50 protein-coding genes (2 of these 50 cut by a window edge) are annotated in these 57,671 nt (G+C 66.1%); 21 read left to right on the top strand and 29 right to left on the bottom strand.

Translation table 11 applies throughout. The annotated features are described in order from the left end of the window. On the top strand, window positions 1-391 hold the final stretch of the coding sequence (locus AC1DX5_RS16405; RefSeq protein ID WP_465172951.1) for an AmpG family muropeptide MFS transporter. The gene continues 980 nt to the left of window position 1, outside the view; the window shows 391 of its 1,371 coding nt (coding positions 981-1,371); the start codon falls outside the window, past its left edge; its stop codon occupies window positions 389-391. Beyond that, a complete protein-coding gene (locus tag AC1DX5_RS16400) occupies window positions 388-1,137 on the top strand; it encodes a tetratricopeptide repeat protein (RefSeq protein WP_465172952.1) in 750 nt (249 codons plus the stop codon). The genes AC1DX5_RS16405 and AC1DX5_RS16400 overlap by 4 nt, the downstream gene beginning before the upstream one ends. Here the strand turns inward: AC1DX5_RS16400 and AC1DX5_RS16395 are convergent. The 16 genes from AC1DX5_RS16395 to AC1DX5_RS16320 form a co-directional block, all read right to left on the bottom strand. Next, window positions 1,127-1,561: a DUF6628 family protein gene (locus AC1DX5_RS16395; RefSeq protein ID WP_465172953.1), complete on the bottom strand. Its 435-nt coding sequence runs from the start codon at window positions 1,559-1,561 to the stop codon at window positions 1,127-1,129. The genes AC1DX5_RS16400 and AC1DX5_RS16395 overlap by 11 nt on opposite strands. Window positions 1,562-1,630: 69 nt before the next feature. Further along, window positions 1,631-2,968 carry a bifunctional folylpolyglutamate synthase/dihydrofolate synthase gene (locus tag AC1DX5_RS16390; RefSeq protein WP_478016399.1) on the bottom strand — a complete coding sequence of 446 codons (1,338 nt, stop codon included), beginning with the start codon at window positions 2,966-2,968 and terminating at the stop codon, window positions 1,631-1,633. Between the two features lie 170 nt (window positions 2,969-3,138). Next, a complete protein-coding gene (accD, locus tag AC1DX5_RS16385; RefSeq protein ID WP_478016398.1) occupies window positions 3,139-3,993 on the bottom strand; it encodes an acetyl-CoA carboxylase, carboxyltransferase subunit beta in 855 nt (284 codons plus the stop codon). Then, the gene (gene trpA, locus AC1DX5_RS16380) at window positions 3,990-4,802 is read right to left on the bottom strand and encodes a tryptophan synthase subunit alpha (RefSeq protein WP_465176424.1); all 813 of its coding nucleotides are present in this window, start codon (window positions 4,800-4,802) and stop codon (window positions 3,990-3,992) included. The genes accD and trpA overlap by 4 nt, the downstream gene beginning before the upstream one ends. Then, window positions 4,799-4,993 carry a hypothetical protein gene (locus AC1DX5_RS16375; protein WP_478016397.1) on the bottom strand — a complete coding sequence of 65 codons (195 nt, stop codon included), beginning with the start codon at window positions 4,991-4,993 and terminating at the stop codon, window positions 4,799-4,801. The genes trpA and AC1DX5_RS16375 overlap by 4 nt, the downstream gene beginning before the upstream one ends. Next, window positions 4,990-6,219: a tryptophan synthase subunit beta gene (gene trpB, locus AC1DX5_RS16370; RefSeq protein WP_465176426.1), complete on the bottom strand. Its 1,230-nt coding sequence runs from the start codon at window positions 6,217-6,219 to the stop codon at window positions 4,990-4,992. Before trpB ends, AC1DX5_RS16375 begins: the two co-directional genes overlap by 4 nt. Before the next feature lie 74 nt (window positions 6,220-6,293). Continuing rightward, window positions 6,294-6,932, bottom strand: coding sequence for a phosphoribosylanthranilate isomerase (locus AC1DX5_RS16365; protein WP_465176427.1), 639 nt, complete (start codon window positions 6,930-6,932; stop codon window positions 6,294-6,296). A gap of 16 nt (window positions 6,933-6,948) precedes the next feature. Beyond that, window positions 6,949-7,458 carry a GNAT family N-acetyltransferase gene (locus tag AC1DX5_RS16360; RefSeq protein WP_478016396.1) on the bottom strand — a complete coding sequence of 170 codons (510 nt, stop codon included), beginning with the start codon at window positions 7,456-7,458 and terminating at the stop codon, window positions 6,949-6,951. Between the two features lie 3 nt (window positions 7,459-7,461). Continuing rightward, entirely contained in the window at window positions 7,462-8,136 is a 675-nt protein-coding gene (gene pyrF, locus AC1DX5_RS16355; protein ID WP_465172962.1) for an orotidine-5'-phosphate decarboxylase, read from the bottom strand. Then, entirely contained in the window at window positions 8,133-8,477 is a 345-nt protein-coding gene (locus AC1DX5_RS16350) for a hypothetical protein (RefSeq protein WP_465172963.1), read from the bottom strand. The genes pyrF and AC1DX5_RS16350 overlap by 4 nt, the downstream gene beginning before the upstream one ends. Window positions 8,478-8,667: 190 nt before the next feature. Then, on the bottom strand, window positions 8,668-10,962 hold the full coding sequence (locus tag AC1DX5_RS16345; RefSeq protein WP_465176431.1) for a patatin-like protein: 2,295 nt from the start codon (window positions 10,960-10,962) through the stop codon (window positions 8,668-8,670). Next, on the bottom strand, window positions 10,962-11,657 hold the full coding sequence (locus AC1DX5_RS16340; protein ID WP_478016395.1) for an endonuclease/exonuclease/phosphatase family protein: 696 nt from the start codon (window positions 11,655-11,657) through the stop codon (window positions 10,962-10,964). The genes AC1DX5_RS16345 and AC1DX5_RS16340 overlap by 1 nt, the downstream gene beginning before the upstream one ends. A gap of 117 nt (window positions 11,658-11,774) precedes the next feature. After that, window positions 11,775-13,262: a tryptophan halogenase family protein gene (locus tag AC1DX5_RS16335; RefSeq protein WP_478016394.1), complete on the bottom strand. Its 1,488-nt coding sequence runs from the start codon at window positions 13,260-13,262 to the stop codon at window positions 11,775-11,777. Between the two features lie 16 nt (window positions 13,263-13,278). Next, window positions 13,279-14,307, bottom strand: coding sequence for a cupin-like domain-containing protein (locus AC1DX5_RS16330; RefSeq protein ID WP_478016393.1), 1,029 nt, complete (start codon window positions 14,305-14,307; stop codon window positions 13,279-13,281). Window positions 14,308-14,323: 16 nt separating this feature from the next. Continuing rightward, window positions 14,324-15,040: a SapC family protein gene (locus tag AC1DX5_RS16325; protein ID WP_478016392.1), complete on the bottom strand. Its 717-nt coding sequence runs from the start codon at window positions 15,038-15,040 to the stop codon at window positions 14,324-14,326. Between the two features lie 171 nt (window positions 15,041-15,211). Then, the gene (locus AC1DX5_RS16320) at window positions 15,212-18,376 is read right to left on the bottom strand and encodes a TonB-dependent receptor (RefSeq protein ID WP_465172969.1); all 3,165 of its coding nucleotides are present in this window, start codon (window positions 18,374-18,376) and stop codon (window positions 15,212-15,214) included. Window positions 18,377-18,919: 543 nt separating this feature from the next. Between AC1DX5_RS16320 and AC1DX5_RS16315 the strand changes: the two genes are divergently transcribed. Further along, window positions 18,920-19,264 (top strand): RidA family protein, encoded by a 345-nt coding sequence (locus AC1DX5_RS16315; protein ID WP_478016391.1) that lies wholly within the window; start codon window positions 18,920-18,922, stop codon window positions 19,262-19,264. Window positions 19,265-19,533: 269 nt separating this feature from the next. Here the strand turns inward: AC1DX5_RS16315 and AC1DX5_RS16310 are convergent, their stop codons facing one another. The 8 genes from AC1DX5_RS16310 to AC1DX5_RS16275 all read right to left on the bottom strand — a co-directional run bounded on the left by AC1DX5_RS16310 (window position 19,534) and on the right by AC1DX5_RS16275 (window position 31,259). Continuing rightward, window positions 19,534-20,007, bottom strand: coding sequence for a GNAT family N-acetyltransferase (locus AC1DX5_RS16310; protein ID WP_478016390.1), 474 nt, complete (start codon window positions 20,005-20,007; stop codon window positions 19,534-19,536). Window positions 20,008-20,053: 46 nt separating this feature from the next. After that, entirely contained in the window at window positions 20,054-20,521 is a 468-nt protein-coding gene (locus AC1DX5_RS16305) for an N-acetyltransferase family protein (protein ID WP_478016389.1), read from the bottom strand. A gap of 4 nt (window positions 20,522-20,525) precedes the next feature. Continuing rightward, complete coding sequence (locus AC1DX5_RS16300) at window positions 20,526-20,786, bottom strand: hypothetical protein (protein ID WP_465172973.1); 261 nt, start codon at window positions 20,784-20,786, stop codon at window positions 20,526-20,528. Then, window positions 20,783-21,847, bottom strand: a complete 1,065-nt coding sequence (locus AC1DX5_RS16295; protein ID WP_465172974.1) for a Glu/Leu/Phe/Val family dehydrogenase — start codon at window positions 21,845-21,847, stop codon at window positions 20,783-20,785. Before AC1DX5_RS16295 ends, AC1DX5_RS16300 begins: the two co-directional genes overlap by 4 nt. A gap of 320 nt (window positions 21,848-22,167) precedes the next feature. Next, complete coding sequence (gene nagE, locus AC1DX5_RS16290; RefSeq protein ID WP_465172975.1) at window positions 22,168-23,808, bottom strand: N-acetylglucosamine-specific PTS transporter subunit IIBC; 1,641 nt, start codon at window positions 23,806-23,808, stop codon at window positions 22,168-22,170. Beyond that, window positions 23,808-26,261 carry a phosphoenolpyruvate--protein phosphotransferase gene (gene ptsP / locus AC1DX5_RS16285; protein ID WP_478016388.1) on the bottom strand — a complete coding sequence of 818 codons (2,454 nt, stop codon included), beginning with the start codon at window positions 26,259-26,261 and terminating at the stop codon, window positions 23,808-23,810. Before ptsP ends, nagE begins: the two co-directional genes overlap by 1 nt. After that, window positions 26,258-28,501 carry a family 20 glycosylhydrolase gene (locus AC1DX5_RS16280; RefSeq protein WP_478016406.1) on the bottom strand — a complete coding sequence of 748 codons (2,244 nt, stop codon included), beginning with the start codon at window positions 28,499-28,501 and terminating at the stop codon, window positions 26,258-26,260. The genes ptsP and AC1DX5_RS16280 overlap by 4 nt, the downstream gene beginning before the upstream one ends. Window positions 28,502-28,568: 67 nt before the next feature. Continuing rightward, window positions 28,569-31,259 (bottom strand): TonB-dependent receptor, encoded by a 2,691-nt coding sequence (locus AC1DX5_RS16275; protein ID WP_478016387.1) that lies wholly within the window; start codon window positions 31,257-31,259, stop codon window positions 28,569-28,571. A 242-nt stretch (window positions 31,260-31,501) separates the two neighbouring features. Here AC1DX5_RS16275 and AC1DX5_RS16270 point away from each other — a divergent pair, with 242 nt between their 5' ends. From AC1DX5_RS16270 to nagA, 3 genes are read left to right on the top strand one after another with little or no spacing between them, the layout of a single operon-like run. After that, window positions 31,502-32,245 carry a GntR family transcriptional regulator gene (locus tag AC1DX5_RS16270; protein ID WP_465172979.1) on the top strand — a complete coding sequence of 248 codons (744 nt, stop codon included), beginning with the start codon at window positions 31,502-31,504 and terminating at the stop codon, window positions 32,243-32,245. Next, window positions 32,242-33,276 (top strand): SIS domain-containing protein, encoded by a 1,035-nt coding sequence (locus AC1DX5_RS16265; protein WP_478016386.1) that lies wholly within the window; start codon window positions 32,242-32,244, stop codon window positions 33,274-33,276. Before AC1DX5_RS16270 ends, AC1DX5_RS16265 begins: the two co-directional genes overlap by 4 nt. Then, window positions 33,276-34,412 (top strand): N-acetylglucosamine-6-phosphate deacetylase, encoded by a 1,137-nt coding sequence (nagA, locus tag AC1DX5_RS16260; RefSeq protein WP_478016385.1) that lies wholly within the window; start codon window positions 33,276-33,278, stop codon window positions 34,410-34,412. Before AC1DX5_RS16265 ends, nagA begins: the two co-directional genes overlap by 1 nt. Window positions 34,413-34,418: 6 nt before the next feature. On the opposite strand, the gene AC1DX5_RS16255 is transcribed toward nagA, so the two are convergent. Then, the gene (locus AC1DX5_RS16255) at window positions 34,419-34,931 is read right to left on the bottom strand and encodes a DUF5681 domain-containing protein (RefSeq protein ID WP_478016405.1); all 513 of its coding nucleotides are present in this window, start codon (window positions 34,929-34,931) and stop codon (window positions 34,419-34,421) included. A 548-nt stretch (window positions 34,932-35,479) separates the two neighbouring features. On the opposite strand from AC1DX5_RS16255, the gene AC1DX5_RS16250 reads away from it, so the two are divergent. From AC1DX5_RS16250 to AC1DX5_RS16235, 4 genes are all read left to right on the top strand, one after another. Continuing rightward, window positions 35,480-36,106 carry a RibD family protein gene (locus AC1DX5_RS16250; RefSeq protein ID WP_478016384.1) on the top strand — a complete coding sequence of 209 codons (627 nt, stop codon included), beginning with the start codon at window positions 35,480-35,482 and terminating at the stop codon, window positions 36,104-36,106. Then, a complete protein-coding gene (locus AC1DX5_RS16245; protein WP_478016383.1) occupies window positions 36,106-36,876 on the top strand; it encodes a hypothetical protein in 771 nt (256 codons plus the stop codon). Before AC1DX5_RS16250 ends, AC1DX5_RS16245 begins: the two co-directional genes overlap by 1 nt. Window positions 36,877-36,887: 11 nt before the next feature. After that, window positions 36,888-38,729 carry a WD40 repeat domain-containing protein gene (locus AC1DX5_RS16240; protein WP_478016382.1) on the top strand — a complete coding sequence of 614 codons (1,842 nt, stop codon included), beginning with the start codon at window positions 36,888-36,890 and terminating at the stop codon, window positions 38,727-38,729. Window positions 38,730-38,796: 67 nt separating this feature from the next. Beyond that, window positions 38,797-40,407, top strand: coding sequence for a hypothetical protein (locus AC1DX5_RS16235; RefSeq protein WP_478016381.1), 1,611 nt, complete (start codon window positions 38,797-38,799; stop codon window positions 40,405-40,407). Window positions 40,408-40,467: 60 nt separating this feature from the next. On the opposite strand, the gene AC1DX5_RS16230 is transcribed toward AC1DX5_RS16235, so the two are convergent. Further along, a complete protein-coding gene (locus AC1DX5_RS16230) occupies window positions 40,468-41,694 on the bottom strand; it encodes a hypothetical protein (protein ID WP_478016380.1) in 1,227 nt (408 codons plus the stop codon). Window positions 41,695-41,794: 100 nt separating this feature from the next. Here AC1DX5_RS16230 and AC1DX5_RS16225 point away from each other — a divergent pair, with 100 nt between their 5' ends. Continuing rightward, window positions 41,795-42,970 carry a glycosyltransferase family 4 protein gene (locus AC1DX5_RS16225; RefSeq protein ID WP_478016379.1) on the top strand — a complete coding sequence of 392 codons (1,176 nt, stop codon included), beginning with the start codon at window positions 41,795-41,797 and terminating at the stop codon, window positions 42,968-42,970. Window positions 42,971-43,081: 111 nt separating this feature from the next. On the opposite strand, the gene AC1DX5_RS16220 is transcribed toward AC1DX5_RS16225, so the two are convergent. Further along, window positions 43,082-43,834: a hypothetical protein gene (locus AC1DX5_RS16220; RefSeq protein ID WP_478016378.1), complete on the bottom strand. Its 753-nt coding sequence runs from the start codon at window positions 43,832-43,834 to the stop codon at window positions 43,082-43,084. A gap of 98 nt (window positions 43,835-43,932) precedes the next feature. On the opposite strand from AC1DX5_RS16220, the gene AC1DX5_RS16215 reads away from it, so the two are divergent. From AC1DX5_RS16215 to AC1DX5_RS16185, 7 genes are all read left to right on the top strand, one after another. Beyond that, window positions 43,933-44,610 carry a class I SAM-dependent methyltransferase gene (locus tag AC1DX5_RS16215; protein WP_478016377.1) on the top strand — a complete coding sequence of 226 codons (678 nt, stop codon included), beginning with the start codon at window positions 43,933-43,935 and terminating at the stop codon, window positions 44,608-44,610. After that, window positions 44,607-46,739 (top strand): GNAT family N-acetyltransferase, encoded by a 2,133-nt coding sequence (locus tag AC1DX5_RS16210; protein WP_478016376.1) that lies wholly within the window; start codon window positions 44,607-44,609, stop codon window positions 46,737-46,739. The genes AC1DX5_RS16215 and AC1DX5_RS16210 overlap by 4 nt, the downstream gene beginning before the upstream one ends. Beyond that, window positions 46,736-47,599 carry a glucosamine inositolphosphorylceramide transferase family protein gene (locus AC1DX5_RS16205; protein ID WP_478016375.1) on the top strand — a complete coding sequence of 288 codons (864 nt, stop codon included), beginning with the start codon at window positions 46,736-46,738 and terminating at the stop codon, window positions 47,597-47,599. Before AC1DX5_RS16210 ends, AC1DX5_RS16205 begins: the two co-directional genes overlap by 4 nt. Before the next feature lie 160 nt (window positions 47,600-47,759). Beyond that, window positions 47,760-49,433: a hypothetical protein gene (locus tag AC1DX5_RS16200; protein WP_478016374.1), complete on the top strand. Its 1,674-nt coding sequence runs from the start codon at window positions 47,760-47,762 to the stop codon at window positions 49,431-49,433. 147 nt (window positions 49,434-49,580) lie between these two features. Next, entirely contained in the window at window positions 49,581-50,354 is a 774-nt protein-coding gene (locus AC1DX5_RS16195) for a hypothetical protein (protein ID WP_478016373.1), read from the top strand. A 176-nt stretch (window positions 50,355-50,530) separates the two neighbouring features. After that, on the top strand, window positions 50,531-50,734 hold the full coding sequence (locus AC1DX5_RS16190) for a hypothetical protein (RefSeq protein WP_478016372.1): 204 nt from the start codon (window positions 50,531-50,533) through the stop codon (window positions 50,732-50,734). Window positions 50,735-50,766: 32 nt separating this feature from the next. Continuing rightward, complete coding sequence (locus AC1DX5_RS16185) at window positions 50,767-51,963, top strand: dipeptidase (protein ID WP_478016404.1); 1,197 nt, start codon at window positions 50,767-50,769, stop codon at window positions 51,961-51,963. A gap of 364 nt (window positions 51,964-52,327) precedes the next feature. Here the strand turns inward: AC1DX5_RS16185 and AC1DX5_RS16180 are convergent, their stop codons facing one another. Further along, complete coding sequence (locus AC1DX5_RS16180; protein WP_465173913.1) at window positions 52,328-52,558, bottom strand: response regulator transcription factor; 231 nt, start codon at window positions 52,556-52,558, stop codon at window positions 52,328-52,330. A 318-nt stretch (window positions 52,559-52,876) separates the two neighbouring features. Between AC1DX5_RS16180 and AC1DX5_RS16175 the strand changes: the two genes are divergently transcribed. Together AC1DX5_RS16175 and AC1DX5_RS16170 are read left to right on the top strand one after the other, a co-directional pair. Further along, a complete protein-coding gene (locus AC1DX5_RS16175; protein ID WP_465172996.1) occupies window positions 52,877-54,217 on the top strand; it encodes a GntP family permease in 1,341 nt (446 codons plus the stop codon). Window positions 54,218-54,255: 38 nt separating this feature from the next. Further along, on the top strand, window positions 54,256-54,939 hold the full coding sequence (locus tag AC1DX5_RS16170) for a FadR/GntR family transcriptional regulator (RefSeq protein ID WP_465173914.1): 684 nt from the start codon (window positions 54,256-54,258) through the stop codon (window positions 54,937-54,939). A 193-nt stretch (window positions 54,940-55,132) separates the two neighbouring features. Here AC1DX5_RS16170 and AC1DX5_RS16165 read toward each other — a convergent pair whose 3' ends face one another. After that, complete coding sequence (locus AC1DX5_RS16165) at window positions 55,133-55,669, bottom strand: gluconokinase (protein WP_465172997.1); 537 nt, start codon at window positions 55,667-55,669, stop codon at window positions 55,133-55,135. A 199-nt stretch (window positions 55,670-55,868) separates the two neighbouring features. On the opposite strand from AC1DX5_RS16165, the gene AC1DX5_RS16160 reads away from it, so the two are divergent. Further along, window positions 55,869-57,671, top strand: the 5' portion of a protein-coding gene (locus AC1DX5_RS16160) for a glycosyl hydrolase family 28-related protein (RefSeq protein WP_465172998.1). The gene runs 1,254 nt beyond the window's last position; the window shows 1,803 of its 3,057 coding nt (coding positions 1-1,803); the start codon lies at window positions 55,869-55,871; its stop codon lies beyond the right edge, outside the window.

Raw genomic sequence — 57,671 nt, 5'->3', positions numbered from 1 at the left:
GGCGGGGCATTCGAACATCGGCATGGCGGGCGCGATCGGCTTCGAGAATTTCGCGAGCGGGTTCGGCGGTGTCGCGGTGGTCGCCTATTTCTCGGCGCTGACCGACCTGCGCTTCACCGCCGCGCAATATGCGCTGATCTCCGCCGCCGCGAGCATCGTCGGGCGGTTCGTGACGGGCACCACGGCTGGTGGGTTGATAGAGGCCATGGGCTATGTGAATTTCTATCTGCTCACCACCGTGATCGCCTTTCCCGGGGTGCTCCTGTTCTGGTGGATGATCCGGTCGGGACTGGTCGACCGGTCGATCGGCAGCGCGGGCGGGGGCGATGAACCGCCCGTGCCTGGCGCGGCTCCCGTCGTTGCGGGGGCATCGGAGCCGCCCGCGACATGATCCTCTATCTCGCGATCCTGGCAATCCAGGTGATGCTGGTGATCGACGTGATCCGCAACGGGCGCAATCAGTTGTGGATCATGGCGCTGATGTTCCTGCCGGGCCCCAGCACGATCGCCTATCTGGTGATCGAGGTCTATCCGCGGCTGCAGGGCAATCGTCATGTCCGCACCGCACGTGCCAAAGCAGTGGCGGCGCTCGATCCGGAGCGGGAAGTCCGGGCGGCGCGCGATGCGCTGGACCTGGCGGATACCGCGGCCAATCGCATCCGGCTGGCGGACGCGCTGGCGGCATTGGGCCGATATGGCGAGGCGCTGCCCCTGCTGCGCGAGGCGATCGAGCGGGGGCCGGCCGATATGCGGACGGGCGAAAAGCTGGCGCGGGCGCTGTTCGAGACGGGCGATCCGGCCGAGGCGCTGACGGTGCTCGACGCCAACGATCCGGCGAGCGCGCAGAGCGATCGCGACCGCCAGGGGTTGCTCCGGGCGCGAATCCTCGAAGCGCTCGGGCGCAAGGAGGAGGCGCTGGCGATGTATGCCGATCTCGTCACGCGCCTGCCGGGCGAGGAAGGGCGGTGCCGCTATGCCGCGCTGCTGCTCGACCAGGGCTGGGAGAAAAAGGCGCGGACCGTGCTGGAGGAAGTCGAGGCGCGGATGAAGCGGCTCGACCGGCAGCAGCGCGCGGCCGAGGCCGACATGTATCGCTGGGCGATGGATCGGCTGGGCGAGCTTCGCGCTAGATCGTAATCGGCCGACCCGCATCGGCAAAGGCGGCGGCGAGGGCCATCGCGCTGGCGAGCACGCCGTCGATGCGGCGGATGCCGAGCAGGTCGGCGAGCAACAGCCGGGCCGTCTCCGGCGCCGTCTCGGCGCGGGCGAGCACGGTCAGTACTGCACTTTCAGCTGCGGTCATGCGCATGCAGCAACAGGGCGCGATCGAAATGGGGCCGTTCGCCGTGGTCGCGAGATCGGCCATCAGCGCGCGCATCAGCACGAGCGGGCGACGGAAACCCTCGCCGAAACCGTTGAGCATGGCATGCGCTGCATGAGCATCGGCGAGGCCATGCGCTCCGATCCGGCGGATCGCGAACAAGGCGAGCCGCCCATTGGGGCAGGTCGGCATGGCGTGCGGCAACATCTGGGTAGGGGCCGGGGCTGGGGTGACCGTCATGATACGCGACTCCATCTGCTGGAATAGCAGCGTCGCGATTTGGTTATTGCAAGTCAATAGCAATAAGGATCAGGTCGGTGGTTCGTCGTTTGCGGCGAGCACGTCGCCGGCCAGATAGAGGGAGCCGAGGATCAGGACGATCGGCGGCTCGGCCGGATCGGCGGCTGCGGTGATGTCGGCGAGCGCGGTGCGCACGTCGGTGGCGGGGTTGGCGATCATGCCGAGGCCGCGGGCGATGGCGACCAGTGCCTCGGGCGCATGGTGTTCATGGTCGGGCACCGGGACGGCGTGAAGCGTGGTGGCCAAGCCGACGAAGGGCGCGAGCAGCCCGGCGGGGTCCTTGTTGGCCAGCATGCCGAGGATGAGGTGGACTTCGCTGCGACCGGTGCCGGGAAAGGCGATCTGGCGAAGCGTCGCGGCGACGGTGGCGGCGGCGGCGGGGTTGTGGCCGCCGTCGAGCCAGAGCTCGCTGCCCGGCGGAAGCAGCTCGGCGAGCGGGCCGGTGCCCAAGCGCTGCATGCGCGCGGGCCAACGGGTCGTCTCGGCGGCGGTGCGATAAGCCTCGGGCGGGATGATCAACGAGGTCTGGTGACAGAGCATCGCAATGGCGAGAGCGAGGTTCTCGGGCTGGTGCGGACCGGCAAGGGCGGGCAGCGGAGTCTCGATCCGGCCGGCGGCGTCGCGATAGCCGAGCTTGCCGTCATCGGCGGCGAAGAACCAGCCATCTCCGGCCGCCGACACCGGCGCGCGTGCCGCGCGGGCGACCGCCTCGACGCGCTGCGCGATAGGGATGGGGTAGCGCATCGTAACCAGCGGTATGCCCGGCTTGGCGATGCCGGCTTTCTCGCCGGCGATCTCTTCCGCGGTCTCGCCTAGAAAGCTCTGATGATCGATGCCGAGCTGGGCGATGCCGGTGACGAGCGGACGGGCAATGACATTGGTCGCGTCGAGCCGGCCGCCCAGGCCGACCTCGATGATGCACGCGTCCGCCGGCGTGCGCGAGAAAGCGAGAAAGGCAGCGGCGGTCGTCACCTCGAAGAAACTGGCGCCGATATCACCCGCGACATCGAGCACTTCCTCGAGGAGGGCGGCGAGGGCGTCGTCCCCGATCAGCGTGCCGGCGATGCGGATGCGCTCGTTGAAGCGGACCAGATGGGGGCTGGTATAGACATGAGCCGTCAGCCCGGCCGCCTCGATCGCCGAGCGCAGGAAAGCGCAGGTCGAGCCCTTGCCGTTGGTGCCGGCGACATGCAGCACCGGCGGGAGGCTGTCCTGCGGGTTGCCGAGACGGCCGAGCAATTCGGTGATGCGCTCGAGGCCGAGGATGTCGGCGCCGGGCGACAGCGAACAGAGGCGGTCGAGCTGCTGCTGGACCGCGGCGGAGGTGGAGGTGGCGAAGTCGGGCATCTGAGTTCAGCCCCTCCCTTTCAAGGGAGGGGTTCGGGGGTGGGTGCGCGCGTCTGCGCGCTCAAAAGGACTCGCCGCCCCTGGCAGGAAGCGCTGATCGGGGCATCGAGCCCCGATCAGCGCTGCACCCACCCCTAGCCCCTCCCTTGAAAGGGAGGGGTTCAAGGGGGTCACGCCGCTTTCTTCGCGCACAGATAATCGATCAGGCTGGCGAGGGTCGCGCGCAGGTCGCGGCGGTGCTTCACCATGTCGAGCATGCCGTGCTCAAGCAGATATTCGGCCCGCTGGAAGCCCTCGGGGAGTTTCTCTCGGATGGTCTGCTCGATCACGCGCTGGCCAGCGAAGCCGATCAGCGCGCCTGGCTCGGCGATCTGCACGTCGCCGAGCATCGCATAGCTTGCAGTGACGCCGCCGGTGGTCGGGTCGGTCAGCACGACGATATAGGGCAGGCCGGCATCGTGCAGCATCTGGATCGCCACCGTCGCGCGGGGCATCTGCATCAGGCTGAGAATTCCCTCCTGCATGCGTGCACCGCCGGCGGCGGTGAAGATGATATAGGGGCAATTGTCCTCGATCGCGTTCTCGACGCCGCGCACGAACGCCTCGCCGACCGCCAGGCCCATCGATCCGCCCATGAAGGCGAAATCCTGCACGCCGACCACCGCCTTGCGGCCTTCGATCGTGCCGCGCGCGTTGATCAGCGCGTCACCTTCCGACGTCGCGGCGCGGGCTGCCTTGATGCGGTCGACATAGCGCTTGGTGTCGCGAAACTTGAGCGGATCGTCCTGCACCCGCGGGAGCGGGATGATCGTGTAGCTGCCCGCGTCGAAGACATACTGAAAGCGCAGGACCGGGCCGATGCGCTCATGATGCTGGCAGTTCGGGCAGACATGGAGATTCTCCTCCAGTTCCTTCACGAACACCATCTGCCCGCATCCCTTGCACTTGTGCCAGAGATTGTCGGGCGTATCCTTTTTCGGGACGACGAACGACAGCGCGTTCCGGACGCTGGTGAGCCAGCTCATACTGTTTCCTTTCGGGCCGCGGCGATCGCCGTGGACAGGGAGCGGATATAGGCTTCGACCGGCCCGCTTGCACCCTCGGCGTGCTGGCCGACCAGCTCGACGATCGCCGAGCCGACCACGACGCCATCGGCGACGCGGGCAATGGCGGCCGCCTGATCGGGCGTGCGAACGCCGAAGCCGACGGCGACGGGCAGGTCAGTCGCTGCCTTGAGCCGGGCGACGGCGCTCTCGATCGAATCCTGCGCTGCCTGTTGCAGGCCGGTGATGCCCGCGACCGAGACATAATAGACGAAGCCGCTCGCCCCGCCGAGCACCGCGGGCAGGCGCGCCGCATCGGTCGTGGGCGTCGCGAGGCGGATCAGGTCGATGCCGGCGGCGCGCAGGTTCGGGCCGAGCTCGTCATCTTCCTCGGGCGGCAGGTCGACGCAGATCACGCCGTCGACGCCTGCATCGCGCGCGGCACTGGCGAACCAGTCGGCGCCGCGGCGGAGCATCGGGTTGGCATAGCCCATCAGAACGACCGGTACGCCGGGATGGCGTTCGCGAAAGGCCTTGGCGATGGCGAGGATGTCGGCGGTGGTGGTGCCGGCGCCGAGGCTGCGCAGATTGGCGGCCTGGATCGCAGGGCCGTCAGCCATCGGGTCAGTGAAGGGCATGCCCAGCTCGATCACATCGGCACCACCGGCAACCAGCGCGTCGAGGATGGAGCCGGTGGCCCAGGGCGTCGGATCGCCGGCGGTGACGAACGTGACGAGCGCGGCACGATGCTGTTCGCGGGCACGATCGAAGGCAGCGGAGAGACGAGTCATCGAGCAGAGCGCCATTGGCTGAAGAGCTGGGACAGGACGCCGACCAGGGCGCCCATTTCGACGGCCTCGAGGCCGCGGGGCAGCGGCAGGCGCCAGTCGGAAAAAGCGAGGCCATATTGGTTCAGCTCGCGCACGATAAGTGCAGCCGCGGCGCCCACCACGGCGCCGGTCAACAGATTGGGGATGTTCATATCTCGACCCCCAGCGCCTCGGCGACGGTGAAGATGTCCTTGTCGCCCCGCCCGCACAGATTGCACAGGATGATCTGGTCGCGGTCCATCTCGCGCGCGACGCGGGCAACGGCGGCGATGGCGTGGCTCGGCTCAAGCGCGGGGATGATGCCCTCGGTCCGGCAGAGCAGCTGGAAGGCGTCCAGCGCCTCGGTATCGGTCGCGCTGGTATATTGGACGCGACCGATCGAGTGGAGCCATGAATGCTCCGGGCCGATGCCGGGATAGTCGAGACCGGCCGAGATCGAATGCGCCTCGGCGATCTGGCCGTCCTCGTCCTGCAGCAGATAGGTCTTGTTGCCGTGGAGCACGCCGGGCGATCCGCCGGCGAGGCTGGCGGCATGCTGCTTGTCGAGGCCGTGGCCGGCCGCTTCCACGCCGAGCATCGCGACACCGGCGTCATCGAGGAACGGGTGGAACAGACCGATCGCGTTCGATCCGCCGCCGATCGCGGCGACGAGCAGGTCGGGCAGGCGATCGATGCGGCTCAGCATCTGCGCGCGCGCTTCCTTGCCGATCACGCTCTGGAAATCGCGGACCAGCTCCGGATAGGGATGCGGGCCGGCGGCGGTGCCGATGATGTAGAAGGTGTCGTGGACGTTCGCGACCCAGTCGCGCAGGCCCTCGTTCATCGCATCCTTCAGCGTCATCGCGCCCGAGGTGACCGGGCGGACCTCGGCACCGAGCAGCTTCATGCGGAACACGTTCGGCTGCTGCCGTTCGATATCGCGCGCGCCCATATAGATGACGCAGGGCAGGCCGAAGCGCGCGCAAACGGTCGCGGTGGCGACGCCGTGCTGGCCGGCGCCGGTCTCGGCGATGATCCGCGTCTTGCCCATGCGCATAGCAAGCAGGATCTGGCCGATGCAATTGTTGATCTTGTGCGCGCCGGTGTGATTCAGCTCGTCGCGCTTGAACCAGACCTGGGCACCCTTGCCTTGCGGGGCGGACTCGCGGAGCGCCTCGGTCAGCCGCTCGGCATAATAAAGCGGACTGGGCCGACCGACATAATGTTCGAGCAGATCCTCGAACTCGGCGGTGAAGGCGGGATCGGCCTTGGCGGCGCGATAGGCCTCATCCAGCTCGAGGATCAGCGGCATCAGCGTCTCGGCGACGTAGCGGCCGCCGAACTCGCCGAAATGCCCGCGATCGTCGGGCTGGGCGCGGAAGGAATTGGGGACGTTCATGGTGCGCGCGCTTTAGCACCTCGGATGACGGTGTCGAGTTGAGTAAAGCTGTTCGCGGGTGAAGCCGCGCGACCTCAGAGGGTTTTGACGGTTTCCAGGAAGGTCGCGATCTTGGTCACGTCCTTGATGCCGGGCGCGGATTCGACACCCGAGGACACGTCGACCATCGGCGCGCCGGTGATCGCCACGGCCTCCGCGAGGTTGAGCGGATCGAGTCCGCCGGACAGCGTCCAGGGCAGCGAGTGGCGGAAACCCTGAAGTAGCGTCCAGTCGAAGCGCACGCCCATGCCGCCGGGCAAGGTCGCGCCGGGCGGAGTCTTCGCGTCGTAGAGGATGCGATCGGCGGCGCCGGCGAAGCTTTCGGCGGCGGCCAGGTCGGCGCGGGTCTTCACCGCGATGGCGGCCCAGATGGCGAGGCCCATACGTGCCTTGATCGCCGCGGCGCGGGCCGGGCTGGTGTTGTGGAGCTGGAGCGCCTGGAGCTGTCCGGCGCCGATCGAGGCTTCGAGCAGCGCGTCGTCGGGGTCGACGAACACGCCGACGCGGCTGACGTGCCCCGGTACGCGCGCGGCGAGCTGCGCGGCGCGCTCGCGACTCAGACTGCGGGGCGAGGGCGGGAAGAAGACGAAGCCGACATGGCTCGCGCCGCCGCGGATCGCGGCGTCGAGGGTCTCGGGCGTCGAAAGGCCACAGATCTTGGCGGTGACGGGCACGGCGCCGCCATAGCCGTCAGGCGAGGGGCTTGGCCAGTACCGTCATGTAGAGCGGCGGCTCCACCGCGACGGGGAAGTCGCGACGTTCCGGCGTACGGGTGTAACCGCGGCGCTCATAATAAGCGATCAGCTCGACCCGGTTTTCGATGACGGTCATTTCCATCGTCGAGACGCCAAAGACGTCACGAGCGAGCGCTTCCGCTGCCGCGATCAGCCGCTTGCCGAGGCCGGCGGCCTGCAGGGTGGGTTCGATACACAGCAGGCCGAGATAGGCGATGCCGTCGCCGCGATCAGTGATTTCGACGCAGCCGATCGGGGTATCGCTGTCGAGCGCGATCAGCAGGCGTTCGGCCGGGTTGGCGAGCGCGGCCCGAAGCGTGGCGAGATCGGTGCGGGTGCCGTCGAGCAGGTCAGCTTCATGAGTCCAGCCGGCGCGGGCACTGTCGCCGCGATAGGCGCGCTCGATCACAGGATGCAGGCGCGGCAAATCGTCCGGTGTTGCAAGGCGAATCACGGGGTCGGACATGGGTTAGAGCGTGGCGCCGATTTCGCGCGCGGCGGTATCGGGATCCTCGGCCTGGGTGATCGGGCGACCGACCACCAGGATCGAGGCGCCCGCGTCGAGCGCCTGGCGCGGCGTCACCACGCGTTTCTGGTCACCGGCCGCGCCGTTGGCGGGGCGCACGCCCGGGACGACGAAGAAACCCTTGGGCCAGATCGCCTTGGCCGCCGCGACTTCCTCGCCCGAACAGACCACGCCGTCCACGCCGGCTTTCATCGCCAGCTCGGTCAGGCGGACGACCTGGGTGTGCGGATCGTCCGGGCAGCCGATCGAGGCGAGATCGCGTGCGTCGAGGCTGGTGAGCGTCGTCACCGCGACCACCTTGGTGCCGGTCGGGGCGGCGGCCTTGGCGTCTTCGAGCATCGATCGGCCGCCGGCTGCGTGCACGGTCAGGATCGCGGGCTCGAGCGGACGCAGCGCCATGATCGCCTTGGCCACGGTATTGGGGATGTCGTGGAATTTCAGGTCGAGGAAGATCGGCAGGCCGAGCTCGGCCATCTCGCGCACGCCGGCGCGGCCATTGGCCATGAAGAATTCGAGGCCGAGCTTGATGCCGCCGACATGGTGATGGACGCGCTGCGCGATCGCCCTGGCCTTTTCCAGGTCAGGAGTGTCGAGCGCGACGAAGATGCGGCTGCTCATGCGCCCCCCGGCGGAACGGCGGTGGGCACGGCAGCGGGCGGGATGGCCGGCGCATCGGGTTCGAGCGGCGTGGTCGCGACCGGCGCGAGCACACCGCGCAGGTCAGCTAGGGTGCGCTCCGAGGTGGATAGCCGGTTGCGCAGCCGCCAGCGGATCGCGTTGTAATAGAGCATGGTCGGCACCAGGCCGATCAGGAAGGTGACGAACAGCAGCAGCGGCAGGTTCACCTCGGCGATCAGGCCGCCCCACAGCTTGATCGGCACCGTGGTCCAGTTGCCCAGGGTGAACACCGCGGCAATGAAGGCGAGCAGGCACCAGAACAGGATCTTCAGGAACTGCATCGAGCGCCGTGGCCTTTGAGATTTCCCATATTGGGTAATTCTTACGTCTCCGGTGCCGCTTTGACCAGCCTCGCACCCCAAGTTCGTCATGCCGGACTCGTTCCTGCATCCATCGTGCAACAAGCGCTGTCACCGCGAGTGGAGAAATGGACCCGGGACAAGCCCGGGGTGACGGGAAGAGAGGCCGCAGCTAACCGATTTCCTTGCGCAGCGATGCGATCAGCCCCGGGATCGCCTCCAGCTTGGGTTCCTCCTCGTCGAGGATGGCGCAGAAGGCGGCGCGCTTGATCGCGGCGACGCGGCCGGGCTTCAGGTTCGCCGTGGCGGGCAGCGAAGAAAGCACGATGTCGATCATCCGCTCGGCGCCGTGGAGGCGGCCCCAGAGATAGTCGTTCTCGCGATAGGCGCGGCTGAAAAACGCGCCGAAGCTGTTGAACTGGATGCCCTTGAGCGTCGCCTCGGCGCCGCCGGCGCGGATCGATTTGGCGTCGTCGGGGGCGATGCGGTCGACCTTGATCGGGTCGAACTCGTCCAGTCCCTCACCCTGGAGCAACGGCAGGGTGGCGACGTCGAAATAGGGAAAGCCGAGATAGGTCAGCAGGATCGGCCGCTTCAGCTCGCGGGGCAGGCCAGTGAAGGCGGCGGCGAGGCGCTTCTCGGTATCGGTATCGAGCTGCTTGAGATCGAGCGATTCGGCGAGCTTGTCGAGCAGCGGACCCGCATCGCCGCGCAGCAGCCGGACGTCCTTGCGCAGATGGGCGTGCCGGTCGGTACGCTTGCACTCCAGATAATCGGCGAGCGAGGCATAGACCGCGTCCCGAACAGGCTCCAGATCGACTTCGTCATGATCGCCTTCAAGCTCGGTCAGGCGGCGGGCGAGCAGGCGAAGGCGACGAATGCGGAAGCCGAGATCATAGGAGCGCAGAAAGCCGATCGTCGTCTGGCTGGCGCCGCCGGAGAAGCTGGGTTTCACCTCGTCGAAGCCGCGTTCGCGGACCGCCTCGGCGATATGGCCGCGGATGCGCTCCCAGCGCTGCGGCCCCGGTTCGCCGCCGGCATGGTAGAGCAGGGAGGTCAGTGCCTCGACCACGCCGGCGATCTTGAGATGGCCGTACGCGGCATAACCATAGCCGGCGGCCTTGGCCGCGGCGGACTGCGCCCGGGCGCGCCAGGTGGCGAGGCGCGAGACGGTCGGGGAATCGAGGAACAGGGTATAGCCGAACAGCGCCTCCACCCGTGTCTCTACCTCGGGCCGGATGCTCGCGACGATACCGCGCATGCGCTCGATCGTGCGGGAGCGCTCGGCGATATCCTCCAGATTGTCGCGGATCGGCTGCTGGCGCGGCAGTTCGGACACGGCGCCGATGATCGTCTGGAAGAAGCCGGGCGCGTTGGGATTGTGCGGGCCGAAGCGCAGCTTCACATTGGGCGATGGGTCGATATAGACGAAGCGGCGGTCGATCTCGCGGCGGGCGGGCCGTTCGCGCAGCGCCTCGATGGCCGGGCGGAAGGGCGCGTTGGCCAGGACCGAGCCGTCGATCAACACTGCCTGGTCAGCCGCATTGGCGGCGAACTGGCGTGGCAGGACTCGCTTCAGGAAGTCGGCGCGTCCGGGCCATTCGACCTTGCGGTGTTTCAGCACCTTGTCGAGCTCGCCGACCATGAACGGCGGGAAAGCGCCCGGGAAGCTCGAGGTCGATCGTGCGGCGAAAGCAAGTTCGGCCGCGTGCGCAAGCGTGTCGCCGGAAGTGCCGTGATCGGTGAAGGGGACGACGAGACGGTGCTCGGTCTCCAGCACTTCGGGCGGCGAATTGAGCATCAGGCGCTCGGGATGGCCGCGGAAATCGGTGACGGTGACGAACAGGTCGAGCGGCTGGCCCTCCGGCAACAGGCGGGCGCCGCGCGGGGCCGAGGCCATGGCATTGAGTGCATCGAGGATCAGCCCGGTGAACAGCGCGCCGCCAAAGGGCGGCTCGAACCAGCGTGAGCGGATGAAATGCGACAGCTTGGTGCGGACCTCGTCGCGCGCGCCGGCCTCGACCAGTTCGTCGATATTGTCGCCGCTGCGCCTCTCGGCGTACCAGGCGATCGGCAGCGCCCATATCTTGGAGAAGCGCGAGGACGGGGCCTGATGATCGTCGATCAGCGCCTCGATGTCAGCCGAATCGAGCCACAGCTTGGTCAGTGGTTCGAGCGACTGGCCGGTCGAGATGGCCTGGGCGAGGAACACGCCGTTGATGCCCCCGGCGCTGGCCCCGGCGACGATATCGACCAGCACGCGCATGCGCAGGCCGGTTTCTTCCTCGATCTCCTGGAGCAGGTCGCGGTAGACACCCTGGCTGCCGCCCGCCGGTGTCTCGCCCTTGTGGAAGGCCTGGCTCGCGCGCGCCAGACGCCAGATCTCCTTGGTGATGCCGTGCATGTAGACGGCAAGGCTGATGCCGCCATAGCAGACCAGGGCGAGACGGAGCTCCTTCTGACGCATCAGGCGAGTTCCACCGTCGCCCAGATCGGGAAATGATCCGATGCCTTGCGCGCGGTGGCGCTGTGATGGACCCCGCAATCGGTGACGCGCAGATCGGACGAGACCATGATCCGGTCCAGCCGGGCGACCGGGCGGCGGACATGGAAGCTCGGGCCGGTGGTGGCGAAGCTGTAGTCGCGGCCGAAATCGCGCAGGCACCCGGCCTGGGCGCTCCATTCGTTGAGGTCGCCCATCAAGACGGTCGGGCGGCGCTTGGTGCTCGCATCGACATGAGCGAGGATCGCATGTGCCTGGCGGCGGCGCCACAGGCCCGACAGGTCGAGATGCATGCCGACGATGCGGATCGGCACGCCATCGGCCCGGACATCGGCCATCACCGCGCCGCGCGGTTCGAGCGCCGGGAGGTGGATCGCCTCGCAGTCCATCACCACCGAATCCTTGCGGATCAGCAGGACATTGCCGTGCCAGCCCATGCTGCCGGTACGCGCGCCGAGCGGCACGGCCTTCCACGGGCTATGTTCTTCCAGCGCGTGGAGCGGGATGACGCCCGCCTTGGTGCCGAAGCGGCGATCCGCCTCCTGCAGGGCGATGATGTCGGCATCGACTTCGCGCAGGACCTCGAGGATCCGGTTGGGATCGCGGCGGCGATCGAGGCCGATGCCCTTGTGGATATTGTAGCTGGCGACCTTGATCATGTGCGTGATGGAACGCCGATCGGTAAAATTGGTTCGCCGCACGCTACGATACGCCCGGCTTTCCTGCCGTATATGCCCAGTTTCGCGCCAAGCCAGCGCGAAAATCGCGCGGAGGCCTCATAACGGCGCGGCACCGTAGCGCTGAAGGAAATCCTGGTGGGCGGGCATCCTCGCCACGGCGCCGGCGATGCCGGTCTTCAGCTCGACCAATGCCTGGCGCAGCTGGCCCGGCGGCATCAGGCGGGCGAGATGATGATAGCCGCGGGGCTGAATCCGCTGGCCGAGCATGACCTGGACCCAGGAATCCACGCGGAACAGCTCGTCCGATGCCTGATAGGCCTGGGCGTTCTCGCGGAACAGAGCGATGCGGCGGACGAGCGTTTCGGGGAGTTCCATGGTGCGGCAGCGCTGCCAGAAGGCGCTGTCGTCGCGTTCGGTTAGACAATAATGGAGAATGACGAAGTCGCGGACGCCCTCCAGCTCAGTGCGCGACAACTGGTTGTAGCGATCGATCAGCGCCTCATCGAACCCGTTGAACGGGAAGGACTGCATCAGCCGCGTCACCGCGATCATGATGAGGTGAATGCTGGTGGATTCGAGCGGCTCGATAAAGCCGCTGGCGAGACCAAGGGCGATGCAGTTCCGGTTCCAGACCTTGCGCCGCGTGCCGGTGCGATAGCGGATCAGGCGCGGATCGAACAACGGCTCGCCCTCGATCTGGTCGAGGAGCAGCGCCTTGGCTTCCTCATCCGCCATATGCTCGCTGGAGAAGACCAGGCCATTGCCGACGCGGTGCTGGAGCGGGATGCGCCAGCGCCAGCCGGCCTTGTGCGCGATCGCCCGGGTATAGGGGACGGCGGGGCCGACCGATTCAGTCTGGACCGCATAGGCGCCGTTGGTGGTGAGCCAGTGACCCCAATCCTCATAACCGGTCTGCAGCGTCTGCTCGATCAGCAGGGCGCGGAAGCCGGTGCAGTCGATGAACAGGTCGCCCGAAACCGTCTGTCCCGACTCCAGCATGAGCGACTGGATGAAGCCGGTTTCGGCGTCCTGTTCGACCTTCGCGATCTTGCCTTCGACGCGCTTGACCCCGCTGGCCTCGCTCCGGGTGCGAAGGAAGCGGGCATAGAGCGTCGCATCGAGATGATAGGCATAGTTGATCTGGGCATTCTCGCCCGTCGCGAACCTGCTCGCCTCGGCGGCCTGCAATTCGAAGCAATAGTCGCCGATCGGGCCGGCATGACCTTCGGCGCGGGCCTGAAGCCAGAAATGATGGAAATCCGCCATCCAGGTCGATTTGCCGAGCACGCCGAAGGAATGGAGGTACCGATCGCCGATCTGGCCCCAATTCTCGAAGGCGATGCCCAGCTTGAAGCTCGACTGGGTGGCGCGCATGAATTCCTGCTCGTCGATACCGAGCAGCGTGTGGAAGGCGCGCACCGTGGGGATGGTGGATTCGCCCACGCCGATCGTGCCGATCTCGTCGGATTCGACCAGAGTGATGTCGAGCAGCCCGCCCAGCTGCTTCGAAAGGGCCGCGGCGGCGAGCCAGCCGGCGGTGCCGCCGCCGGCGATGACGACCTTGCGTACGACCTGTCCGTCCATGCCGGGGCCTCCCATGTCAGCGATTCAGGCGATTGAGCAGCATGGCACGCAAGCGGCGCGCCCTGGTCTCGTCGAGCGGCGCGAGATTGCCGCGCGCCGCCTCGGGCAGATGAGCGCCAGCCTGGTCGGCGGGCCCGAAGACATAATAATCGAACAGTGCCTGCCAGGCGCGCTTCTCCGGCGCGGGGCGATCGCGCAGGCTGAGCAGGGCGTGCAGCAGCGTGTTCTGCGGCGTATCCATGAAGGCGGGGGAGGCGTTCCACCAATAGTTGATCAGCACGTTGAAGCGGTCGAGCGCCTCGACATGGTGCCACCAGAGCGCGGGGTAGAAGAGCACGTCACCCGGTTCCAGATCGACCACCTGGCCCTCGGCGAGCGCCTCGGCGAAGCGGGGGTGTCGATCGAGATCGGGATCGCGGAAGTCGACCATCGAGACGACCTGGCCGCCGGGAGTCGGCTCGAGCGGGCCGGGATAGAGATTGTGCACTTGTTCGGGCGGGAAAAGCGTGAAGCGGCGCTTGCCGACCATGCAGCAGGCGATGTTGTTCGACATGTCGTAATGCGCCGACGCGGTCGTGCGGTTGCCGATCCAGATGCTGACGATCGGCGGGCTGTCGCCGAGCGCTGCCTGATCGAGCGCCAGGTCGTTTTCCTGCCTCAGGCCCGGCAGATAGGTGTCGAGATCGGTGGAACCGACATAATAGGAGGGCGGCCGATCCTGGTGCCATTCAGCCTGAAGCCGGTCGAGCAGCTCGTCGAGCAGCATCCGCCCGGCTTCGAAATTCATCGCCGTCGCCCCTTCGTCGTAGAAGAAGCGCCCCTCGATCTCGGGCTTGCCGACAAAGCCGACGACCGGCTTTCCGCGGTAGAAGGATTTCAGATAGGCGATCGCGGTTTCGGGCGAGTCCAGCCCGGCCCGCACCAGCGGCCAGTCGCGTGCGACACCCCGCAGGATGGCCGGCTGCTGCGCCTCCATCAGCGCATCGAGCGGGATCGCGTCCGCTGCGACGCCTTCGATCACCCTGGTTTTGCGGAGGCTGGTCATGATCGGTTCGCGCCGGTCAGGCGGCGCCGGCCTTTCGGTTCTTGAGGTCGATGAGGCGGCTCATATTGCCCATGGAGGCGATCACGAAAAAGGCGAGGGGCAGGAAACCGCTGGCGTTCAGCCGCTCGAGCCGGGCGCCGTCGAGCTGCGCCAGCGCGGTGCGGGAGATGGTGAAGAGATCGGGCAGGACATATTTGCGGGTTTCATCCAGCTCGATCTCGACGGCGACCGGCTCGATCAGGCCAGCCTCTTCGAACGCCTCGAACATCGGCTGGTTCGCCTCCAGCCCGGTATAGATCGTCCGCAGGATACCGGCGATATGTTCGAGGTAAGGCGCGTTCCCGCCATGCGGCAGGAACAGGGGAAGCCCGTCGATATGGCTGACGCGAGGATGGTCGAGATCGATATGGATCATCGGCTCCCCCTCCGTCCCACCGTCCTTGAAGCCGATCAGGAAGGGGCCGCGCTGAAGCACCGCCGGAATGTAGCGGCCCTGCCAGCCATCTTCGCCGAGAAAGAGATTCTCGTCCCGGTCCAGCCCGAGCAGCGCGACGGCCTGGAACGCGCCGCTTTCCTCGCGGCGGAAGAAGACGGGATATTCGCGCTGAATCTCCTCGAACTCGGTCGGGAAGACCAGCACCTGGTTGACGCTGTCGCCGAACTCGGCGCGATGATGCGCGATCACCCGAAGATCCGGGTGGTCGACATTGTTCAGCGGCACACGGTTGGTCATGCGATGATATCCAGCCCCTGGAACGTGCGGCCTTTCGACCGGGCGGCTCTCCAACCGCCGATACGGGGATTGGCGACGATGATGGGACAAAGCCCGGCCAAGCTCAATTCCCAACGGGAAAAAGGCCGCTGCGAACAGCGGCCTTCCCCCTTAGTCGATCGATGGGGCGGATCAGAATTTGAACCGCGCACCCAGCATGAAGCGCCGGTCGAGTTCCTGCGCGTACCACAGCTCGGTTTCGGCGCGAGCATAGGTGCGGACGCTTTCTTCCAGCAGGTTGAGAGCTTCCAGCGTGACCGAAACATTCGACGTGACATCGTAGCTGATGTTCATGTCGAGCTGGCCGAACGGTGCCGTGAATTCCGGATTACGTGAATCCTGGCGGTTGATCCCCGAGAGGAACTTGTCGCGCCAGTTATAGGCAAGCCGGGCCGAGAGGCCGTTCTTGTCGTAGATCAGCGTCGCGTTGAACGTGTCGCTCAACCCGAGCAGCGCGAACTGATCCTCGCTGGGGCTCGCGCCGAGGTTGAAGCCGACATCGCCCCGGACCATCGTATAGGCCGCGGCGACGCCGAGGCCGGTATTGCCGAGGAAATATTGCCCGGCGATCTCGATGCCCCAGATTTTCGCGTCCTTGTTGTTGATCGGGCGCGAGACTTGGAACTGATAGAGCGGATCGCTCGCATTGGCGGTCACGTCGAGCGTATTGTTGATGTTCTGGAGATAGGCGGTGTTCAACCGGCGATTGGCCGTATCATAGTTCGCGCTGAACTGCGCCGTCGCGGCCGCCACCGAGCCGGTCTGCTGGATCAGCGCGGTCATGGCGAACAGATTCTCGTCGCTGGTATCGACGCCGAGCCCCTGGAGCGCGGTCTTTGCCGAGCCCGACCGCGAGCCGGCAGCACCCGAGCTGGGGTCGCGAAGACCGAACAGGTCACTGGTGAACTGGCCCCGGCCGATGAAGTTATGCACGCGCTTGTCGAACAGGCCGATCGACACATAGCTGTCCGGCTTGAAATAATATTCCAGCGAGATGTCGAAATTGTCGGACGTCAGCGGCGCCAGCCGGGCGTTGCCGGTATTGCCGCTGGGGACGCCGCCATTGCTGATCGGCCGCGGCGGTCCGCCCACCGTGGTTGCGGTGTAGAGGTCGCTATAGTTCGGCCGGCCGATCGTCCGGCTGAAGGAGAAACGTGCGACCAAATTCTGCAGTGCCTCGATCTTGAAATCGAAGGACGGCAGCAGATTGTTGTAGCTGCCCTTGTCGGTAAGGAAGCTGTTCTGGTTGGAGATGACGACGGTGAAGTCGTTGTCCGAAACCCAGTTGATCGCCGCCGGAACCGCGACCAGCGAGGTGGAGGTCGTCTTGGTGTTCTCGTAGCGCACGCCGGCGACCATGCTCGCCTTGCGGCCGGCGATCTCGCCGTCCCAGGTGATCTGGCCATAGGCTGCCCAGATGGTTTCCTTCACCCGGTTGTCCTGGTTGGACGTGATGCCGACAGCGTGCGGCTTCGTGGCCGAGTTCGCATCCAGGCCGACATAATAAGGCGAGAGGATCGAATAGATATTGGCCGCATTGCCGCGGAAGGCGAGCTGCGACGGCGCATCGCCGCCGGGGTTATACTGGTTGAACTTGCATTCGAGGCAGAAGGCCTGAAGCGCGCCCGGTGCCAGCTTGTTCACGTCGCCGGGGCTGGTGATGCCCCAGTCGCCCAGCGTCTGCTGAGTCGCGAGGAAGGTCTGGTGCATGTCGGCGGTGCGGTAATTGCCGCCGAAATCGAACCGGCTTCCGCCGCCGAGATCCCAGCCGAAGTCGGCGCGGACTTCCTTGACCGTCTGGTCCTGAGTCGAGGCGAAGGTGCGGCCGACCTGCGATCCGACATCGTTGATGTCGAGTTGCCCGTTGCCGTTGCTGCTGATCGTGATCGCCTGTTTCGGGATGCCGCCGGTGTAGTCGACCGAGTGCGCCGCCACCACGTTCGCGCCCATGCCGACCAGGGTCGAACTCTTGCCGTTGGGATTGTCAGGCCGGCTCGACGACTTGCTGATATGGCCGTCGAGGTTCAGCGAGAAATTCTCGGCAAAGTCCCATTTCGCGTTCAGGCCATAATCCTGCAGCTTGCTCCGCTGCGCGCGATTCTGCGCTTCGAAGCCTTCGTCTTTGGGGCCGCCCAGGGTCTCGTGCAGATAGGTCGCGGTCGCGACGGTCGGGTTGCCGTCGAAGGTGACGACGTCGAACGGCCGGCTGAACCAGTTGGACAGATCCGAGCGGACCTCACGCTGCTTGTTTTCCGCATAGAGCGCGTCGGCCGTGAGGGTCAGCGACTCGGTGGGACGGAATTGCAGGACGCCCTGGCCGTTGAAGCGCTCGCGCGTGCCCTCGGCATAATGGTAACGGCTGTCGTTCGGGATCGCGACCAGCTGGCTGGCATTGGTCGGCGCATTGTTGACGACCGTGCAATTCGGCCCCGGCGTGGACGAGGGGCAGGCGCCGCCCGACCGGGCGAAGCCGCCGGAGAGGAAGGTGCTGTACGGAATGATGTTCCAGTTGTTCGACGTCGCGGCGATCGAGGTATAGTTGCGCTTCTGGTAGCTGCCGAACACGGACACGCCGAACGTTTCGGCGTCATTCGCCCAGTTGAGCACGCCCGAAACTTCCGGCGTCACCTTGGAGCCGCAGTCCAGGCAGCCGTTCACGCTGGTGTCGTAGACGGCCTTCGCCCCGATGCTGCCCGACAGCCCCGACTTGCCGTCGAGGGGATGACGCGAGACCACGTTGATCGTCGCGCCGATACCGCCCGAGGGGATGGCGGCGCGGCCGGTCTTGTAGACTTCGAGCGTCTTCACGCCTTCGGAAGCGAGGTTGGAGAAGTCGAACGAGCGGCTGGTACCCTGCGCGCCGTCCGAGTTCTGGTCGCCGCCGACGACCGAGACGACCGAAGTCGCGAGCGTGCGGCCGTTCAGCGTGACGAGGTTATAGGTAGGGCCGAAACCGCGCACGGTGACCAGCGCGCCCTCGCCATTGGTGCGGTTGATCGACACGCCGGTGATGCGCTGAAGCGACTCGGCCAGGTTGGTATCGGGGAATTTGCCGATATCTTCCGCCGAAATCGCGTCGACGACACCGGCAGAATCGCGCTTGATCGCGATCGACCGCTCGAGGCTGGCGCGGATACCAGTGACAACGATGTCCTGATCGGTATCGCCCGACTGTCCATCGGCAGCCGTGGCCGGCGCAGCTTGCGCCAGCGCTGCGGCCGGCATCATCAGACACACCGCGACCGCGATTGCGGATGTGGACCGCGCAAACGCCGACGAACGCCCAAAGCTTTTCATAAATCACCCCTCCTATCCGGCGCGCCGCGAGGCGCCCGGGCCGTTGTTTTCTGCAAGCAGGATTCGCGCTGCTTGATGGTAACGGTACCAAAATGTCTGACGTTGTCAACGACGACGAGACGAGTTTGACGAGGAGAATAAAACCATAATGACGATGTTTTTCCGGGTGATGGATTCGGCGGTGCCGGATGTTAGCGCGCGCAGCAAGGTCGCGCCGATGGTTCAGCTCGTATAAATCCCGCACAAATGCGCGGGTTGGCGTGCGATTCACCGCGCGATTCGGGTCTCCGACGACGCGGCGCGGCATTGCCGGCTCAGGCGTGCCGGATGGATGCCAGTGTGGCAGCGGCGCAACAACGCCGCCATATTTTCGGACGGGCCAACCCGCTTTCAGATCAGTCGTGCCGGGTGTCCGATTCGCGCCGATTCCCCGTCGGTTGCGCGCGGGAGCCATCTCCGGCAGGCAGCGCGCGATCGACTCGGGCGACCGGGGATCGTCGATTGCACCTGAAAAGCGCGCGCAAGCGCCGGGAGATTTGAAGCATGACCATCACTCGTATCGATGCAGGGCCGCGCATGAGCCAGGCCGTGGTTCACGGCGACACGGTGTATCTGGCAGGGCAGGTCGGCGCGCCGGGCGAGAGCGTTACGGCGCAGACAAAGTCGATCCTCGCGCAGATCGAGGATCTCCTGGCGCGCACCGGGAGCGACAAGTCGAAGCTGCTGTCGGCGACGATCTGGCTGGCCGACATGGCCGATTTCGGCGAGATGAACGCCGTGTGGGATGCCTGGATCGGCGGCCAGGACGCGCCGACCCGCGCCACCGGCGAGGCCAGGCTGGCGACGCCCGACTATAAGGTCGAGATCATCATCACCGCCGCGCGCTGAGCCAGTCGAAGCGAGCAATCATGCTCGCGGCCCTTCGCCCTATTGTTCCGACGATAGGAAAGAGCGAACCGGACGTGTCCAGCGGGGACGGCATGGCAGATGCCGTGTCGCGTTTGAATCGACGCCGGCCACTGCGGGGATCAGCGGCGGAGATATGGGACACCAGCTCGTCCCATATCTCCGCCCCCGCGTGGCAATCATTTATAACAATATCATATACTTAAGATAAAATTTCGGCACTGCGCAGGATATGCGCAGATTGTGGCAGGTCATTGGTCGAGTAGCTTGCGCTGGATGACCACCGCATTGCCGTGCGCGTCGACTTCGAAGCCGGCGATATGGAATCCCTGGCGCAGATTGAGCAGTATCATCGGGTTGTTCGCGGCGCGCGTGCGGGTTTCCACATGACGGTAGCCGAGCGCGCGGACTTCGGCGTGTTGCCGCTCCATCATCAGCGCGGCGAGGCCGATCCGGCGTGCCTCGGGCGCGACACCGCCCAGCCAGCTGTAGAACAGGCTCTCGCCCCGCCGATAGCCGAGCTTGAAGCCGACCGGCACGCCATCCTCCCGCCGGGCAAGCAGCAGATGCGGATCGGCGACATGCGGCAGGCGACCCGCCAGATAGGCGCGGTCGAAGCCGGGGAACACTGCGTCGCACAGCGGCAGGAGCAGCGCGATTGCCTCAGCGGCGGTGCCGGCGAAGGTTTCGATGCGGGGCACGTCGGTGGGAGAGGGGAAGGACATGCCCCCTTTCTGCCGACTGACGCGATCTTTCGCCAGTCTCGCGCGGTCAGAGGCGGATTTCGTAGCGCCAGACATCGAGGCGGAAAATGCCATCCGGTGTCGACAGCTCGCTGGTGAAGACGCCGGCGCGGTGCCAGCCCGATTTCTCGTAGAAGCGCGCCGCCCGATCATTGCCGATCGCACAGGCGAGCCACGCGACCTCGACACCGTTCGCGCGCAGTCGCTCCACCGCATCCGCCATCAGCGAGGGCGCGACATCGCTGCCGCGCGCATCGGCCGAGACGTAGAATTGATAGAGTTCGTCGCCCTTCAGCATCGAGAAGCCGAGCAGCGTCCCGTCGCGCACGCAGACCCGTACGCGGTCGAGCGCTTCCACGAGCCGTTCGTGGAAGCTCTCGAGCGTACGCAGCCGCGCCAGGTCGGCCGGCACCACGGCGGCATGGCCGTCCTGCCAGCCGTGGAACCACAAGCGGGCGAGGGTGCCTATATCCGCTTCGATCGCGTTCCTGATCATGCCGCTATCCCGAATCCCCATAATCGAGCGTTACTTCCCTGATCAGGAACTGGGAGCGCAAGGTCTCCTCCAGAATGCGCGCGAGATGGGGATCGGCGACATCGGCCTCGATCTGCATCCTGACCAGTCCGGCGGAACGGCGAATCAGCGCGAAGGCGGGCACGAGCCCGCGCCGCGCGAACTGGCCGAAGACGCGCGGGACCAGCTCGGGATCATCGGTGCCATGAACCCGATAGCGCGCGACGGGGCGCTTGAGCTCCCTCATAATAGCGCCATCGCCGGGGTGCGGCCGCGCGCGATCGTCGCGCGCGCCAGGCGGTCGGCGGCGAGGTTGACGGCGATGCCGCCGTGCTCGGCATCGGCCCAGACCTGGTGGAGGCGGCCCGGGATCGCATCGATCCGCGCCGCGACCTCGTCGCTGTCCCAGCCGAGATATTCGGCGCAGACATTGATGATCCCGCCGGCGTTGACGACATAATCCGGGGCGTAGAGCACGCCGCGCTCGGCCAAAGCCGCGCCGTCTTCCTCGCTCCCAAGCTGGTTGTTGGCGGCGCCGCAGACCACGGCGGCGCGCAGCTTCGGGATGCTGCGCGCATTGAGCACGCCGCCAAGGGCACAGGGCGCGAAGATGTCGCACCGCGCCTCCAGCACGCCACTCAGCGAGGCGACATCGGCGCCGGTACGCGTCGCGACTTCGGCGACCACGGCGGAGCGCGGTTCGGCCACGATCAGCTTCGCCCCCGCATCATGGAGCAGATAGGCGAGCGCCGCGCCGACCGATCCGAGTCCCTGGATCGCGACGGTGCAGTCGCCGATCGGGCGTTCGAGCCGATGCTCCGCCGCCGCCTGCATCGCACGGAACACGCCGAGCGCCGTCCATGGCGATGGGTCGCCGCCGGGTCGTCCGCCCTGCGGCGGCAGGCCCGCAACATGGCGCGTCTGCCGCGCTACTTCGGCCATGTCGCCGACGGTGGTGCCGACATCCTCGGCGGTGACATAGCGGCCGCCAAGTTCCTCGACTGCTTCGCCAAAGGCACGGAACAGCGCGGCGCGATCGAAATCGCCCTCGGGGCGACGCAGCACTGCCTTGCCGCCACCGAGCGGCAGGCCGGCCAGCGCGTTCTTGTAGCTCATGCCCTCGGCGAGGCGGAGCGCGTCCTGGGTGGCGTGGTTGAAGTCGGGATAGGTCCATAAACGGCAGCCACCGGCGGCTGGGCCGAGATGCGTGGAATGAAGGGCGATGACACCGTCAAGGCCGCTGGCGGAATCCTGCAGGCGAACGACCTGCTCGGGCGGATGCGCGTCGCGCGCATGGGAAAAGTCCATGATGAAGCTTTCGGAAAACACTGAATTATGTAAGTCGGCGTGGCGGATGCGTCCCGCGCCAGCGCCTGTGACCTTTGGGGTCAGATCGCGGAGATCTGCCCGGTCGTAATTCGGGTCCGGATAATAAGTCGGATCGAGGCGCGAGCGGGGACGCCGGGCATTCGGGCGTGCGAAGACAGGGCGGAGGCCGCTGCTTTCTTCGTCACTGCCGACATGCCCTGCACGGTCCGGTGGTTCCTCGTTTCGACGTGCGATTCTTCATCGCCGGCACCGTGATAGACGGGCGGTAATGAAAAATCCGCAACTTTTTTCGCGAGCGCTCAGATGAGGGCGTGGACGATGCCGGGCGAGACCTCGCTCCAGCCCCGCGGCGCGGCCTTGTCGAGCGCCGCGGAATCGATCGCCGCCATGTCGGCCAGGCGCGCCCGCATCCGTCCGGTGTTCACCGCGATCTCCAGCACATTCTGCCGGCCACCTAGTGCGGCCAGCCAGATGTCGTCCTTTGCCTCGGGGACGGGGGTGGTCTTGCCCAGTGCGCGCATCTCCCCGGCAACGCGGTCGGCGATCGGGCCGAGCACCACCTGAAGCGCATTGCCGCCAGGACGCACCACACCGCGCGCGCCGAGTGCCTTGAGCGCGGCTTCGTCGACTTTGGCCGGGTCGATGAGGATCAGCCGCAGGCGCGTCGTGCAGGCATCGATCGACTGGAGGTTGGCGGCCCCGCCCAAGGCAAGCACCAGCCCGGCCGCCTGATCGCCCGTGGCGCCGGAACCGGCGGGTTTGTCCGTCTCCACCTCACGCCCGGGTGTCTTCAGGTCGAAGCGGACGATGCAGAAGCGGAAAGCGAAATAATAGATGGCGAAATAGGCCGCGCCGACCGGCAGCAGCAGCAGCGGCCGGGTCGCCAGGCCATAGTTGAGCACATAGTCGAACAGCCCCGCCGAAAAGCCGAAGCCGAGCCTGACGCCCAGCGCGTCCATGATGACCATCGACAGGCCGGTCAGCACCGCATGCACCGCGTAAAGCAGCGGCGCGAGGAACATGAAGGTGAACTCGATCGGCTCGGTGACGCCGGTCAGCAGCGAGGTGAGCGCGAGGCTGAGCAGCATGCCGCCAACCGCCTTGCGCCGCTCGGGCAGGGCAGAGCGGTACATGGCGAGGCAGGCGGCGGGCAGGCCGAACATCATCACCGGGAAAAAGCCGCTCATGAAGGCGCCCGCGCTCGGATCGCCCGCGAAATAGCGTTTCAGGTCGCCGGTCGCGCCATGGAAATCGCCGAGGATGAACCAGGCGATGTTGTTGAGGATATGGTGGAGGCCGGTGACGATGAGGAGCCTGTTCAGTGTGCCGTAGATGAACAGGCCGATGGGCCCGGCGTTGACCACCCAGCGGCTGAGCGTGTCGATCGCGGTTTCGAGCGCGGGGAAGCCGAGGCCGAACAGCGCTGCGCCGATCAGCCCGGCAAAGCCTGCCGCGATCGGCACGAAACGCCGGCCGCCGAAAAAGGCGAGATAGTCGGGCAGCCGGATCCCGGAATAGCGGTTGTACAGCCAGCCCGAGACCAGCCCGGAAAGGATGCCGGCGGGCACGCTGAGCTTGCCCAGTTCCTTCGCCTTCCAAGCGGCGGTAGCAAGATCGCGTGCGGCCTGATCGGCAAAGGCGGCGGTGACGTCGGGTGGGACGAAAAGCAGCGCCTTCCCGCCCTCGACGGTGACGAGGAAGGCGACCGCGCCGGCAAGGCCCGCCGCGCCGTTGTTCTCGCGCGCCAGGCCGACCGCGACGCCGATCGCGAAGATCAGCCCGAGATTGGAGAAGATCGCCTCGCCCGCGGCGGCGATGAAGGCGATGTCGAACATGTCAGGCTGGCCGAGACGCAGCAACAGGCCTGCCACCGGCAGCACCGCGATCGGCAGCATCAGCGCACGGCCGAGCGGCTGGAGGGCGTCGATCCGCAGGCGCATCATTCGGCTCCTTCCAGCAGCGTGCGCACCGCGCCGGCGGTAGACATCGACAGGGCCTTTGCCGCGAGCGCTCGGCAGGTGGGCATGTCGAGCGTGCGGACCGCCGCCTTCAGTGCGGGGATGGCGGCGGGCGTTGCCGAAAGCTCGGTGACGCCGAGGCCGATCAGGATCGGCGCGGCGGCCGGATCGGAAGCGATGCCGCCGCAGACACCGAGCCAGCGGCCGTGCTTGCTCGCGCCTTCGGCGGCGCGGGCGATGAGGTGCAGCACGGCGGGGTGAAGCGCATCGACCATCGCCGCCACCGCCGGATTGCCGCGATCGGCGGCCAGCGCATATTGAGTCAGGTCGTTGCTGCCGATCGAGAGGAAGTCGGCATCGCGGGCCAGGCTGTCGGCGAGCAAAGCGGCGGCGGGTGTTTCGACCATCACGCCGAGCGGGACGGGTTCGTCGATCCCGAGATCGGCGCGCACCTGATCGAGGATCACACGGGCAGCGGCGAGCTCGCCCGCATCGACCACCATCGGCAGCATGATGCGGCATTGCGCCGCCGGCACGCCGCGCAGGATCGCGCGAAACTGGACCGCGAGCAGGCCGGGATTGGCGAGGGAGAAACGAATACCGCGCGCGCCGAGCGCCGGATTCTCCTCGTGGGGAAGGGGCAGATAGGCGACCGGCTTGTCGCCACCGATGTCGAGCGTGCGCACGATCAACGGCCTGCCGGCGAGCCCTTCAGCGACGGCAGCATAGGCGACCCGCTGCTCCTCTTCCCCAGGGGCTGAACTGCGGTCATGGAAGAGGAATTCCGTGCGTAGCAGACCGCAGCCCTCAGCGCCGAGCGCTACCGCCGGGGCCGCCTCAGCGCTGGTCGCGAGGTTGGCGAAGATCTCGATGCGGGTCCCGTCGGTCATGACGCATAATTCCCGCGCCGTTGCGGTTTCGGTGGCAGCACGGTCGCGCTGGCGGAGCAGCCGAGTGGTGGCTGCATCGCGAGCGGCAGGTTCCGGTGCTGGATCGAGGGTGGCGCAGTCGGCATCGAGCACGACCTCGCGGCCGTCATCGAGATCGAGGACGGCTGATCCGGCTGCGACGATCATCGGAATGCCCGCAGAGGCGGCGAGGATCGCGGCGTGCGCGGTTGGCCCACCATAAGCGGTGCAGATGCCGGCAACGCCCGCATCGGTCAGCGCGGCGAAATGCGAGGGGAGCAGTTCGTCAGTGACCAAGATCGCGCCGCGCGGTGGCGTCGGCATCGCGGTATCGGCGCCGACGAGCAGCGCGATCATCTGGCGCTCGATATCCTTCAGGTCGGCGATGCGTTCGATCAGCAAGCGGTCGCCGGTCGCGCGGATCGCCTCGGCATGGCCGCGGATCGCCCCGCGCCAGGCGAACGCCGCGCTCTTGCCTTGCGCGATCAGGCCCTGCGCGGCGGCGAGCAGTTCGGGGTCCTCGATCAGGGCGCGGTGCGCGGCGGCGATGTCCGCGCCGGCACCATGGCCATTCGCGGCGGTGGCCAGCAACCGTGTTCGAGCGGCGGTAAGCGCAGCACCCTCGACAGCCGCGCCGTCACCCTGCTCGGGCACGGTGATATCGGCAGGACGGAACTGGAAAATCGGGCCAATGGCAAGGCCGGGCGCGGCGCGGACGCCGTGGATCAGGCCATCGGCTGCAGGCGCTGCGACGGGGGTGACGGGCTGGTGCGCTTCCTCGCTTATGCCCTGCTCGATCAGGGTGGCGACGGCGGCGATGGCAGCGCGGGCATCGGGGCCGCCTCCGGCGATCTCGATGTCGTCGTCATGGCGGATGCCCGCCGACAACAGCGCAACGATGCTGCGCGCATTGGCGGTCTTGCCGTGCGCGGAGAGCGTTACCTCGGCCGTGAACGGCTTGAGTGCCGCGACGATGCGGGCTGCGGGGCGGGCATGGATGCCGCTGGGAAGCGGCACGCGGATCGTGCAGCGTGCGGTATCCTCGCCGAGATCGGCTGCGACCTGGTCGGTAGCGAGCGGGGCGATGTCGGCGATCGGATCGCCGGCTTTCACGCGAGCGTCGAGGCCGTGGAGCGTTACGACAAACCCCTCGCTGGTGATGGTGATCGGGGTGATCAGACTTTTGGCGCGGGCGGCGACCGGGTCGAGATCGACCTCCAGCAACACCTGGCCGAGCGTCACCGTTTCACCGTCGCGGACTCTGGCGGTGAAGCCGTCTCCCGCCAGCGCGACGGTTTCCAGCCCGACATGGATGAGCAGTTCGGCGCCATTGGCGAGCTTCAGGGTGACGGAATGGCGGGTCGGGGCGACCGCGATGACGGTCGCGTCGCAGGGCGCGCGGATCACGCCTTCGAGCGGGTCGATTGCAAAGCCTTCGCCCATCATGCGCTCGGCGAAGACCGGATCGGGCACCTGCGCCAGATCGAGCGCCCAGCCGGCCATGGGCGCATGCAGGCGGACGATCACGGAGCGGTCACCAGCTGCACGGCGCTCACCGCCCAGAGCGGGTTCACGCCCCTGGCGGTATAGGTGATGCACAGGTCGTGATTGCCCCTGAGCGGCGCGATCGGGGTGGTCAGCAGCGTGATCCCAGGTCGGTGCGCGGCGGGCGCCAGCGGCAGGGTCGCGACACGCGGGCCGTCGCAGCCGTCGCGAATCTCGATCTCGCCGGCGGGGGTCGCGGGCGGGCGAAATCTGATCTTGTCCTTGTCCGCGCCGATCTGGAAATTGAACGGCACCTGCCCGACCGAGATGGCGATCGAGCGCACGCCGTCCATCGGGGCGGCATCATAGATCCAGCACGGATTGGCGACGTCGATCATCAGCGCGGCGCGCGGCTCTTTCGCCGGCGCGTCGTCGGCCAGCCGCAACGCGATGCCCTGCGAACAAAGCTTGAGCTGCGTATCGTCGCGCCGGCGGACCGATGCGGCGTTGAGGTTCAGATCGATCGCACCCGGCAGCACCGCGCCATCAAGCATGGTCGCGGCGCGGAAGCGGGCCGGCATCTTCAAGGTCACCGGCCCCGAATAGAGCGGCGATGCGGGGCCGGGGAGGCTGCCGTCGATCGTGTAGCGAACCGGCAGGTCAGACTGACCGGTGAGGATCACCTTCGTGCCATCGCCGTCCGGCGCGAGCCGCGCCACCGGGCGATACACCGCCGCGCTCGGCTCGATGCCGAGCCTGCTCAGGCGCTGCATCTGCGGCGCGAGGCGGCGGACGAAATCGCCGAAATCGCGCTTCCCGCTCGACCAGCCCAGTTCGGCGATCGCCGCCCCGCGCGGAAAGGCGGCCGCTGCGACGAGGGACTCGTTGCGCAGATGCTCGGCCCAGATATTACCCTGCAGGCCGAGGATATGGCGCTGCTGCTCCGCCGGGATCGAGGCGGGTGCCGGATCGAACCCATAGACGGTCGCGAGCGTGATGAGATTGCCGCGCCCGGTGCCCTCGGCGGCGCTGACGCCCTGGCGATTGTCGAGATAGAGCGTCGGCGCCGGGCTCAGCACGGCATCATGGCCCGCCTTGGCCGCGGCGACCGCGCCGTCCAGCCCGCGCCACGACATCACGGTCGCATCCGGCATGATGCCGCCGTCGAGGATTTCGTCCCAGCCGATCAGCCGCCGGTCATGCGCGGCAAGATAACGGCCGATGCGCTGGATGAACCAGCTTTGCAATTTGTCCTCGGAGGTGATGCCGAGCGCCTTCATCTTCGCCTGGATCGCGGGCGAAGCGGCCCATTGCTGCTTCACTGCCTCGTCGCCGCCGACATGGATGTAGCGCGACGGGAACAGCGCCATCACGTCGTCGAGCACGTCCTGCAGGAAGGTGAAGGTCGCGTCGTCGCTGTTGTAGAGCCAGGGGAACACGCCCCAGTCGCTCTCCGTAGCCGGCGGGATCGGAACGCCCATGCCGAGGCGTGGATAGGCGCGGATCGCGCTCAGCGCATGGCCGGGCATCTCGATCTCGGGCACGATGGTGATGCCGCGCGCGGCGGCATAGGCGACGATATCGCGGATCTGTTCGTGCGTGTAGAAACCGCCGATGACCGGCAGGGGAGGGGCGCCGGGCGCGGTGGCCGGGCGGCGCCACGCGCTGACGCTGGTCAGGCGCGGATATTTAGGAATCGGGATGCGCCAGCCCTGATCGTCGACCAGATGCCAGTGAAGCGTGTTGAGCTTGTTCGCCGCCATCGCATCGATCAGCCGCTTCACGAAGGCGGGCGACTGGAAGTGCCGCGCACTGTCCAGCATCAGCCCGCGCCATTTGAAGCGCGGCGCATCGTCGATCGAGACGGCGGGAATGAAGGGGCTGGTCTCCCCGGCGCGGGCGAGTTGCCACAGCGTGACGGCGCCATAGAGCAGGCCGGCATCGTCGCTCGCGCTGATCGTTGCGCCCGAGGCGGATGTGGTCAGGCGATAGCCCTCGGCGGGAAGGCCGGTCACGCGTTCGAAGCGGATCTTGCCGCCGGTGGTTACCGCGAGCTTCGGCCCGCCGGTGCGGAGGAGCAATTCGCCGAGCCGCGCCCCGGCGTTGCGGGCGCCGGCATCGCCCGGAGGAATGGCGATGCCCGTTGCGGGGGTCAGGGTGAAGCCGCCCTCAGCGACTTTCATCGATTGCGGGGCGGGGAGCAGCGCCTGGGCCGAAAGCGGCGTCGCCCATAAGAAACTCCCGGCGAGCGCCGGGAGTGACTTGCCGAGGAACTGGATCATGCGCGGCACGGACAGGTCCTTGTACGAAGGGACGCGGGCCGGAGCATCCCCCGGCCCGCAATGCCTATCAGAAGCGCAGGCGCGCGCCGACGTAGAACTGCCGGCCATTGTCGTAGATCGCGCGGAACCGGTCTTCAGTGCCGGAATATTGCTCGATCTTGCTGTTGGTCAGATTGACCGCATCGGCGGTGAGCGAGATGTTCTCGGTCACCTTGAAGCTCGCCGAGGCGTCGAGCGACTGAGTCGCCTTCTGGTTGAGCGGTGCCGCCCGGTCGATGTTGATGAAGAAGGACGACCGGTAGTTGTAGGACAGGCGGAACGAGGCGAAGTCGTTCTCGTAATAGCCGGTCAGGTTCAGCGCGTGCTTCGAATTGCCGGGGATCGGATCGCCCGTTTCCGATTTCGCATCGGAATAGGTGTAGTTGATGATCGCCCCGAAGCCATAGGCGATCGGGCGCGAGATCTGGAACTCGGCGCCCTTGTTGGTCCCGCCCGCGCCGTTCGATCGACGGTTGATGTCGAAGGCGCAGTTGAACAGCGGGTTGGCGGGGGTCGAATTGGACGCGACCGTGCAGCGCGACGCGTTCGGGTTGGTCGCGTTCTGCACCGGATACACTTCCTGCACCGTGCGGTTCACGATGTAGGACTGGATGTCCTTGTAGTAGAGCGCGGCCGCCACGATCGTGTCGTGATCCGGATACCATTCGATCGACAGGTCGTAATTGTTCGAACGGTACGGATCGACGCGCGGATCGCCGCCGTCGCCGGTGAGCGAGCCCGGGTTGAGCGACACGCGCGGCACGATGTCGGTATAATCGGGCCGGGCGACGCTGCGGCTCGCGGCGAAGCGCACGATGACGTCGGGGGTGACGTTCACGCTCAAATTCGCGCTGGGCAGGAAGTCGGTATAGCTGCGCTTGACCTCGACCGGCACATAGACGCCGAACGCGTTGGTGGTCACCGCACCCGGCGTCGAGGCCGGCACGCCGAGCAGATTGCCGAGCGAATCCTGGTCGGTGCGCACGATGCGCAGGCCGAAATTGGCGCTCCAGCCGTCTTCCTTGCCGCCCAGCTTCGCCATGGCATAGCCGCCATAGGTCTTCTCGTTGATCGAGTAATTCTCCGGCGGGTTGAGGATGCGCTCGCGTGCCGAGGCCGGCAGGTTGTTCAGGATGGTCTGCAGCTTCGTGCGATCGACCTGGAAGAAGTTGGTCAGCGTGCCGGGCAGGGCGACGCCGTCGAGGAAATCGTCGGGCGTCGGGCCGCCGGCGAAATCGACCGAGGTGCAGGCATGGCTGCCGCAGCCCGACGCGCCGACCAGGTTGAGATAGAAGGCGCCGTACGTCGTCGCGAGGAAGCGGGTGACACGGTCATGATCGGTGAACTTGCCGCCGAACTTCAGCGCATGGAGCGGGCCCCAATCCACCTCATGCTCGTAATCGACGTAGAAATACTTCTCTTCGTCGCTGTTGGTGATCTTGTGGAGCGAGGCGAAGTCCAGGATCAGATTCCTCGGCTGGGTCGGGTCGATGCCGGTGAACTTCACCTGCGGCACCTTGCCGCTGATGTCGAAGGTGAAGGCGCCGGGCGCCGCGCCCTCGTAGAAGGGCTGCGATTCCGTGTTGCCGTTGGCCTTGGTGTAACCGGCCTTGAGGTGCAGCGTGGACGCATCGGTCGGGTGCCACACCAGATCGGCATCGGCCGAATAGGTCTTGGCAAAGGCCTGGCGATCGATCGCGTCATAGACCGCCGCGCGGCTGCCCGGCAGCGAGGTGACGGTGCCTGACACCACGGTGCCGTTGCGCACGGTCGCGTTGCTCAGCGTGCCGCCGTCACCCAGCGCCTTGGAGCCCCAGGCGAGGTAGTTCTGGTTGAAGTTGTTGGCGTTGAACTTCGAATAGAGCCCGGTGATGTTGAGCTCGAGATCGTCCGACGGGCGGAACTGCAGGGCGATGTTGCCGCCGTACCGCTCGCGCTCCTGCTGGAACAGCGCCGAGCCGATCAGCGACGGGATCTGTGCTGTCTGGCCGCCGACGGTGACGGGCTGATAGCCGAGCACTTCGATGCCGTCGCGGCGGATGTCGCGCTTCTGATAGACGCCGCCGATCAGGATGCCGAAGGTATCCGCATCGTTCTTCCAGCTGAACAGGCCGGAGACCTGCGGGTCGAACGAACCGCGCTTGTCCGAATAGACGCCCTGGACCGAGGCGGAGACGGTGAAGGCCTTCAGGTCGAGCGGATTACGGGTGTGCACGTTGATCGTGCCGCCGATGCCGCCTTCCTCGACGTCCGCCTGGCCCGATTTATAGACATCGAGCTGGCCGACGATCTCGGCCGGCAACGTGAGGTAGTTGAAGCTGCGCGTCGCCGCGAGCTGTTCGAGAATGAACCAGTCGGCGGTGGCGATGGCATGGCCGTTGACCAGCGTCTTGGTCAGGTTCGGCGCGGTGCCGCGCAGCGAGACGCGTTCGCCTTCGCCAAATTCGCGGTTGATCACGACGCCGGGTACGCGCTGCAGCGCCTCGGCGACGTTCTTGTCGGGGAATTTGCCGATGTCCTCGGCCGACAGCACGTCGGCGATGACGCTCGAATCGCGCTTCGCGTCGATCGACAGGCGCAGCGACTGGCGGATGCCGGTGACGACGATGTCGCTCTCGCCCGAATCGCCCTCCGCGGATTGGACCGGGCCGGGCGGCACGTTGTTGGCGGTGGCGGTGCTCTGGGCCTGCGCGGTGGCGGCCAATGCTAACGAACTCACGGATGCAGCCAGAAGTCGTATTGCGGTCATTGCCGTTCTCCCCTTCTTGTCCCTGTCGGCATGCCAATTGGTTACCAATCGCATACCAATTTGTGAAACATGTGTCATACCAATGACAGCGTCAAGCAGGATTTTTGCAAGTCCACTCACGTTGGTGCAATTTTATTGTGGAAAATGGTATTTGATTGGTCTTATAGAGGTTGGGTCGGCAACGGCTGGCGAGCAGGAGCGGGGATGCGCGAATGACCAATCTGGCCGACAAGATCGGGTCGCTTGACGGCAATGCGCGGGCGCCGCTGTATCAGCAGATGCAGGACGCCCTGCGCCGCGGGATCGAGACCGGGTCGCTGCGGCCGCAGGAAGCGCTGCCGCCCGAGCGCGATATCGCCAAGGAATTCGGCATCTCGCGCATCACGGTGCGCAAGGCAGTCGACGGGCTGGTCGCGGACGGCATGCTCACCCGCCGCCAGGGCGCGGGCACCTTTGTCGGTGGACGAGTCGAGAAGCAATTCTCGAAGCTCACCTCCTTTTCCGAGGACATGGCGGCGCGCGGTCGCACCGCGCGCAGCGAATGGATCATGCAGACCGAGAGCACGGTGAATTCGGACGAGTCGCTGACCCTGGGTCTCAGCCCCGGATCGCGCGTGTTCCGCTTCCACCGCATCCGCTACGCCGATGACCAGCCCATGGCGCTCGAATATTCGACGGTGCCGGGTTTCGGCCTGCCCGGGCTCGATGTGGTCGGCGTGTCGCTCTACGAAGCGCTCGAAGGGGCGGGGCACCGTCCTGTGCGCGCGCTGCAGCGATTGCGGGCGGTGCTGTTCGACAAGGATCAGGCGGCATTGCTCGGCATCGAAGCCGGCGCGCCGGGGCTGTTCATCGAGCGCCGCGGTTTCCTGGAGGATGGTCGCGCGATCGAGATGACGCACAGCTGGTACCGGGGTGACGCCTATGACTTCGTCGCTGAGCTGAACGCGCTGGCATGAGCATCGCGCCTGAATCGACCTTGATGTTCGCCGAGGCGGCCGAAGCCGCGGCGGTGGTTACGCGTCAACGCGCGGCCAACCGGATAGCGGTCGAGGCCCTTGCGGTCCGGTTGCGCGCCGAGCCGCCGCGCGCCGTGTCGACCTGCGCGCGTGGCTCGTCGGATCATGCAGCGACCTTCGCCAAGTATCTGATCGAGACGGTGATCGGGGTGCCGGTCAGCTCGGCCGCACCATCGGTTTCTTCGGTGTATCATGCCGCAGCACAGCTCGACGACACGCTGCTGTTGGCGATTTCGCAATCCGGCCGCAGCCCCGATCTGCTGAGCATGGTCGAGGCAGGCAAGGCCGGCGGCGCCTATCTGGCGGCGATGGTCAATGACGCTACCTCGCCGCTCGCCGCACTGGCCGATGCGCCGCTGCCGCTTCACGCCGGCGCGGAGAAGAGCGTGGCGGCGACCAAGAGCTATATCGCGTCGCTGGCGGYGATCGTGGGGCTGGTCGCGGCCTGGGCTGAGGACGCTGCACTGTCAGAGGCGCTCGATGCAGCGCCTGAGTTGCTCACCAAATCCTGGCAAGCCGACTGGACGCCGCTGGTCGACGGGCTCGCTGACGCGCGGGGCCTGTATGTCATCGGGCGTGGCCTCGGTCTCGGCGTCGCGCAGGAAGCGGCGCTGAAGTTCAAGGAGACCTGCGGGCTGCATGCCGAAGCGTTCAGCGCGGCCGAGGTACGGCATGGGCCGATGGCGCTGATCGGCCCCGACTTTCCCGTGCTGGTGTTCCGCCAGGACGATGAGACCGCACCGGGCGTCGACGATCTGGTGCGCGAAGCGCTGGGGCAGGGCGGTATCGTCTATTGTGCGGGCGGCAGCATTTCGGGCGCGGTCACCCTGCCGACGGTTGACGCGGCACCCGCGATCCAGCCGATGCTGCAGATCCAGTCCTTCTACCGCGCGGTCAACGCGCTATCGGTGCGCCGGGGCTTCGATCCCGATTCGCCGCCCCATCTGCGCAAAGTGACCGAAACCGTCTGATGGCCACTGCCCTTTTCAACTGCCGCCTGTTGATCGACGACGCGCTGGTCGGCGGCATGGCCGTGCTCATCGAAGACGGCCTGATCGCGGCGGTCATCGCGGATCGCGATATCCCCGCGTCGGCCGAACGGCGCGACCTGAACGGCGCGGTGTTGGCACCGGGGCTGATCGACACGCAGGTCAACGGCGGCGGGGGCGTGCTGTTCAACGATGCGCCGACGGTCGAGACGATCGCGACGATCGGCGCAGCGCACCGGCGTTTCGGCACGACGGGTTTCCTGCCGACCCTGATCAGCGACGATCTCGCTACGGTGCGCGCTGGCGTTGCCGCAGTGGACGACGCGATCGCGCGCGGCGTGCCGGGGGTGCTGGGCATCCATATCGAGGGCCCGTTCCTCAATGTGGACCGCAAGGGCATCCATGATCCCGACAAGATCATCACGCTGGATGATGACGGCTTTGCCGCGATTACGGGGCTGAAGAACGGCGTCACCCTCGTCACGCTCGCCCCGGAAAAGACCAGCGCGGCGATGATCGCGCGGCTCGCCGCCGCCGGCGTGATCGTCGCGGCCGGCCATACCGATGGCAGCTATGAGGCGATCCGCGGCGCGCTGGACGCGGGGATGACTGGCTTCACCCATTTGTTCAATGCGATGTCGCCGCTTGCGTCGCGCGAGCCCGGCGCGGTCGGCGCGGCGCTCGAGGACCGGGAAAGCTGGTGCGGGCTGATCGTCGACGGGCGCCATGTCCATCCCGCGACGATGCGCGTCGCAGTGAATGCGAAGCGCGACCGCATCATGCTCGTCACCGATGCGATGCCGAGCGTCGGCCAGACCGACAAGAGCTTCGTGCTGCAGGGCCACCGGGTCGAGGTGGTCGACGGCGTCTGCGTCAATGAGGACGGCACGCTTGCCGGATCGGACCTCGACATGGCCCAGGCCGTGCGCAATGCGGAGACGATGCTGGGCGTATCCCAGGCCCAGGCGCTGACCATGGCCGGGCGCAATCCTGCGCGGTTCCTGCGCCTCGATCGAACCCATGGCCGGATCGCGGCGGGATATGCCGCCGATCTCGTCGCGCTCGATTCGGAGGGCCGTACGCTGGCGACCTGGATTAGTGGCCGGAGCCAAGGCTGATCGCCGCTATTTCACGCCACCTCCCTCCTCACCATACCCGCCTCTGATTATCACCCGCCCGGAGCGCGAATCGACCAGGATGTCGTCCTCATAGGAAGCCTCGGGCTCACGCCCATAAGGCGCCCGCTCCATCAGATTGTAGAGCGCGAGCTGGTCGCGCATCTGGTCGTTCTCGGCCTGCTGCACCATTTGAGTCCAGCGCCGCAATGCCGCCTGGTTGCCCTTCATCGCCGCCTCGGTGAGCGATCGGAAGACCGCCCGATGCGCCGGCAGCTCGATTGCGGCGTCTCCTTCGCCGAGTCTCACCAGGCGATAGGCCTCCTCGAGGATCATCGCGCGCGTCGGCTGATCCGATCCGGGCAAGCGGTCGCCTGGCGCGCCGGTCGCGCGCCGTCCGGAAGGACGCCCAGCGGGGTTGCCGGAACTGCCCTTGGCGAACCGCCCCCGAACACGCTGCGCTGGCCCCGCGTCGTTGTCGTCCCTCGTTTCGACCCTCGATTCAAATCTCTGCCTGGTCATGTCATCGTTCCAGCCATGGTTGATCCCACCGCCTTCAAACCCGATCGCGCCGATGATTTGAATCAAGCGCTGCCTGTTTCGCCGGCAATCCCACCTGTTTCCACCTGTTCGGCGAATAACAGGTGGCGGTGCCTAAAGTGTTCGATCGGAACGATAAATCCGCGCGCCGAATCCAACATAACAGGTGCAGAAAAATTCGGCCGCACAACGGCCAAAACCGCGTTCGTGCGATCGGATCAGCGCCTCTGCTGACGTGTGACTCCATGCAAGGCGCGGTAGTATAATTCATACTATTTAGGTAGGATATGGCTACTGCAAACGTGAAATAAAAAGTCCAGACAAGATGTCACACGAATGGTGGTAAACACCGACAAGCTTCGAAATCAATGTTCTGTGTGCAGTGCGGCAAGTTCCACTATAAATGGTTGTAACACTTCTTTCTCACTGTTCTTCCCATGCTATTCAGCGCCGGCGCGATGCCCTGGTTTCTGCGACATGCAATTGTCGTGGACAACGATGGTCAGGGGGGAGAGGCGCTGGAGAAGTGAATGCGGCGGCCCTTCATCCATATCAACTTCGCCACGGAGGACGTGCGCAGCGTTCGCCAGCCACAGGGAATCTCCGGGAATATTTCCTGTGGCGCCGACTGGCACCGCGTGCACATCCTGCGCGAGCGCTACGATGCCATCGCGGTCGGTGGCAGGACCTGGAACATCGATCGGCCCCGCCTGACGGTTCGGCCGGAAAAGCTGGGACGAGAGCCGCGCCGGCAACCGAACCGGGTCATCTTCGCCGGGTCGCAACCCTGCGCGATGTCGCATCCCGGCGCCCCCGCGTTCGTGGTCAGCTCGCACGACCATGTCGATCCCAGCGCGGTCGCGCTGGCGATGAACGGTCATGATCTGCATGGGCCACTGACGTCGCTCTATGATCACGGCATCGAAAGCCTGCTGGTCGAGGGCGGGCCGACATTGTTGCGGTCCTTCTTCAATCAGGGATTTGCCGACCGGGTGACGATCTACGTCCGCGCGAGCACGGCGGAGGGCGCCGATCGTGGTGCTCGTGACACGCTCGGCGTGTTGCCCGTCGAGTTTCGGGCGAGCGCCTTTGGCGAAGGTTTCCTGCTCGAATCCGGCGTGGTGGAGGTTGCGCTCCAAGCGGGGGCGGCGCGGTGATGCCCGGCCAGCCGGTCCGGTTCGTCATCTTCGCCGCGCCCCGGACGGGCAGCAACCTGCTGTGCAGCCTGTTGAACGCCCATCCCGATGTCCTGTGTCATCACGGCCTGTTCAATCCGGGCGGGCTTCACTGGGCGCGCGACTGGCAGCCGGGCGGCGCTTTTCCGGGCGGCGTCGCGGCGCGGGATCGCGATCCGGCGGGCTTCATCGCGTCGGTCTGGGCCTCGGGCGGAAATGCCCGGGCGATCGGCTTCAAGATGAACCGGGACGAGAATGGCGATGCGGTGGATACGCTCCTGCGCGACCCGTCGGTGCGCAAGATCCTGCTCAGGCGGCGCAACCGGGTGCGGACCTATGTGTCCGAAGAGATCGCGAAGCTGACCGGAATCTGGGAGAGCTACGACGCGCCGGTCGACCCGGCGCTGCCGGTGGTGCATGTCGAGCCGGGCGACCTGATCCGGCACAGCGCCTTGAACGCAGCCTATTATGCCGCGATCGTGGATTCGCTCCGCGCGTCCGGACAGACATGGCGCGACACGCATTATGAGGCGCTGGGCGATCCCGGCGAGATGGCCGGCGTGCTTTCCTTTCTGGGGATAGCGGCACCGTCGCCGCTGTCGGCCGCCAGCCACAAACGCGGCCCCGCCGATCTGGGCGCCGTGGTGGAGAATTTCGACGACCTCGCCGGCGCCCTGCGCGGGACCACGCTGCTCGACGATCTCTACCGGTGCGACATGCCCGAACTCCATCACCACGATTTCACGCCGTAGGAGCGCCGCTGATGCTCAACGCCAACATCGCCCCGATCGCAGCCGATGGCTTCACCCGCCACCGCGGGCCGGTCACCTCGGTTGCCGCCATTCCGGGCCGCGCTGCCGCGATCGCCGTCGCCTATGACGGCGCGGTCAGCCTGTTCGATCTCGAAGCCGGAACGGCCGAGCTGCTCGGCTATCACCGCCATCTCGCCAATCATGTGACGGTGAGCGAGGACGGCGCCTGGGCGGCTTCGTCCTCCTCGGATTACGATATCTATATCTGGGACCTGGCGGCGCGGAAGCTGGCGCTCGTGCTGCGCGGGCATAGCGACGATGTGGAAGGCTTTGCCTTTGTCGACGAGTCGGCCGGCGTTTCCGCCTCGCGCGACCGGCGGATCATCGTGTGGGATCTCGTCACTGGCACCATCCGCCGGACGATCGAGGGGCATGAGAAGGACGTGCTGTCGGTCGCCTGCCGCGACGGGCTGATCTATTCGTCGGGCGACGACATGACGCTGCGCCAATGGGATCTCGCCACCGGCGGACTGATCCGCACCTGGGGCCCGTTCGAGACCGAAACCGACACCTGCGCCATCGATATGCTGAACGGCCGCGTGGTGCTGGGCTGCGACGACGGCGTCATCCGCGTCTTCGATGCCCGTGAGGGCACGGCGCTGGCCTCGATCGAGGCGCACGGATCGGGGATCAAGAAAGTCGCGGTATCGCCGGTCAATGGCGACATCCTGTCCTGCGCCTATGATCAGGTGATCAGGATCTGGGATGCGGCGTCCTTCGCGCCGCGGGTCGATCTGGAAAACCATGCGGCGAAATGGGAACGGTCCTTTGGCTGGTCCCCGGACGGCAGCACCATCCTTGCCGGCACCTTCGACGGCACCGTCGTGCAATGGGATGCGGCGTCAGGCCGGATCCTGTGCGAGATCGGCGGCGCGCCGGGTGACCAGGGCAATGCCTGTTTCAACGAGGCCGCCGCCGGGCCGGACGGCAGCGTGGCGCTGGTCGCCGATGACGGGATGGTGCGGCTGATCCGCCTGACCGATCGGGAGGCCAGTCTCGTCGCGCGTACTGCCCCGCCCGGCGGGCGCCGCCTGATGAACGCGGTGACCCGCGATCCCGGCGCTGACCGGGTGATCGCCGGCTCGCATGACCACAAGCTGCATATCTTCGGTGCCGGGCTGGAAAGCGTGGCCGCGGTGGCGCTGGGGCAGGGGCCGATCAATTCGATCCGGGTGGCGCAGTGTGCCGGCCATGAAGGCGCGCTGTTCGCTGCCTGCTACAGCGGTGCGATCGTGCGGGTCTCGCCGGACGGGCGGGACGTTCAGGCGCATGGGCTGCACGACGGCGCGGTGAAGGCGCTGCGCCTGCACCCGAGCGAAGCGATCGGGGTGAGCTGCAGCGCCGATGGCGGGCTGCTGTCCTGGACGCTCGACGGGGAGATCCTCAATCACTTCCCGGGCCACACCGCGATCGTCGACGATGTCGACATCTCTCCCACGGGCGACCGGATCGCCAGCGCGTCGCGCGATTTCACGCTGAACGTCTATGACCTGGCCGACGCGCGGCTGACTCATTCGATCGAGCTTGGGCGCCGTTCCCCCAAATCGCTCTGCTTCTGGGATGCCGAGACGGTGATCGTCGGCGATTATTGGGGCGCGCTGGTCAAGGCAGATCTGCGCACGGGCCGCGTCAGCCGCCGGACCATCGCGGCCAACGGCATTAGCTCGCTGTCGCGCAGCGGCGATGGGCTGATCGCCTCCTCCTATGACGGGGGAATCTATCTCGTGTCCGTCCCCGATCTCGCCGTCCGCAACGTCTATCGCGCGATGACCCAGCGGGTCGGCGCCACCTGACTCGACCGCAATCTACCGATGTTGTCAGCGTTCCCGATTTCACTGAATTTCTGAAGGAGCATGCGAAATGAAACCGAGCAAATGGCTATTATCGGCCGGCCTGTTTCTGTTTGTCGGCATCGCCGCCAAATCATCCGTCCAGTCCCAGACGCCCGCCGGCCCGGCGCCGCTATGCGCCGTCAGCAGCGCCGAGTTCGCCACCTGGAAGGTCGGCAATAATTTCGCCCCGCCGAGCAGTTCCAGCTTCCAGCCCTCATCGGATTGCGCTTTCTACAAATGGTCGTCGCAGATGTTCCTCTGGCTGACCACCAAGGACGCGCGCGGCAATTTGCTGATGTTCTCGCCGAAGTTCGATAATGCCGTCGAGGACACCGCGACCGGTGCTTTCCAGCTGGTCAACAGCACCGGCGTGGATGCCCAGGGTAAGTCGAACGTCTCGTTCCGCGTCCGCGTCAACAAGCCCAGGACGCTGCTGCTCAAATCGGCCAACAGCACCAATAACGTGGTCGGCGGCCCGGCGGGCGATACGGACTCGACCGGCCAGGCAGGTGGCGGCGTGCTGATCGTCAATGGACAGCCCATCGCGGCGCCCAGCGCGCCCGGCATGTCGACCTATCCGGTCGTCTATTATGCGATCCAGGAAAATGACGTCTTCACGGCGCTCAAGGAGCATTGGCGCAAGGTGCCTTATTATCGGGTCGGCCCGAACAAGACGAATTTCCCGATCACGCTCGACCAGGCGAAGGAGATCCAGAAAGCCTCCGGCAAGACTCTGCCCAATCTCGAGCAGCTCGCGATCGAAGTGAAGACTGCCTGGGTCGATGTCGCCTATCTCACCACCGCTCAGGCCGGCAGCCTCATCCGGATCAAGTCGGACGTCCCGGCCTTTACCCAATCGACCAACACGCAGGGGCAGCTGGTGCTGACCTGGGATGGCGAGACCATGGTCACGCGGACCCTGGCGATGGTCGGCATGCACGTCGTGGGGTCGGTCAACTCTCATCCGGAAATGGTCTGGGCGACGTTCGAATCGAACTTCAACAGCCCCGATGCGACCTATTCCTATCTCAACCAGAATTACGATCCCGCCACCAAGGCGTGCAAGACGAGCACGAGCTGCCTCAATACCGTCACCTTCAGCCAGACGAGCAGCCAGTCTTCGATTTTCTACAACGGCACGAAGGGCGCCCCGACTGCACCCGATGTGATCGTCGAAACGGCGTCGTCGGGCAAAGACCCCAACATCGTCAGCATCGTCTCGGCGGGGTCGACCCTCACACCGGCCAGCGTCGCACGCCTCAATCCGTGGGGCAGCCAGCAGCCGGCCACGCCCACGCCGACCGACCCGGCCGTGCTCAACAACACCTTGCTGGTCTCGCTGATGCAGTCGCTTCAGCCGAAGCTGGCCGCGTCGGGTACGACCGGCAAGGCGCTGGCCAATTATTTCCTGGTCGGCGCGATCTGGAGCAACCGCATCATCCCGCCGCAGCCGGGCTACCAGCTGATCGGATCGCAGTTCGTCGCGAACACGACGATGGAGACGTTCCAGCAGGTCCGGCCGGGCAACCCCGATCCGGACGCCACGGCCGCCAACTGCTTCAGCTGCCATGGCGATTTCAACGGCACGCAAGGCACCAGCGTCAGCCACGTCTTCCCGAACACGGTGACGTTCCGCTGATCTCCGCCTGAATGATCCGCCCCGCCGCGACCCTCGGTTCGCGGCGGGGTTTTTTGTGCGTCAGAACCGGATCGAGTGGCGGTGGAAGGCGCGCGCCAGAAGCGGATCGCCGCCATGCGCGAAATAGCGCTCGCGATAGTCGCGCGCGGTGATCGCGTTGACGCTGCTGTTGCTGTGGTCCGACCCGTAGAGGAAGATGTCCGGCGCCGCCTCGGCGAGGCGGACGATCCAGTCCTCATAGATGCGGCGCTTCTGCTCCAGGCTGTAATGAGTCGCGCTGAAGATCGTGCAAAAGGCATTGCTCCACCAGATCAGCGCGCCGGGCTCGTTGCGGATGCGCGCGAGCACGACGTCGGCCTCGAGGATGTTGCAGAGCAGATAGTCCCGCTTCAGCGTGCGGAACTGCCACCAATGATCCTCGAAAACGGCCGCGCCGCCCCAGCGCGCCAGTTCAGCCGCCCATAGCCGGTCGAGCTCCGCCCAATCCATGTTGTCGGGCGAGGCGCCGGGCCAGAGATAATAATGGGCCCCGTTCTGCCGCTCGAACAGGCCGCGCAGGAAAAGCGGATAGTCGCGCCCGTCCCATTCGTTGTCGAGCGTGCACCGGAACTCGAGTGCCTGGTTGCTGTAATCGAAGAACACCACCTGGCTGTCCGCGTCCACGCCGTGCGTCGCGAGGATTCGGTTGGGCTTCAGCCCGGCGGCGACGCAATAAAGGGTCGACACGGGCGACGCGAAGCCGGGCGGGGGCTCAGCGACATCGTCATAGGATTCGTAATTCAGCACGAATACGCCGCGCCCGGCCTTTTCGGACATGTCGTCGAGAAAGCCGAGAAAGCCCGACGCGTTGGCGAGGTCGGGCCGCAGGTCGATCAGATGTCCATCCAGCCCCGGGCCGAACGGCAGGACCGCAACCGCGTCGAGGTTCGGCTCGCCCTCTCGCGCCCAGGCGGCGAGGTCGACCAGCAGGCAGCGGCCGGGAAGGCCGGCGAAGACGACGTCGTGGTCGCCGGTCCATTCCTCCAGCGCGTCGAAAAAGCTGCGGGCCTTGCCGCCGTTCGGGCCGGCATGCTCGGCGACGACATGGCCGTAACCCTGAACGAGGCAATAGCGGGCGCCCGTTTCGCGGGCACGGGTGAGGATCGTGTCGAGATCGGCACCCTCGATGATCGCGCCGAAATAATGCCAGCGCAGCCACGATACGGTGAGGTCGCGCGCACGCCCCGCCGGGGTCCCGGTACCAGCGCTTTCCGGTGAACCGAGCAATCCGCAGATCAGGTCGCGCACATGTCTCTCCCCAGGTCGATACGCAACTCTACCGGGCGGATCGGACGAGGCGCATAGTCGATGTCCCCATTTTGACAGGTAACCGGCTTGACCGCGACGCGTGCCGAAAGGCCTAGTGGCGACGATGGGCGCCACGATACTCCTGCTGCAGGATGCGGCGTATTTTCCGTCCTATGGCGGGGGCAACAAGGCCAACCGCCTGTTGCTGACGGCGCTCGCGGCGCGCGGCTTCGATTGTCACGCCGTGTCGCGCCTGCCCGCCGGGCGCCGGGTCCTGGCCGACCGGTTCAGCGCGCAAGCGCTGGAGGCACGCGGCATTGCGGTCGAAACCGGCGCGCGCGGCATGGTTTATCGCCATGAGGGGGTGAGCGTCGAAGCGCTCGATCTGGACAGTTCCAAGGCGCCGGCACGCATCGCGGAGACCATTCGCAGGACAGCGCCCGACTGGATCCTCGTCTCCGACGATCGCCCGGCGATGCTGCTCGACATCGCCCTGGCCTGCGCGCCCGACCGGGTTGTGGCGCTGGTGCATACCCATTTTCACCTGCCGTTCGGTCCCGAGGCCGAGGCCCATGATCCGGCGCAGCACGAAAGATTGCGGCGTGCGCGGAGCATCGTCGTGGTGAGCGAGCATAGCCGGGCCTATCTCCGGGAGTTTGGCGGCCTGGACTCGGTCGTCCTACACTTCCCGGTATTCGGCGACGGCCCGTTCGACCCGGTCGGGCGACCGGATTCCGGCACCGTGACGATGATCAACCCGTGTCTGGTCAAGGGACTGCCGATCTTCCTCGAACTGGCGGGATTGTTTCCGGATACGCCGTTTGCCGCAGTGCCGACCTGGGGTGGCGACGCGGCCGTCCGCGAACAGCTCTCGCGCCTGCCGAATATGACGGTTCTCGAGCCGGCCGACGATGTCGGCGCCATCCTGCGCACCACCCGCATTCTGGTCGCGCCGTCGCTGGTGCCGGAAACCTTCGGCTATGTCGCGCTGGACGCGATGCTGCGCGGCATTCCGGTCCTAGCGGGCAATCTCGGCGGGCAGCCCGAGGCCAAGCTCGGGGTGGATTTCATTCTGCCGGTCGCGCCTGCCCGGCGAACGGATATGGGCCATGTCGCGCCGCCGCAGGACATCGCGCCGTGGCAGGCCGCGCTGGACAGCCTGTTGTCGGACGGCAACGCATATCGCCGCTGCGCTAACGCGTCCCGCGAGGCGGCGCTACGCTTCCTGCCGGAAACCGATGCGGGCCATGTCCTGCGCTATCTGGAATCGCTCTGAAACTACTCACCCGTATCACCCCCTCCGTTCGTTTCGAGCGAAGTCGAGAAACAGGGCTTGGCGCTTCGTCAGTGTTTCTCGACTTCGCTCGAAACGAACGGGGAGTGATGCTCAACGTCCCGTTTCATGCAGTTCCGCTTCGAGATCGCTTCCGCGCAATGCCTCGCTGAGCGCGTCGAAATTCGCGATGGTTTCCCGCAGCGCAACCGGCGTAAGCTTCCAGGTCTGGCCTTCCGGCTGGGCCGGCCGCCCTTGCGCGCCAAGAAAGGCAAGCGCCGGCTCTATTCCGTCTGGCGAGAACAGATCCTCGTACCAGAGCAGCACATGGTCCTGCGCTGACTCGCACAGCGCGCGCTCGGTCTCGGCATAGAAGCGCTCGTGCAGCGCGATATTCTCCAGCAGGGCGTCGCGATCGACATGCACCTGGGGGCGGGGCGCCGGCGCGCCGCGATCGTCATAGACCACCCATTCGCCGGTCTGCCGCGCCAGCAGCAGCGACACGAAGCTCTTCACCCGGTTGCGCCGCTTCAGGATGATCTTGCGCACCGACGCGTCCGGCACGACGGCGTCATAGGCCGGCTGGTGCTGCCACAGGCACATCTTGAACCCCACCGCGGCCCGCCCGAGATCGGTGCGCCATACGCGGTCAAGGAATTCGACCGGATCGCGTTCCCGCTCCTCCATGCTGCCCAGCCGGAAATCGCTGTCCTGCAGGTGTCGCGCCACCCCGATCACATGGGGGTTGAAGATTTCGTGATGGCACAGGATGCCCGGGTGGGAATTCAGCACCGTGCACAGGAAATTGCTGCCGGTTCTGGTGGCATTCAAGATGATGAATCGAACCGCTTCCGGTGGTTTCGTCATCTTTCGCTCCGGGAAGGACTGGGCCAACAAGACATGAACTGTTCGGGCGGCAAGTCTAGCCTCGCTCGCGGTGCCGGAGAAAGGGCCTTCTTCCTGTCATGGCGACTGAAGAGCATTATGCCGGGGCGAGCGTCTGGGATAGGCGCTTCCGCTCGATCCTCGCCATGGGCGAGCCAGACCGGTCGAGCCAGTGGCTGGAACCGTTCCTGCCGCTGCTGAACGAGCATGATTGCCGCCGCGTGTTCGATCTCGGATGCGGTACCGGCTATGATGCGCTGGCGCTCGCGCGGCGGGGATTCCAGGTCGAGGGCATGGATTTCGCGCAGGTCGCGATCGACCAGGCGCGACAGCTCGCCGATGGGGAGGGGCTCGCGATCGATTTCCGCCAGGGCGATGTCGGTCTGCCGCTCGACTATGCGGACGAGGCATTCGACGCGGTGGTCAGCAATCTGGTGCTGCACAGCTTCGACGATATCGTCCTGAGGCGCATCGTCGGCGAGGTCGGCCGCTGCCTCCGGCCCGGCGGGCTGTTCCTGTTTCACGCCAATTCCATGGCGGATCTCGAGCGCAGGCTCGCCTTCCAGCCCCCGGAGCGCCAGCTCGGGCCTCGATCCTATATCCTCGCCGGCGGCCAGACGATGCACTTCCTCAGCCGCGACTATTGCCAGGCGGTGCTCGCCGGCTGGGAACAGCTCGTGCTGGAGCCAGTGACGAGCTTCGATCCGGACGGAAACCCGATCAAGCAGGTCTGGCGCGGAGCCTTTCGCAAGCCGTGACGCCGCGCACGATTGCCATCGTCGATCCCTATGATGCCGGTTCGATGCTGGCGCCCGCCTTTGCCGAGCATGGCGTGGCGGCGGTGATGGTGGGAAGCACGGCAGCGGTTCCGCGGGAGGCGGCATCGTCCTTCGATCCAGCGGCCTTCCGCGACCTGATCTTCTGGCATGACGATATCACTGAAGCCGTCGCCTCGTTGCGTGGCCATAAGGTGGACCGCGTCATTGCCGGATCGGAAAGAGGCGTGGTGCTGGCCGATCGGTTGGGCGAGGCGCTCGGCCTGGCGGGGAACGGCACCCGTCTCAGCCAGGCACGCCGTGACAAGGCCCGCATGATCGAGGAGGTCGGTCGCCACGGTATCCGGGTGCCGCGGCAGATCGAATCCGGGCGGCTCGACCAGATCATGGACTGGCTGGATGCCGGGGGTCACTGGCCGGCGGTGTTGAAGCCCCGCCTCGCAAAGGGATCGGAAGGCGTCCATCTGTGCGCGTCGCGGGACGAGGTGGCGCGCGCCTTCCATGCCGTTCACGGCCAGGTCGACCGGCTCGGGTTCAGCAACGAGACCGTGCTGGTGCAGGAATTCCTGAGCGGGCCGGAATATGTCGTGGACACCGTCAGCCATGATGGACACCATCGGCTGGCGGCGTTGTGGGCCTATGGCAAGCCGGCGCCGGGTTTCGACTCGATCGGGCTTCTGTCCACCAAGCAACTGCTGCCGCCCGAGGGGCCGCTGGCCGATCTGCTCTTCGCCTTCGCCGTGCGCGTTCTGGATGCGCTGGAGATCCGTCACGGTGCCGGGCATTGCGAGGTGATCGTCGATGAGCACGGCCCGGTGCTGGTGGAGATCGGCGCTCGCCTCCATGGCGGCCCGCCGGCCCATCTGATGTGCCGCGCGGCCACGGGGACCAGTCAGCTCGATCTGGTGGTGCAATCCTGCCTCGATCCAGCCGGCTTTCTCGACCAGGTCTCGCGGCGCTATACGCTGGCCAGCGGCACCGCGATGGCACTGCTGCGCGACGACAGCCTCAGGGGGCAGATCGAAAAGCTGCCTTCCGCCCAGCGCATCGCCTGGAACGCGCCGGCCGGGCAACCCCAGCCACCGGTGGCGGGTGTCGCCACGCTGATCCATGCGGATCGGGACACGGTCGCGGCTGACCTGGAGATCGTCACCGGAGGGATCGCCTGCGACCTGCTCGAGGATCGCGAGGCGGTCGAGACGATCGCGGGAGCGTGGCGTGCGCTGCTCGAACGCTCTCGCTGCAACCGCGCCTTCAGTGGACCGAGCTGGTATCTGGCGGCGCTCGATGCCTGGCCCGAGCACCTGCCCTGTGTGATCGCCGCGCGCCGCGGCGAACAGCTCGTCGGCGTCTTTCCGCTGGTCCAGCACTCGCGCGACGAAACGGCGCGTTTCGCCACGCTGCTGAGCGATTATAACGACCTGATCGTGGCGGATGGCGACGTCGCGGCCGCGCGGCGGCTGATGATCTTTGCGCGCAGTCGCTTTCCCCGGCTCGACCTGACCTGCATCCGCCCCGACGCGAACTGCGCGACGGCCGAGGGCACGGCACCGATGCTCGTCGAGAAGACATTCATCTGCCCGACCGCCGATCTTTCCGGCGGCTATGACGGCTGGTTCGCCGGACGCAGCCCCGGCTTCCAGCGCGAGCTTGGCCTTGTCGTGCGCCGCGCGGCGCGCAACGGTCTTGTCGTGCGCCGGCTCGATCCCGAGCGCGACACGGCGGTCGACCCGGGCATTTTCTTCCTCGACATGCAGCGGGCGCGCTTCGGCGAGCGCAGCCTGTTCCTGCGCGATCCGGCGGCACGGGCCTTTGCGACCGCGATGCTCCCGGCGCTGTGGCGCGAAGGCAGTGTACCGCTGTTCGGGCTGTGGGCCGGGGAGCGGCTGATCGGACTGGACATCTGCATGCTGGGTGCCGACAGCCTCGGCAACTGGAACGCCGGGTTCGTCGCGGACTTCGCGACTTTCTCTCCCGGCATGCTGATGGCGAATGCCGCGGTGCGCGAGGCGTGCGCGCTTGGCCTGGCCGAGTTCGACTATCTTCGCGGCGTGGAGACCTACAAGCTGCGCTGGTGCTCCGGGCAGCGCGAGATCGGCCGGCTACCATGACTGACCCGCTCCCCGGCGACCCGTGGTCGATCGGCCTTTATGCCGGGCCCGATCCGCTTCATCTCGCACCGCCCGCCGGCATCGCCAATCCGATCATGACGCGCGAGCAGGTGACCGATGTGCCGGCGGCCTTTGTCGCCGACCCGTTCCTCCTGCCCTGGCGGGGCGAATGGCATTTGTTCTTCGAGGTGCTGAACCATGGCCGGCGGACCGGCGAGATCGGTTGGGCAAGCAGCCTGGATGCAACCGCCTGGTCCTATCGGGGAATCGTGCTGAGCGAGCCGTTCCATCTGTCTTACCCTTATGTGTTCGAACATGAGGGCGAGGTCTTCATGGTTCCGGAGACGCTCGATGCCAACGCTGTCCGGCTTTACCGCGCCGATCCGTTTCCAACGCGCTGGGTTCCGGTCGCCGACCTTATTTCGGGTCGGCTGGCCGATCCCACCCTGTTCAGGTTCGAGGGGCGGTGGTGGATGTTCGCCTGTCCGGCGCCGTCCACGCATGACGCGCTCGCGCTATTTTATGCCGATTCACTCCATGGCCCCTGGCGCGAACACCCGGCCAGTCCGCTGAAGACCGAAGACAAGAGCAGGTCGCGGCCCGGTGGGCGGGTGGTGGCATGGGACGGTCGCCTGTACCGCTTCGCGCAGGATTGCGGGCCGCGCTATGGCAGCGGCGTGCGGGCTTTCGAGATAACCCGCCTGACGCCCGATCTTTATGCCGAGCGCGAATCCGCCGAAAGCCCGATCCTCGGCCCGGCGGGTGAAGGGTGGAACGGCAAGGGCATGCACCATGTGGATGCATGGCTGATCGCGCCGGATCGATGGATCGCCGCCGTAGATGGCATTCGGATCAAGTGATTCCGGGTCCGTACCGCATCGGCCAAGAGTTTCCTCCTCCGATGTAGCCATTCTGGCCTCTTCTTCGATTGCTGCCCGTCGGGCCCCATTATAGGCTGTGGCAATATAGAGATTTGCAGAATTTAAAGCTGCTTGTCGATCTCTCTGAAATGGGGCCGCTATGAAGAAACTTACTTTGCTGCTGTGCGCAGGCTCGCTGGTGGCTGCCGCCGCCGTGGCGCAAACCTCTTCGTCTTCTTCTTCCGCCGTACCGCTGGCGCCGCCATTCGGGCCAGTCGTCGGGCCGGGACGGACGGTGCAGACAGCGGATATGACCAACACCAATCCGCTGATCCCCAGCGACATCTATCGCAACAGCTCTGTCGCGCATCAGGATCTGGCGACCTTTGCCTGGCTCGAGTTCATCTCGGCCGTATCACCCAACAAATCGGGCATGCGCGGCGTGCCTGGCGGCAGTTTTGCGGCCTCGGGCACCGGTGCCAATAAGGGCCCGCTGGTCTGGGAGACCTATCAGCATCGGACCGAATTGTTTCCGTGCAATGCCACCAGTTCTTCGACCGGGCCGGTGACGTCGCCGATACCGCCACAGCCCTGGGGTGCGGCTCCCAAATATGTCACGACCGCCGCGAGTAACAACCTGTGTAGCACCATCACGGTGCCGGGCGGCGGGCCAGTGCCGTTCAACAACCTCGATGAAGCGAACCAGATCGGACAGAATATCCTGTTCTATCCGGCCCAGCCGGGAAATCCGCAACCGGCCACCGATGCCCAGATATTGTTCGAGGCGAAGGTGAACCAGTATGAATCCAATTATGTGACGCAGAATTACAAGAGCTTCATTCCGCAGTTCAAACCGTTCCGCCTCTTCCCGGTGGTCAATCTTCCGACCACGACCGTCGAGGTGAAGGCCGCCTGGCGCCCGGTATCGTCGATCCCGGCCAACCAGCGCTATCGCTATCACATCGCGAATGTGCTCACTTATTCCGGCACCGACACCGCGCCCGTTACCAATGTCGTGCCCTATGCGCTCATCGCGCTTCACATCATCCACAAGACCCCCAACTATCCCGCCTTCATCTTCGCGACGTTCGAACAGGTGGACGACTTCAAGAACCAGGTCACCGGGCAACCGTCGGGCGTTTATTATGTCCCGTCCTACAATTCGGTCGGGTACACGACGCCGGCGACCACGACCTTTCCGCCTACCGGTCAGGTGGTGCCCAACCCGAATATCGGCTTCAACCCAGCTCAGCCGACGGCGAAACCTTATGGTGTGAATGGCAGCGTGAGCTTGCCCCAGGGCAATACGAGCACCTTCCCCGGGGCGAAGCCCGTGCCTGGCGGGGTCGCCATCCCGGTCACCTCACCGGTCCCGACCGTACCGGAAGTCGCCTCGGTGAACGCCCAGGCGCTCGCCGCGATGAAGGGAATTCCCGGTTTCAACCAGAATTTCACCTGGCAATATTACAAGCTCGCCGGCGTCCAGGCGGTCCCGACGAACAATGAAAGCACCCGGGATTTCTATCTCGCCAACATCGTCGTCGAAAGCAGCCAGCCGGGCATTCAGCTGTTCCGGGGCTTCCCGCCGATCACGAACGGTGTGCTCACCAATATCCGCAATCAGGTCAACGTCATCGACTATCATAGCGGGGGGTCGCTCACGTCGAGCGGTGGTTGCCAGGGGTGCCATGGTGTCGCGCAGACTCAGAACGGGTTCGACTTCAGCTTCCTGTTCTTCGGCGTGAACGGTGGCGGCTTTACGCCCGAGACGGCCGGACTGCCGCCGCCTCAAGTTTCGGCGGTTCGGTTGGCCAGAAAGAAGTACTTCCAGTAATAGCTGTCGAACCAACGAGAGGGGGCGGTCGACGAATGGCCGCTCCCATCGTGGTTGGCGCCACGCATCCAAAGCGGGCAGCCCGCCGACCGGGGCGCCCTGCTTTCCACGCCGCCAAGGGCAGAAGATCGCCATAGCCGATCGCGGTTGGCCCTGCCGGTCCTGCAGGACAGCTTTTACCATATCGGCGGACATCGCGATTTTCGACGCGAGCGATTGCGCGAGACCGTGCAGCCCATATTGTGGCAACGGCGCGTTGGCCGCATGTTTCCTGTTCCGTTTCACGGGCAGGCTTGCGGATGCGCGACGGAGATTCACGTGTTTGCAGTTGCTACGGCGCTTGCCGTCCTCGCCATGATGCCCTTGCCAGCCCAGGCCGCGGATCGGGCGGAGAGGCCACGTCATGATTCCGGCAGGGTGGTGTGCCGCAGGTCGGTGGAAACCGGTTCCATCCTGAAGCAGCGCATCCTCTGCAAGACGCAAGCTTCCTGGAATAGCTCGGGCATGGAGCGGCGTGCAGAGGATGATTATTCATACGAAGAGGCATTGCAGGCCGGCCAGTTGGCGCCCGATCAGAGCATCTCCATCGGCACGGCGAATTGGGAGAAGCTGTCCGCCCTGAAGCTTCATGGTCGCCTCCCTTATGTCCAGCTTGTCCTCGCCGTGGAAGATCTGCTGAAGAAGGGCGAGTGCAAGTTTGCCGGCCAGACCGAAAAGGCTTTCGATATCGAGGCGCGCTTTGCCGTGCGCGTCGCGCCGGGCGGCCGCGCCACTCAGGTTGTCGTATCGGACACAGGATGCACCGCGCTCAACACGCTGGTGGGGCTGACCATATTCGCGCGCTCGAAACGCGGCGATATCGAGCCGGAGGCGGAAGGCGCACGCTGGTTCGCCGGCGCGATGAATTTCACCCTGCGATGAACCTGCCACGCGTTCGCTTGCCAATGCATGATCCCGGTCACCAAGATCCGTGCCCGGTCCGCGGAGCGGCGATCTCGTCCGGCACACCGGCGAGGAGTTCCTCTACGTCCTCAGCGGCAAGATCGTTGGCGCACACCGAATTCTACGATCCGGTCACATTGGGCCCGGGAGAGGCATTGTATATCGATTCAAGCATGGGCCATGCGTGTCTCGTAGTGGATTGCGATGAGGCGGAGGTACTGGCGGTGATGTCGAGCGCTGAAGAGGAATTGATGGAATCATTGCTGACCCTGCATGAGGAGCCGCGCCAGGGCGCCACCGCCGCGAGCGACGGCGGCGATGCGCCGGGCGTACCGCGTCGTGTCAGGAAGAGCCGTTGAGGCGCTCCCTGCTGCTGCTGTCCGCGGTCGCGATGCTCGCGGCGCCGACGGCATCGCCGGCACAGGATTACAATGCCCGCGTCGCACGCATCCTGAAGGCGACGCCGTTGATCGACGGGCACAATGACTGGCCGGAGGCCCTGCGTGAACGCGAGGGCGATGCGCGCTGGACTGCGGATCTGACGGATCTGTCGGGGCGCCCCATCCGCTACAACACTGACATCTTGCGGCTGCGCAAGGGCCTTGTCGGTGGCCAGTTCTGGTCCGTCTGGGTATCGTCCGCGCTCGAGGGCAAGGAGCAGGTCGAGCAGACGCTGGAACAGATCGACCTCGTGAAGTCGATCGCCGCGCGCTATCCCCAGACCTTCGCCATGGTCCGGACCGCCGACGATGTCGTCCGTGCTCATGCCGCAGGCCGGATCGCATGCCTGATCGGCGTCGAGGGAGGGGGACAGATCGATAACAATCTGTCGGTATTGCGCAGCTATGCAGCCCTCGGTGCCGGTTATCTGACGCTCACCCATTCGCGCACGATCGAGTGGGCGGATTCGGCGACGGACGATCCCAGGCATGATGGCCTGACCGACTTTGGCCGGTCGATCGTGCTTGAGCTCAACCGGCTCGGCATGCTCGTCGATCTCAGCCATGTCAGCGAGGCGACGATGCGCGACGCGCTCGCCCTGTCAAAGGCGCCGGTCATCTTCTCGCATTCGAGCGCGCGGGCGATCAACGATCATCCGCGCAACGTGCCGGACGCGGTTCTCAAGCTGGTCGGCGCGAATGGTGGCGTCGTGATGGTCAATTATGCGCCGGCCTATGTGTCGGACGCCTATCGCCGCTGGTCGGCGGACTCGGTGGCCGAAAAAAGCCGGCTGAATTCGCCGCCGTTCGGCGGGCTCGACATCGGGCAACCCGAAAAGGCGAAGGCCGATTATGCGCTTTGGCTCAAGGACCACCCCGCGCCGCGCGTGACCTTGTCGGAAGTGGCGGATCACATCGTGCACATCGCTAGGGTGGCCGGTGTCGACCATGTAGGGCTAGGTTCCGATTTCGACGGCGTCGGCGATGCGCTCCCGGTCGGTCTCGAGGACGTCGCGACCTATCCGGCACTGCTCGCGGAATTGATGCGCCGGGGCTGGAGCGACGCCGATATCGCCAAGGTCGCCGGCGAAAATGTCCTGAGAGTAATGCGGGCGGCGGAGCGCGTTAAGCAAGACATGGCGCACTGAATTGAGATTTTCAGGATGCGAACCAGGGCATAAACCTCGCCTGGATCGAGTCCCGAAATATCGGCGAATCACCGTCCGAGCGTGACGTTCCGCTCTTCTGCGTCACCGTTCGGCGAGCGCGACGGGCGTCGCAGTAAGGCGCCCATATTAGAGCGGCGAGCGTTAAATCTGATCCGTTCGTCCTGAGTAGGGATCGAGTAGCCGAAGGCGTATCGAGAGCCCGTATCGAAGGACAGGTTGTCGCGCGGAACCTGTCCTTCGATACGCCCTCTCGATACGCCGCTGCGCGGCTACTCGATGGCTACTCAGGACGAACGGGTGGTGGGGGCTCTGATTTAATGCAAGCTACTCTAGGGGGGTCAGGTCAGGACGCGTAGAGAGTGAGAGTCTGCGCCGCGATGGCGACCTGCGTGCGGTTGCTGACATTGAGCTTGCGCATCAGCGCCGTCATGTGCGCCTTGACCGTTGCTTCCGCGATCCCCAGCTCGAACGCGATCTGCTTGTTGAGCTGACCCGAACGGACGCCTCGCATCACCTTGACCTGAGTCGGCGTGAGCCGCACCGGTGCGCCGATGCCATCCATCGCGCATGGCATCACACCCGCGCCGATCTGATGAGCTTGTTGGCGATTCCCCGTCATATCATCCTCGCTCCTTTGGCTCTTCGGCCTGCCGTGTCGCGCATCCGCACCGTCGCGCAACCCCTGTCCGGGTTCCTGTTTACGCGGAATCAGTTGGACAGCTTTATTTATGTTCTTGAAACGTACGGTGGATCAAGTCTTTTTTCGTTGCTACGACGCGGAAACCTGTCCTACAGATATGATATAGGGATCCGGAGGTGAAAACGCCGCCGGGATAGGAGGGGCGATGTCCGTAGCGATTGAAAGTCGCGTGCCACGGCTGGAGCGGTGCTGGTGACCGGTGCCGATATCAGGCTGGTGATGGCCGCCATCGCCGGCATCACCCTTGCGATCCTGTTGATCGTTCGCGGGCGTCTCCACCCATTCATCGGACTGTTGTGCGGCGCCTTCGCGGTCGGCCTGCTGGCCGGCCTGCCGCTCGCCGATACGGCCAAAGCCGTGCAGAAGGGAGTTGGCGATATCGTCGGCGGCACCGGGCTGGTGGTTGCGCTGGGTCTGTCGCTCGGCGCCATGCTGCATTTGTCGGGCGCTGCGGCGTCGCTTGCCACCGGCGCGCTGCGCCTGACCGGGCCGAAGGCAGCGCCCTGGGCGACGCTGGGCATCGCCATCATCATCGGGCTTCCGCTCTTTTTCGAAACCGGGCTGGTGCTGTTGTTGCCGATCGTGGTGGCGGCGGCGAAAGCGATGCCCGACGATGGCGACCGGGATGCCGCCAAGCTGCGGCTGATCATGCCCGCGCTGGCCGGCCTGGGCGTGGTCCATGCGCTGGTACCGCCGCATCCGGGTCCGTTGCTCGCAGTCGAGGCGCTCGGTGCCAGCCTTGGCCTTACCATGCTCTACGGTATCATCATCGCGATCCCGATCGCCATTCTCGCTGGCCCGGTGCTCGCCAGGTTTACGACGCGGGGCGTGAAGTTGGTCGAACCGGTCCTCAGCGATCATTCCCTGGACCTCACGCCCCCGCCACGCGCGGTGTCGCTGTTCATCGTGCTGCTGCCGATCGTGCTGATCGCGGCGGGCGAGCTCGGCAAGCTGGTGCCGGGGCTCAAGGACGCCGTCTGGCTGGCCGCCGCCAGCAACCCGGTGCTGGCGCTGCTCGTCACCAATCTCATCGCGCTGCCCCTGTTGTTCGGGCGCCGGCTCAGCGAGGCGGCGATCCAGGATGCCGTGTGGTTTGAGACGATGGGCGCGGCGGGGGCGATCCTGCTGGCGATCGGTGCCGGCGGTGCGCTGAAGCAGGTGCTGGTCACTGCCGGCCTGTCCGACCTGCTCGCGCGGGTGGTGATGATGTATGCGATCTCGCCCTTGCTGCTCGGCTGGCTGGTTGCGGTCGGCATCCGGCTCGCCGCCGGGTCAGCGACGGTCGCGACGATCACGGCGGTCGGGGTCATGCCAGGCGTGGTCGCCGCGTCCGGCGTCTCGCCCGAACTCGTGGTGCTGGCGATCGGCGCCGGCTCGGTGTTCTTCAGCCATGTCAACGATCCGGGCTTCTGGCTGGTGAAGGGCTATGTCGGCACCAGTACGGCCGACACCTTCCGTACCTGGTCGATGCTGGAGACGGTCATCTCGGTGGCCGGGCTCGCCGCGGTCGTGGCGCTCAGCTACGTCATATGACTGGCGGCGGCGCCCGCATCGGCAAGGACGGCCCGGTGGTGCGGGAAGGGACGCTGGCGGGGCGCGCCTATACCGGCATCGTTCAGATCATCAACGATGAGGGCCTGGTGACCGGCGACCGGCTCCCATCCGAGGCGCGGCTCGCCGAGGTCTTCGGCATGTCGCGCTCGATCGTGCGCGAGGCACTGGTCCGGCTCGCCGCCGACGGCATCACCGAGGCGCGGCGCGGCGCGGGCTCCTATGTGAAGCGCCGTCCGTCGGAACGGCTCGGCTCGCACATGCCGATGCACGGCCTCGCGGCGACGCTCGGCACCTATGAAGTCCGTTTCGTGCTCGAGGCCGAAGCCGCCCGCCTGGCCGCGCAGCGGCGTTCGCACCAGCAGATGGAGGCGATCGACGCGGCGCTTGAGGGGCTACGCCGTGCGCTGTTGTCCAGCGACCCGGCCCATACCGAGGATTGGGTGCTGCACCGGACCATCGCGGAGGCGACCGGCAACAGCGCCTTTGCCGACACGCTCGATCGTCTCCAGGAAGACGTGATGCTGATCCTGCGTGCCGGGGTCGATATCTCGCGTTCGCGTCCACCCGACGTCATCGCCACGATGATGGAAGAACATGACGCGATCGTCGATGCGATCCGTGCCCAGGATGCCGATGGCGCCGCGCTGGCGATGCGTTGGCATTTGTCGCAGGGCCGCAAGCGGCTGATGCCGGAAACCTAGAGCAGCGCGTGCCTAATTCGCTCCGTTCGTCCTGAGTAGGGATCGAGTAGCCGAAGGCGTATCGAGAGCCCGTATCGAAGGACAGGTTATCGCGCGGAACCTGTCCTTCGATACGCCATCTCGATACGCCGCTACGCGGCTACTCGATGGCTACTCAGGACGAACGGGTGGCTCCGATTTAATGCAAGCTACTCTAACGCGCTGTGGAGAGGATGCCGGCCTGTGCCCAGGCGAGGACCTCCCGGCTGAGATTCTCGATCGGCGCATAGCAATGCAGGATCAGTGCGCGCTCGTCGGGCATAGGCCGCTCCAGCGCGGCAAACTGGCTGTCGAGCAGGCTGGTCGGCATGTAATGGCTCTTTCGCGCGGCCAGCCGCGCGGCGATTTCGTCCCGCTCGCCGTCGAGCAATACCCATAGCAACGGTACGCCCGCCGCGCGTTCGAGCCGCTCGCGATAGCGTCGCTTGAGTGCGGAACAGGCGGCGACGGCGATTCCATGTTCATGTACCGCCGATCCGATCGCGGCACCCAGCCGGTCGAGCCATGGCCAGCGGTCGGCATCGTCGAGGGGTTGCCCGGCCCGCATCTTGGCGACGCTCGCCTCGGCATGGAAATCGTCGCCTTCGAGGGCGGGGCAGGACAGAGACGCGCCGAGATGTGCGATCAGGGTCGACTTCCCGCAACCGCTCACGCCCATCGCGATGATCGCGCAGGGGGGCAATCCAGTCATGTTACCCTGTGCCTTCACCTCGCGTCCTCAGCTTTCGTCACCGTTCGCGCGAATTCGAGCGACGCATCCAGGGCGACCTTATTGGGCACGTGGCGGTTTTGACTATTGCGACCTTTGTCGCGGTCGCAGACATGGCTGCGACCGCGTACCCTGCGCGCTAACCGCGAAAATGCGGGTTTGTCGCGAAAGGTGAAGACGCATGAAGGCGAGCATGATCGCGCGGTGTTTGATTGTCGCGGCGATGCCGATCGGTGCGGTCGCCGGCGCGCAGCAGCCCGCGGTTTCGGCCTTCTCCGTCGCCCCGAACGATCCCGCTGCGGTCACCGTCAAGGCGCGGGGCGACGGCCTAGCTGACGATACCGCCGCGATCCAGGCGGCGATCGATGCGGCGGCTGCGCGTCCCGGCGGCGGCATCGTGTTTCTGCCCTCGGGACGTCATCGGCTCACCCGCACCCTCTATATGTGGCCCGGCGTGCGCCTGTTCGGCGTGGGCAGGACTCGCCCGGTGCTCCTGCTCGCCGCGGCGACGCCCGGCTTCCAGCGCGGCGTCGGCAGCATGGTCTTCTTCACCGGCAACCAGCCGAGCGGCACCGCGCCGGGGCCGGCCGGCGTACCGCTGCGCGGCAAGGTACCGGTGCCGCCGCCGACCAGCGTGCCGTTCGATCCGGACATTGCGGACGCCAATTCGGGCACTTTCTATTCGGCGATGGCCAATGTGAATTTCGAGATCGGCAATGGCAATCCGGCGGCGACGGCGGTGCGCTTCCACACGGCGCAGCACACCTATCTCAGCCATATCGACTTCCATCTAGGCTCGGCGCTCGCCGGCATCTACCAGGTCGGCAATCTCGGCATGGACTTGCGATTTTATGGCGGGCGCTATGGCATCCTGGCCGAGAAGACCTCGCCCGCCTGGCAGTACACGTTGCTGGATTCCGTGTTCGACGGCCAGCGCGATGCCGCGATCCGCGAGCATGAGGCCGGGCTGACCTTGGTGAATACCGTGCTCCGCAACGTACCCGTCGGGATCGAGATCGACCGCGGCTATGGCGACTGGTTGTGGGGCAAGGACGTCCGCTTCGAGAATGTCTCGCGAGCCGGGATCATCATCAGCAACGAAGGCAATGCCTATACCCAGATCGGGTTCGACAATGCCGTGGCCAGCGGCACGCCGGTGTTCGCCCGGTTCCGTGAGAGCGGCAAGACGGTCGCGGGGCCGGCGCCGCGTTACCGGGTCAAGGAGTTCACTTATGGGCTGACCCTGGCGGCGCTCGGCCAGGCGGGCAGCTTTGCGACACGCATGGATGCCGCCCCGCTGTCATCGCTGCCGCGCCGCCGCGATCCGGCGATCCGCGCGTTCCCCGGTACCGCTGGGTGGTCCAATGTCCACGATCTCGGTGCGAAGGGTGACAATGCAACTGACGATACCGCCGCGCTCCAGCGCGCGATCGACACCCATCAGATTCTCTATTTCCCCTCGGGCTTCTACCGCGTCACCGATACGCTGAAGCTGCGCCCCGACAGCGTGCTGATCGGCCTGCATCCCAGCCTGACCCAGATCGTGCTGGCCGACGACACGCCCGCCTATCGCGGGGTCGGCCCGGCCAGGGCGTTGATGGAAAGCGCCAAAGGCGGCGACGCGATCGTCTCGGGTCTCGGCCTCGCCACCGGCGGCATCAACCCGCGCGCGACGGCGCTGCTGTGGCGCGCGGGCGAAAAGTCGCTGGTCGACGACGTCAAGTTCCAGGGCGGGCACGGCACCAATCTCGCCGATGGCAGCCGCTTCGATCCCTATAACGCCAACCACACATCGGATGCCGACCCGAAGAAGCGCTGGGACGCGCAATATTCCAGCCTGTGGGTGACGGATGGCGGTGGCGGCACTTTCAACGGCCTGTGGACGCCGAACACCTATGCCCAGTCCGGGCTTCATGTGTCGGATACGGCGACGCCCGGCTATGTCTATCAGATGTCAGCCGAGCATCATGTGCGCGCCGAGATC

The sequence above is a fragment of the Sphingomonas sp. P2_B6 genome (genome assembly GCF_056404755.1).
This window is presented reverse-complemented; position numbering and strand designations above follow the sequence as displayed.

Bases quoted from the DNA above. Each gene is read 5' to 3' on its own strand.
- AC1DX5_RS16400 (WP_465172952.1), top strand. From the start codon at position 388: ATGATCCTCTATCTCGCGATCCTGGCAATCCAGGTGATGCTGGTGATC.
- AC1DX5_RS16395 (WP_465172953.1), bottom strand. From the start codon at position 1,561: ATGACGGTCACCCCAGCCCCGGCCCCTACCCAGATGTTGCCGCACGCC.
- AC1DX5_RS16390 (WP_478016399.1), bottom strand. From the start codon at position 2,968: ATGCCCGACTTCGCCACCTCCACCTCCGCCGCGGTCCAGCAGCAGCTC.
- accD (WP_478016398.1), bottom strand. From the start codon at position 3,993: ATGAGCTGGCTCACCAGCGTCCGGAACGCGCTGTCGTTCGTCGTCCCG.
- trpA (WP_465176424.1), bottom strand. From the start codon at position 4,802: ATGACTCGTCTCTCCGCTGCCTTCGATCGTGCCCGCGAACAGCATCGT.
- AC1DX5_RS16375 (WP_478016397.1), bottom strand. From the start codon at position 4,993: ATGAACATCCCCAATCTGTTGACCGGCGCCGTGGTGGGCGCCGCGGCT.
- trpB (WP_465176426.1), bottom strand. From the start codon at position 6,219: ATGAACGTCCCCAATTCCTTCCGCGCCCAGCCCGACGATCGCGGGCAT.
- AC1DX5_RS16360 (WP_478016396.1), bottom strand. From the start codon at position 7,458: ATGTCCGACCCCGTGATTCGCCTTGCAACACCGGACGATTTGCCGCGC.
- pyrF (WP_465172962.1), bottom strand. From the start codon at position 8,136: ATGAGCAGCCGCATCTTCGTCGCGCTCGACACTCCTGACCTGGAAAAG.
- AC1DX5_RS16350 (WP_465172963.1), bottom strand. From the start codon at position 8,477: ATGCAGTTCCTGAAGATCCTGTTCTGGTGCCTGCTCGCCTTCATTGCC.
- AC1DX5_RS16345 (WP_465176431.1), bottom strand. From the start codon at position 10,962: ATGCGTCAGAAGGAGCTCCGTCTCGCCCTGGTCTGCTATGGCGGCATC.
- AC1DX5_RS16340 (WP_478016395.1), bottom strand. From the start codon at position 11,657: ATGATCAAGGTCGCCAGCTACAATATCCACAAGGGCATCGGCCTCGAT.
- AC1DX5_RS16335 (WP_478016394.1), bottom strand. From the start codon at position 13,262: ATGGACGGACAGGTCGTACGCAAGGTCGTCATCGCCGGCGGCGGCACC.
- AC1DX5_RS16330 (WP_478016393.1), bottom strand. From the start codon at position 14,307: ATGACCAGCCTCCGCAAAACCAGGGTGATCGAAGGCGTCGCAGCGGAC.
- AC1DX5_RS16325 (WP_478016392.1), bottom strand. From the start codon at position 15,040: ATGACCAACCGTGTGCCGCTGAACAATGTCGACCACCCGGATCTTCGG.
- AC1DX5_RS16320 (WP_465172969.1), bottom strand. From the start codon at position 18,376: ATGAAAAGCTTTGGGCGTTCGTCGGCGTTTGCGCGGTCCACATCCGCA.
- AC1DX5_RS16315 (WP_478016391.1), top strand. From the start codon at position 18,920: ATGACCATCACTCGTATCGATGCAGGGCCGCGCATGAGCCAGGCCGTG.
- AC1DX5_RS16310 (WP_478016390.1), bottom strand. From the start codon at position 20,007: ATGTCCTTCCCCTCTCCCACCGACGTGCCCCGCATCGAAACCTTCGCC.
- AC1DX5_RS16305 (WP_478016389.1), bottom strand. From the start codon at position 20,521: ATGATCAGGAACGCGATCGAAGCGGATATAGGCACCCTCGCCCGCTTG.
- AC1DX5_RS16300 (WP_465172973.1), bottom strand. From the start codon at position 20,786: ATGAGGGAGCTCAAGCGCCCCGTCGCGCGCTATCGGGTTCATGGCACC.
- AC1DX5_RS16295 (WP_465172974.1), bottom strand. From the start codon at position 21,847: ATGGACTTTTCCCATGCGCGCGACGCGCATCCGCCCGAGCAGGTCGTT.
- nagE (WP_465172975.1), bottom strand. From the start codon at position 23,808: ATGCGCCTGCGGATCGACGCCCTCCAGCCGCTCGGCCGTGCGCTGATG.
- AC1DX5_RS16280 (WP_478016406.1), bottom strand. From the start codon at position 28,501: ATGATCCAGTTCCTCGGCAAGTCACTCCCGGCGCTCGCCGGGAGTTTC.
- AC1DX5_RS16270 (WP_465172979.1), top strand. From the start codon at position 31,502: ATGACCAATCTGGCCGACAAGATCGGGTCGCTTGACGGCAATGCGCGG.
- nagA (WP_478016385.1), top strand. From the start codon at position 33,276: ATGGCCACTGCCCTTTTCAACTGCCGCCTGTTGATCGACGACGCGCTG.
- AC1DX5_RS16255 (WP_478016405.1), bottom strand. From the start codon at position 34,931: ATGACCAGGCAGAGATTTGAATCGAGGGTCGAAACGAGGGACGACAAC.
- AC1DX5_RS16250 (WP_478016384.1), top strand. From the start codon at position 35,480: ATGCGGCGGCCCTTCATCCATATCAACTTCGCCACGGAGGACGTGCGC.
- AC1DX5_RS16245 (WP_478016383.1), top strand. From the start codon at position 36,106: ATGCCCGGCCAGCCGGTCCGGTTCGTCATCTTCGCCGCGCCCCGGACG.
- AC1DX5_RS16240 (WP_478016382.1), top strand. From the start codon at position 36,888: ATGCTCAACGCCAACATCGCCCCGATCGCAGCCGATGGCTTCACCCGC.
- AC1DX5_RS16235 (WP_478016381.1), top strand. From the start codon at position 38,797: ATGAAACCGAGCAAATGGCTATTATCGGCCGGCCTGTTTCTGTTTGTC.
- AC1DX5_RS16220 (WP_478016378.1), bottom strand. From the start codon at position 43,834: ATGACGAAACCACCGGAAGCGGTTCGATTCATCATCTTGAATGCCACC.
- AC1DX5_RS16215 (WP_478016377.1), top strand. From the start codon at position 43,933: ATGGCGACTGAAGAGCATTATGCCGGGGCGAGCGTCTGGGATAGGCGC.
- AC1DX5_RS16205 (WP_478016375.1), top strand. From the start codon at position 46,736: ATGACTGACCCGCTCCCCGGCGACCCGTGGTCGATCGGCCTTTATGCC.
- AC1DX5_RS16200 (WP_478016374.1), top strand. From the start codon at position 47,760: ATGAAGAAACTTACTTTGCTGCTGTGCGCAGGCTCGCTGGTGGCTGCC.
- AC1DX5_RS16185 (WP_478016404.1), top strand. From the start codon at position 50,767: ATGCTCGCGGCGCCGACGGCATCGCCGGCACAGGATTACAATGCCCGC.
- AC1DX5_RS16180 (WP_465173913.1), bottom strand. From the start codon at position 52,558: ATGCCATGCGCGATGGATGGCATCGGCGCACCGGTGCGGCTCACGCCG.
- AC1DX5_RS16165 (WP_465172997.1), bottom strand. From the start codon at position 55,669: ATGACTGGATTGCCCCCCTGCGCGATCATCGCGATGGGCGTGAGCGGT.